The sequence below is a fragment of the Pantoea hericii genome, from assembly GCF_014155795.1.
Classification (GTDB): domain Bacteria; phylum Pseudomonadota; class Gammaproteobacteria; order Enterobacterales; family Enterobacteriaceae; genus Pantoea; species Pantoea eucalypti.
Genome location: NZ_SCKV01000007.1, coordinates 1 through 57,210, shown reverse-complemented (window position 1 = coordinate 57,210; position 57,210 = coordinate 1). Strand labels below are relative to the sequence as shown.

Below are 57,210 nucleotides of genomic sequence, written 5' to 3'. Positions count from 1 at the left end.
GCTTTTTCAACGATATACTCAGCGTTGAGCAGCCCGTGGCTTCGCCACGCCATTTTATGGTAGTGACGCAGCAGCCAGAGAGCCTGGCACCGTTCAGTGCATTGCAGATTGAGTGCTTTACCAGCAAGAAAGCGCTGGCGCAGGCGGTGCTGCAGCGGGCCAGACATCGTCAGCAGCTTTTTTTCTGCCACGGTCAGTTTAACCCGTGGATCTGGCTGGCATTACTCAGTGGCAAGTTGCGCCGTTCCCAAATCTTCTGGCATGTCTGGGGTGCCGATCTCTATGAAGATTCACGCAGCCTGAAGTTTCGCCTGTTCTATCTGGTTCGCCGGCTAGCACAGGGACGCGTTGCTCAGGTTTTTGCGACCCGTGGCGACCTGCATCACTACCAGCAGCGTCATCGCAGGGTGCCGGGTTCACTGCTCTATTTCCCGACCCGAATGCCCGCCGCCGCTGTTGAGTCTGATCCCGCAGAGCCGTTTACGCTGCTGCTGGGCAACTCCGGCGATCCGAGTAACCGGCACATTGAAGGCTTAAAAGCGATTCGCGCGCAGTTTGGCACACAGGTGCGTATCGAGGTGCCGCTGGGCTATCCGCCAGGCAACGAGGCGTACATCAGTGAGATTCAGGCTGCAGCAGAGACACTGTTCCCGGACGGGCAGGTGAATCTGATGCGTGAAAATCTGGCGTTTGATGATTATTTAGCGCTGCTGGCGCGCTGTCATGTCGGCTATTTTATGTTTGAACGTCAGCAGGGAGTGGGAACACTCTGTCTGCTGATCCAGGCCAACGTGCCGTTTATCCTGACCCGCAAAAATCCGTTCTGGCGTGATGTGGCTGAGCAGCAGCTTCCGGTATTGTTCAGCGAAGATACGCTGTCGCCTGCGGTGATTGCCGAGGCACGCCGCCAGCTGATGAGCTGTGATAAACAGGCGATCGCCTTTTTTGCGCCGGGGTATCTCACAGGCTGGCGGGCCGCGTTACAGCTCAGCGAAGGGGAGTTGTCATGAGTCTTATGCAGTTTGGCGGCCTGCTGGTGGTCTATCTGCTGTCGCTGGTTTTTATTCTGACCCTGACCTGGCGGGAGTTTAAGCGCGTCCGTTTTAACTTCCATCTGTTCTTCACACTGCTGTTCTTACTGACCTTTTACTTCGGCTTCCCACTGACCTCGGTGCTGGTGTTTCGCTTTAATGTTGAGGTGGTGCCGGTCGAGAATCTGCTGGAGGCGTTGCTGTCAGCGACGGCGTTTTACGCCATTTATTACGTCAGTTATAAAGTGCGGCTGAAGCCCGCCAGTGCGCCACCGGCGAAGCCCTGGCTGCAGATGAATCGGGTTGAAACGCACCTGACCTGCGTGATTCTGGCGCTGGTGGCGCTGGGAACCGTCACTGTGTTTTTCATTCACAACGGTTTTCTGCTGTTCCGCCTGACTGCCTATAACCAGATCTTCTCCAGTGAAGTCTCGGGGGTGGCGCTCAAGCGCTTCTTCTACTTCTTTATTCCGGCGATGTTGATCCCCTATTTTCTGAGCCCGACGCGCCGCAACTGGCTGCTGTTCCTGGTGGTAACAGTGGCCTTTGGTTTGCTGACCTACGCACTGGTGGGCGGCACCCGCGCCAATATCATTATTGCTTTTGCCCTGTTCCTGTTCATCGGGATCACCCGTGGCTGGATCACTCTGTGGATGCTGGCAACAGCGGGCGTACTGGCAATTGCGGGGATGTTCTGGCTGGCGCTGCGCCGCTATAACCTCGACGTAATGGGCGATGAAGCGTTTTATACCTTCCTCTATCTGACGCGTGATACGTTCTCACCGTGGGAGAATCTGGCTCTTCTGCTGGATAACTACGCCCGCATTGAGTTCCAGGGTCTGGCGCCGCTGTGGCGTGATTTCTACGTTTTCATTCCGACCTGGCTCTGGCCGGATCGGCCGCTGGCGGTGTTAAACAGTGCGAACTACTTCACCTGGGAAGTGCTGAATAACCATTCTGGCCTGGCGATTTCCCCCACATTAATTGGATCGCTGGTGGTGATGGGCGGCGTCTGGGCGATTCCAGTTGGTGCTGTCGCGGTAGGGATGATTATCAAAGCCTTTGATGCGATCTATCAGCGTGGCTGCCTTGAGACCAACCGGTACACCGGCGCCATCCTGCAAAGCTTCTGTTTTGGCGCGGTGTTTAACATGATTGTGCTGGCCCGCGAAGGTCTTGATGCGTTCGGTTCTCGCGTGGTGTTTTTCTGCATCATTTTTGCTGCCTGTCTGGGCATAGCTAAATTACTTTTCTGGTTACTGGATCGCGCAGGTTTGATTCGCGACCGCAGCAGGCGGGTGTTACACAGCCCGCTCTGATTAACCTCTGGGATTGACGGAAGATATGACAACGTTAACTGAGACGCCGCAGTACCGGATTCGCGGCGTTGATTTGTATGGCTTCGAAAACATGCCGTCGGCGGTGAATTTTTTGATGCCGCCGCAGCGCGTTCGCAGCGGTATTTTAGTGGCGATCAATGCAGAGAAGATTCTGACCGCTGAGCGGGATGAGGGATTACGCACGCTGTTAGCGCAGGCTGAATATGCGTATGCCGATGGCATCAGTATTGTGCGGTCGATTCGTAAAAAATATCCGCAGGCGTCGGTGCAGCGCATTGCGGGAGCAGATTTATGGGAAGCGTTGATGGAGCGCGCCGGGCGTGAGGGGACGCCGGTGTTTCTTATCGGTGGTCGCCAGCGGGTGCTGGATGAAACCTGTGATAAGTTACGCCGCCAGTGGAATGTGAATATTGTTGGCGCGCAGGATGGCTATTTTGCGCCAGCCGATCAGGATGCGCTGTTTGCCCGGATTGCGGCTAGCGGTGCGAAGCTCGTCACTGTAGCGCTGGGATCGCCACGTCAGGAGCTGCTGATGCTGGCGTGCCGTGCGCACTGTCCTGATGCGCTCTACATGGGCGTAGGCGGAACCTACGATGTTTTTACCGGTCATGTGAAGCGCGCCCCTAAAATCTGGCAGCGACTGGGGCTGGAGTGGCTCTATCGTCTGATTCGACAACCGAGCCGCCTGCGCAGGCAATTAAAACTGCTTAAATATTTGCGCTACCACTGGCGCGGCGATCTCTGATATTGCTGATAAATGCCGCATTTTTAGGCATTGTGAGAGAGGAAATGCACTATTTGTCGAGAAAGTGCACAAAGCGTAATCAAACGCGTCTTTTTATTTAAAAAGCACTAGACACGATGGGCGCTTATCTCTAGTATGCACATCCGCAACGGCGCTACGCGCCCGTAGCTCAGCTGGATAGAGCGCTGCCCTCCGGAGGCAGAGGTCTCAGGTTCGAATCCTGTCGGGCGCGCCATATCGTTTGTGCGCATGAGCTTCGGTGGTTGATTTACCGCGGTTGGCAGTAGAGATTTAAATGCTGCAGGTTTTAAATCTGTGACATTAAGAATTGTGGTGGCTATAGCTCAGTTGGTAGAGCCCTGGATTGTGATTCCAGTTGTCGTGGGTTCGAGTCCCATTAGCCACCCCAGATTTTGCTGGGAAACGCGAAGGTGGCGGAATTGGTAGACGCGCTAGCTTCAGGTGTTAGTGTCTTAACGGACGTGAGGGTTCAAGTCCCTCTCTTCGCACCAGGCAAAACAGTTAAAAAAATCGGCGAGTAGCGCAGCTTGGTAGCGCAACTGGTTTGGGACCAGTGGGTCGGAGGTTCGAATCCTCTCTCGCCGACCATTTTTAGAAACCTGTCTGAAAAGACAGGTTTTTTTTCGTCTGTATAAAAGAGGATGAGGACCTCCGAAGGAGGTTTGAGCCGAGCGAAGCGAGACAACGTTGCTTCAGCAACGGCCCGCAGGGCGCTGCTCATAGAGCAGTGTAATCCTCTCTCGCCGACCATTTTTAGAAACCTGTCTGAAAAGACAGGTTTTTTTCGTCTGTAGAAAAGTGGATTCGAATGTCTGCGGGAGATATGGGCCGGGCCGGCTTGGGTGCTGTGGAACAATGTTGCTGTGAGTTCGAGTCTGCGAAGGGAACACGGTCAGATCGGAAAGGCGCTAATGCCATCCATGGCCGCTCGGCCCACGCGATTCGCACCTCATCCCTGAGGTGCGCCCGTAGCCGGGCCAACGCTCTGCGTTGTTCAAAAACGCTCCCGGCGTTTTTGTCCCAGGCGTGGGACGCTTTCCTCCTCTGACCATGTTCCCGACGCATTGGGCTTCTTCATTGCTGTAAACTCTCTGAAGCTTATGTAAGTACTTAATGCGTCTGCCAGACTTGAAGCGAAGGGAGCATACGCCTGTAGCAAAGCATCGCGGGCCACGGACGGCCCGCGCTGAGGCCGCCAGGGATGGCGTCTTTTGCGTCTTTGCGAAAGGCGTATGCTCCCTGAAGCCGGCACAGCGGTGAGAACGGGCTGCTGTTTGCTAATCTTCGATGCCAGCTCTCCCGCTTTGATTTCGCCAGTTGTCAGTTAAAGTTGCTTAAGCAGGAGTAGCAGCGTCGTGAATCGCCGACAAATAAGTCATTGTTATTGTTAAGTTCACAGAGAGATTGGCCTCGCTGTCTCTATTAAGAGACAGAGAAAATGCCAGCTGTCGCCGGATACCGACACTTAACATCGGACATGGCTAAGAACAGATTTGGCACTGTGATTAACTCATTGATTTATAATTACTTTAAAAATAAACCTTAACCTGGCACGGCTTGTGCAATACTTCTGCTGTAGATGCTCATTCCACCTCTTATGTCTGCTTATGCTACATAAACCTGGGAATGATGCAGAGCCAATTTTCGGTACCTGTTGTCTGCCTGCCTGTATCGCGTAAGCCTTACAGGGTTAACAGACACCACGTTGAGTCAGGTACCTCCCGGTTGTCTTACCGACCTGATCTTACACCTGCCACTGGCAGGTGTTTTTTTTGCCTGCGAGAACCGGATGGCAGATTTTGGGCACAAAAAAGCCGGGCGAGCCCGGCTTTATCCTGTCTGACAATCGCATCAGGCGTTTGGGTTATTCTTCAGCGTCAGCAACAACCCTTCACGGCGCATTTTTGCAGCCTCTTCCGGGCGATGCAGACGGTCATAAACATCTGCCAGCCATGCATAATCGAACGCATCCGGACGCTGCGCCAGCGCCTGCTGCAGCGCGTCAGCTGCCTGCTGCCATTCCCCATGACGCATCAGCAACTGCCCCAGCGTACTGTGCAGCAACGGCGTTGCGCCATGCTGTTTAATCTGCTGACGTAATGCTTTCTCCAGTGCTTCGGGATTGCCGCTTTTGATACGTGGCATCAGCAGTACCAGACGATCGTCATAATGACGTTTCAGGCCTTCCAGCACGATAGACTGTGCGGTGTCGTGATCGTCACACTCAATCAGATGATCCGCCATGGCGACCTGCAACGTCGTATCCTGACGGGTCTTGCGACTCAGTGTGCTCCACCAGCGCTTCAGCCCATCACTGCCCTGATCAGCCATCGCCTGATTCATCAGACCCAGCCAGGCCTGCTGCTGCAAGGCATCACGATGGAGCTCATCGCCGACCTGTGACTTCTGCATCGACGGCAGAATATCCAGCAACGCACTCCAGGCACCTGTGCGAATATACGCCTGTTCGGCCAGGCGCAGTACTTCCGGGTGACGCGGTGCCACTTCCAGCAGGCGGTCGATGCTATGACGCGCAGCGTGATCTTCGTTACGTGCCAGCTGAATACGTGCGCGGGCGATTTCCACCGGAATGGTATTGTTTTCCGACAGCTCTGCAGCACGCTCAAGATGCTGATTAGCACGGGCTTCATCACCACGCTGTTGTGCAGCTTCTGCAGCCAGCAGATAGTTGGCTACAGGCACATCAGCGTGATCGGCATCTTTAGAGAGCAGTTTCTCAACCTGACGGTGGTCGCCTTCTGCCAGCTTCATCAGCGCCGACTGGGTATGGCGCTGGGCGCGACGGCGTTTACGTCCGGTAAACCAGCCACGGGTTCGCGCGCCGGTGTGCAGCACGCGGCGCAGCAGCCACTCTACGGCCAGAATCACCAGCAGGCTGAGAATAAGGATAATGACCAGGCCTGTGACGCTGGTTTCGATATTCCAGTTATCAGTCTGAATCAGCACGTAGCCCTGATGACCGGCAATCATCGGTCCCAGCACCACGCCCGCAATCAGCAGGATAAAGAGGATAAATACCTTAAGCATGCTTAGCCCCCCTGCTGATTAGCAGCGGCAGAAGGTTGCGCTAACAGGTTGCGCACCCGCGTCTGCATCAGCTGTTCCAGCAACGGCTGACTTTCCAGGTTATCCGGCAGATCCATATTGATGTTCTGCTGACTCAGCTCATCCAGCTGGGCAAGGAAAGCTTTGGTGGCGGCATCATTGGTGTCGTACCAGGCGCGAACCCAGGCGGACACGGTATCGATAGATTGTTTATAAATCTCATCCTGATGACGCGGAACAGCCTGAGCAGCGATCAGCAGACGCGAGCGGATATTCTCACGCAGATATACATCCTGATTCGGTGCCAGCAGCGGCTGTGCGGTGTTATCGCGACGACGGATGGTAATAAAATCATCCATAAAATTATGCCAGCTTTTCACCAGATTCTGACGCCATTCGCGCACCGAACCTGAGAGTTCGCCGCCATCGCTGTCCATCGGCGCATCATCGCTGTCGTTATCGGCCAGGCGCAGATTATCAACGTTATTCGACAACTGATTCAGCTTGAGGATCACCCCGTCGTAGTCGACCTGCGTAACGGAAGAGAGGTTGCTGATATCCTGGGTCAGTGCACGACGCACATTCATCACGCTGGGATCGTTCATGTCGGCCAGGCTGGCATCGGCGCTTTTCAGCAGTGCCGCGGCTGTCGTGACATCCTGATCGCTCCAGAGTTTGCGGCCCGCCAGTTTCACCAGATAGTCCGCCTGTGCCAGCAGCCAGCTGCGCACGTCGTTGCCAGAGATCACGGCTACTTTTTCACGCAGGGTTTCCAGCTCTTTTGCTGAGGCATTCTGCTGCTGTTGCGCAGTCTGCAACGCCTTTTCAGCGCTACTTAATTGCTGTGTCAGCTGCTGTTTATCGCTGCCGGCCTGCTGCTGCAACGCGCTTAACTGGTCGCTCAGCTTTTGATTGGTTTGTGCCTGTAAATCAGCCTGATGTTTCCCGTTAAGGTATAAACCCGCACCCATCGCCAGCGCGATGACAATCGCAACGGCACCCAACACCATGCCACCCTTTTTCGCATTACGCGGTGGTGTGCTGTTGCTGGAAGAGGAGCGGTCAACCGCTGGGGTGGTTTCTTCAACCATGGCGGAGGAGTCTTTTTGTTCCGTCATATGTGGCACATCCCATTGTTAAAGTTCAGCGTAACGCGCGCAGCAGCGCATCGTTATCGGCACCATCGGCTACCTGAATATCCTGCCAACCTAATCCAGCGGCCAGGGTAGCCAAACGTTCACTGACGACAATCAGTCGGCAGTGGAGCAGCCATTCCTCACGATCAACCGCGGGGAACAGCGAAAAGAGCTGTTGTAACATTTCACCGCTGGTCACCACCAGCACCGAGACGCCGCGATCGCGCCAGCGGCGGCCTTCAACGGGTCCATCATAATGCTTCTGGCAGCGCTGGTAGCAGGCAGCAAACGTCACCTCAGCACCTCGCCGGGTTAAGGTCTCTGCCAGCAATTCGCGTCCGGGATCGCCTCGCAGGATCAGCGCACGTTTACCGGAAATCTGCTGAAGTGTGTTTATCTGGATCAATTCCTCACTGGTTTCATGTGCATGTGGCCAGGTCACCTGCTGGCCACTGACGGTGTGAAACGCCAGTGCGGTGCTGCGACCAATTGCATAATAGTCCAGCTCAGTGGGCCATGCTTTGATCGCGTGCTGCGCGTAGTGAATAACCTGCTGAGAAAGGATAAAGACGAGGTCGCCAGCATGAAGTCCGGCGAGCTTCTGGGGCAGAGAGGCGAGGTCAGCGCCCGGTGCGAACTCGATCAGCGGCAGGCTCCACGCCTGTTTGCCAAGGGCATGCAGGCGCGATACCAGCTCTGCCGCTGCGGGTTCCGGGCGCGTCACCAGGATGGTCATGCCGGCGGCTGCCCCTGGTAAACTTCTTTCAGGATTTCACGTGCGCCGCCATTCAGCAGTTCATCGGCCAGTGAAATGCCCATCTGTTCTGCCTGCGCGCGTGGACCCCGGCGTTCGCCGCTGACCATCACCCGGCCATCTGGTGCGCCGACCATGCCGCGCAGCCAGAGGTCATTGCCTTCCAGCACCGCGAAACTGCCGATGGGTACCTGGCAGCCACCCTCTAAGCGGGTATTCATGGCGCGTTCCGCTCTGACGCAGACTTCGGTGTCATCGTGGTTCAGTGCCCGTAACAGGTCAATTAAGACGCTGTCGTCCAGACGGCATTCAATGCCGACCGCACCCTGACCCACGGCGGGCAGGGAAACTTCGGCAGGCATTGCCTGGCGAATGCGATCTTCCAGTCCCAGGCGTTTCAGCCCGGCAACGGCCAGAATGATCGCGTCATACTCTCCGGCATCGAGCTTGCCGAGACGGGTGCCCACATTACCCCGCAGCGAACGGATCACCAGATCCGGACGGCGCGCACTAATCTGGCACTGACGACGCAGGCTGGAGGTGCCGACAATGGCTCCCTGTGGCAGCGCGTCAATAGAGTCATAATGATGGGAAACGAACGCATCGCGCGGATCGTCGCGCTCGCAGATGGTCACCAGGCCCAGACCTTCAGGGAAACTGACCGGCACATCTTTCATGGAGTGCACAGCCATATCGGCACGGCCATCCTGCATCGCCAGCTCAAGCTCTTTGACAAACAGTCCTTTGCCACCCACTTTTGCCAGCGGCGTATCAAGAATAATGTCACCTTTCGTGACCATAGGCACCAGCTCAACGCGCAGTCCCGGATGGGCACTCATGAGGCGTTGCTGTACATAATGTGCCTGCCATAATGCGAGCGGGCTTTGTCTTGTAGCAATTCTGAAAATTTTGTCTAACATGCTGTTAACCATTTTTATCGTTCACTGAATATCCTATCATCTCTGGATGAATACTGTCAGTTTCAACGGATTGAAAAGGGCCTGCGCACGGTTTCAGGCCCGGATTATCAAGCCATAACGTGGGAACCAGCGCTGAAAAGGCGGGAAGCTGGTAAGAACGTGCTAAACTGTTAAGTAGCGCAACTTTCTTTACGGTCAATCTGGCGAGTGTTAGATTGATCACGTTTCCAGCAATTATCTGCCCACTTTTTACTTTAATAAGCGGCAGAGCGTGGAAACAGGGTGCTTAAACACTGGGACAATCAGGCGAAACGTCTTGTACCTCTACATTGAGACACTGAAACAGAGACTGGATGCAATCAACCAGCTGCGCGTTGATCGTGCGCTGGCTGCTATGGGACCCGCTTTTCAGCGCGTCTACAGTCTGCTGCCAACCTTATTACATTATCAACATCCTCAGATGCCGGGTTACCTTGAAGGTAGCGTTCCATATGGCATCAGCTTCTACACGCCTGATGAAAATCAGCACCAGCTGCTGGCCGATCTCACCGGCGACAGCGACCTGCGCCATGCCGATGCGCCGAAAGGCGAGATGCCAATCACCGCCATTTACTCCATGGGCAGCACCTCGTCTGTCGGCCAGAATAGCGTCTCGGATCTCGATATCTGGGTCTGCCATCAATCCTGGCTTGATAATGAAGAGCGCCTGAATCTGCAGCGCAAATGTACGTTATTGCAGAAGTGGTGCGTCTCAATGGGTGTGGAAGTCAGTTTCTTCCTGATTGATGAGAACCGCTTCCGTCACAATGAAAGCGGCAGCCTGGGCGGTGAAGATTGCGGCTCAACCCAACACATTTTGCTGCTGGATGAGTTTTACCGTACTGCGGTTCGTATGGCGGGCAAACGTCTCCTGTGGAATATGGTACCGGGTGAAGAAGAGCATCACTATGACGATTACGTGATGTCGCTGTACGCGAAAGGCGTGCTGACCCCCAATGAGTGGCTCGATCTGGGTGGCCTCGGTACGCTGTCTGCTGAAGAGTATTTTGGTGCCAGTCTGTGGCAGCTCTATAAAAGCATCGACTCGCCTTATAAAGCCGTACTGAAAACGTTGCTGCTGGAAGCCTATAGCTGGGAATACCCGAACACGCAGCTGCTGGCGATGGATATCAAACAGCGCCTGCACGACGGCGAAATCATCTGCTTCGGACTCGATCCTTACTGCATGATGCTGGAACGCGTAACGCACTATCTCACCAGCGTTGACGATCAGCCGCGTCTTGATCTGGTTCGTCGCTGCTTCTATCTCAAAGTATGTGAAAAGCTCAGCACCGAAGATCATCATCATCGCACCGGCTGGCGTCGCGAGATTTTATCGCAGCTGGTCAAAGAGTGGGGCTGGAACGAAGAGAAGATTGCCGTTCTGGACAACCGCGCCGAGTGGAAAATTGAGCGGGTGCGCGAAGCCCATAACGAATTACTGGATGCGATGATGCAAAGCTATCGCAACCTGATCCGCTTTGCCCGCCGCAATAACTTAAGCGTTAGCGCCAGCCCGCAGGATATCGGTGTATTAACCCGTAAACTGTATGCCGCGTTTGAAGCGCTGCCGGGCAAAGTGACGCTGGTGAACCCGCAGATTTCGCCCGATCTCTCTGAACCGAATCTGACCTTTATTCATGTCCCACCTGGCCGTGCCAACCGTTCCGGCTGGTATCTCTATAACCAGGCACCGGATATGGATTCGATCATCAGCCATCAGCCGCTGGAATATAACCGCTACCTGAACAAGCTGGTGGCGTGGGCGTGGTTTAATGGTCTGCTGACCCGCAAAACCCGGCTGCATATTAAAGGCAATGAGATTTGCGATCTGGCGCGTCTGCAGGAGCTGGTCAACGATGTTTCCAGCCACTTCCCGCTGCGTCTGCCTTCGCCGACACCAAAAGCGCTCTACAGCCCGTGTGAAATTCGTCACCTGGCGATTATTGTTAACCTTGAGCATGACCCGACAGCGGCCTTCCGCAACCAGGTGGTGCACTTCGACTTCCGCAAGCTGGATGTTTTTAGCTTTGGTCAGCAGCAGCAGTGCCTGATTGGCAGTATCGATCTGCTCTATCGCAACTCCTGGAATGAGGTGCGTACACTGCATTTCAGCGGCGAACAGGCGATGATCGAAGGACTGAAAACCATTCTTGGCAAGATGCATCAGGATGCCGCACCGCCGGATACGGTGGAAGTGTTCTGCTACAGCCAGCACCTGCGCGGTCTGATCCGCACGCGCGTGCAGCAGCTGGTCTCAGAGTGCATTGAGCTGCGCCTTTCCAGCACACGTCAGGAGCCGGGCCGCTTTAAAGCGCTGCGCATGGCAGGCCAGACCTGGGGTCTGTTCTTTGAACGTATGAGTGTTTCTGTGCAGAAGCTGGAAAATGCCGTTGAGTTTTATGGCGCGATCTCCAACAACAAGCTGCATGGACTCTCTATTAAAGTCGAAACGAATCAGACGCCGCTGCCACCCGTTGTTAACGGCTATGCCAGCGAAGGCATCATTCAGTTCTTCTTTGAAAACACCACGGATGAGCGCGGCTTCAATATCTACATTCTCGATGAGACCAATCGGGTTGAGGTCTATCATCACTGTGAAGGCAGCAAAGAGGAGCTGGTGCGCGACGTCAGTCGGTTCTACTCCTCATCGCACGATCGCTTCACCTATGGGTCGAGCTTTATCAACTTTAACCTGCCGCAGTTCTATCAGATTGTGAACACGGGTGAGCGATTCCAGGTGATTCCGTTCCGTAGTCAGACGCTGACGCAGCTGTGTACGACGCAGCCTGACAACGACAACAGCGACTATCAACCGCGCTATCAGGTGCATTGATGCTGACGGCCTGCCTGCGCTCTGCAGGTGGCCGCTATCTTTCTGGCTTGTCACCCGGTTCACGCTATTAGCGGGGATTTCCTGTTGCTTTTCCACCTTCAACTGCGATGATAAGCATCCAGGTAAAGGACATGAAGAGCATAAAGAATGAAGAAAGTAATAAGCCTGTTGGCCGTGACACTGGCTGTAACCAGCCTTGCAGGTTGTGGTCTGAAAGGACCGCTTTACTTCCCGCCGAAGGATCAGCCGAAGAAACAACAATCGCCGACCGAACGCCAGAAAGCGGATGCCAAAAAAGCCGATGTGGGCGGACTGGTTACCGGCAACTCAGGCGTACAAGCGAACTAATCTGATGGCTTATCCGGCGGAGCAAAAAATGCAGTTCTCCAAAATGCACGGTCTCGGCAACGATTTTATGGTTGTGGATGCAGTGACACAAAACGTCTTTTTTTCGCCGGAGTTGATCCGCCGGCTGGCCGATCGTCATCTGGGGATCGGATTTGATCAGCTGCTGATTGTTGAACCCCCTTACGATCCCGATCTCGATTTCCACTATCGCATTTTCAACGCCGACGGCAGTGAAGTGGCTCAGTGCGGTAACGGTGCGCGCTGTTTTGCCCGCTTTGTTCAGCTCAAAGGGCTGACCAACAAGACCGATATCCGGGTCAGTACGCAAAATGGCCGTATGGTCCTGACCGTGACGCCGGATGACCAGGTGCGCGTGAACATGGGCGAGCCCAACTTTGAGCCTCAGCAGGTGCCGTTCCGCGCCAACAAAGCCGAAAACCTCTATCTGCTGCGCGTTGCCGAACAGACGGTAATGCTGGGTGCGGTTTCGATGGGTAATCCTCACTGCGTCATCCAGGTTGAAAGTGTGAAAACCGCGCAGGTTGAACTGCTGGGCCCGATTCTGGAGAGCCATGAGCGTTTCCCGGATCGCGTCAATGTGGGTTTTATGGAGATCATCAATCCCGAACATATCCGCCTGCGCGTCTATGAACGCGGCGCGGGTGAAACACAGGCGTGCGGCAGTGGCGCCTGTGCTGCCGTTGCATGCGGCATTCAGCAGGGCATTCTGGCACCTAACGTCCGTGTCGATCTGCCTGGTGGAACGCTGCATATCTCCTGGAAAGGTGCCGGTCAGCCGCTCTATATGACCGGGCCTGCGACACACGTCTACGATGGGTTTATTCATCTATGAAAAATATCGAAGAGCAGACTGACAGTTCGGTTCTGCTGGACGATCAGGCCGTCAGTGATTATCTGCGGCAGAATCCCGATTTCTTTATCCGCAATGCCCGCGCAGTTGAACAGATGTCGGTGCCGCATCCGGTGCGCGGCAGCGTGTCGCTGGTCGAGTGGCACATGGCGCGGCAACGCAACCACATTCAGCGGCTGGAAGAAGAGATCACGCTGCTGATGGAGCAGGCCAGCGCTAACCACGAACTGTTTGACCGTCTGCTGTCGCTGGAAAGTCATCTGGCAGCGGCTGATTCGCTGCAGGATATGCTCAACCGATTGCACCGCTGGGCACGTGAATTGGGCCTGGCAGGTGCCAATGTGCGGCTGTTTAGTGACAAATGGCTGCTGGGCGCGCCTTCCGATTTCTTTCAGCTGAGCCTGTCGCGTCAGGCGTTTGAACCGCTGCGTATTCAGCGCTTCGGTAACCAGCATCACTATCTCGGCAACATTAATGGCCCGGAACTGCTGCTGCTGCTGCCGCAGGCAAAAGCGATCGGTTCGGTGGCCATGTCGCTGATGGGCGAAGAGGGCGATCTCGGCGTGCTGGTGTTCAGCAGTCGCGACAGCCAGCACTACCAGTCGGGTATGGGGACACTGCTGTTGCAGCACCTGTCGCAGATGATGCCTGATCTGCTTTCCCGCTGGGTCGAGCGCGCATGAGTAGCACGCTGCTGGAGGCTGTCGACGGATTCCTGCGCTACCTGAAAGTGGAGCGCCAGCTGAGTCCGTTAACCCAGAGCAGTTATGCGCGACAGCTTGCCGCGCTGGTGGCGATTGCTGACGAGATGAAGCTCAGCAGCTGGGCACAGCTGGAACCCGCGCAGGTGCGCAGCATGGCGGCGCGTAGCCGTCGTGCCGGACTCTCTGCCAGCAGCCTGGCGCTGCGCCTCTCTGCGCTGCGCAGTTTCCTCGACTGGCAGGTGAGTCAGGGTTTGCTCTCCGCTAATCCTGCCAAAGGGGTAATGACGCCACGTAAAGCACGGCATCTGCCCAAAAATATTGATGTTGATGAAGTGAATCAGCTGCTGGAGATCGACCTTGACGATCCGCTGGCGGTGCGCGACCGGGCGATGCTGGAAGTGATGTATGGCGGCGGTCTGCGTCTCTCCGAACTGGTCAATATGGATTGCCGCCATGTCGATCTCGATTCCGGTGAAGTGTGGGTCGTGGGTAAGGGCAGCAAAGAGCGCCGGGTTCCGATTGGCCGCACGGCCGTCACCTGGATCCAGCACTGGCTGCCGCTGCGTGAAACGTTCGGTGCCCAGGATGATGCGCTGTTTCTGTCGACGCGCGGCAACCGCATTTCGCCCCGCAACGTACAGAAGCGCTTTGCCGAATGGGGCATCAGACAGGGTCTGGCGAGCCATATCCATCCGCATAAGTTGCGCCACTCTTTTGCCACGCATCTGCTGGAGTCCAGCGGCGACCTGCGCGCCGTGCAGGAGTTACTGGGGCATGCGAATCTGTCGACGACCCAGATCTACACCCATCTCGACTTCCAGCATCTGGCTTCGGTGTATGACGCTGCGCATCCCCGCGCCAAACGAGGAAAGAACGAATGAAGTTTTATCGTCCGCTGTCGGCCATAAAAGCTATGAGCTTCGACCTTGATGACACGCTCTACGATAACTACCCGGTGATTCGTCGTACCACGCTGGAGTCCCATGCGGCGTTGCAGGCTTTTCATCCGGCGCTGCGTGACTTCACGCCGCAGGATTATCAGCAGTTACGTGACGAACTGCTGCAGCGTGAGCCTGAAATCTATCATGATGTATCGGAGTGGCGACGCCGTTCGGTAGAGCTGGCGATGCTGAATGTCGGCCTCTCGGCCGCTGAAGCGACAGCGGGCGCGGCAGATGTCATGGCGGTCTTTCATCAGTGGCGGAGTCAGGTCGAGATGCCGGATGAGACGCATCAGACGCTAAAAGCGCTGGCGGAAAAAATCCCGCTGGTGGCGGTCACCAACGGTAACGCCTGCCCGGAAAAAATGGGCATTGCGCACTACTTTCAGTTTACGCTGCGGGCCGGGCCGGATGGGCGCGCCAAGCCGTGGCAGGATATGTATCAGCTTGCCGCGCAACGCCTTGATATCGCACCACATCATATTCTGCATGTCGGTGATGACCTCACAACCGATGTCGCGGGCTCACTGCGCTGCGGACTGCAGGCCTGCTGGATTAACCTGCGGCAGGGCAACCTGATGCATATCCCGGATGCGCGCCTGTTGCCGCATGTCGAAATTTCGCGGTTGGCATCACTCACCTCACTGCTATAATGGCTGTAAATTTATCCAGTCGTCTCCTCTTTTCTGCTTTGCCGCCGTCGCTAATCTGGCATCTGTGTCGCCGCCTGACGGGCAGCGATACTGTCTTGCGGCAGGCGGAATAATCAGCGCGACGACGACGCTTTTTCTCTGGTAAACGGTGCTTATGGACGTTTCTGAACTGCTCGATGGTTTGAATGACAATCAGCGCGCTGCCGTTGCGGCTCCGCGCAGTAACCTGCTGGTGCTGGCAGGCGCGGGCAGTGGTAAAACGCGGGTGCTGGTGCATCGCATTGCCTGGCTGATGTCGGTGGAGAATTGCTCTCCCTATTCAATTATGGCGGTGACCTTTACCAACAAAGCGGCCGCGGAGATGCGTCACCGTATCGAGCATCTGATCGGCACCAGTCAGGGCGGGATGTGGATCGGCACCTTCCACGGCCTGGCGCACCGTTTACTGCGCGCTCACCATCTTGATGCCGGTCTGCCGCAGGATTTTCAGATCCTCGACAGTGAAGATCAGCTGCGTCTGCTTAAGCGCCTGATTAAATCCATGAACCTTGATGACAAGCAGTGGCCTGCGCGTCAGGGCATGTGGTACATCAACGGCAAAAAAGATGAAGGCCTGCGGCCAAAGCATATTGAAAGCTACGGCAATCCGATTGAGCAGACCTGGCTGCGCATTTATCAGGCCTATCAGGAGGCCTGTGATCGCGCCGGTCTAGTCGATTTCGCTGAGCTGCTGCTGCGCGCCCATGAGCTGTGGCTCAACAAGCCGCACATTCTTAATCACTACCGCGAACGTTTTACCAACGTGCTGGTGGATGAGTTTCAGGATACCAACAACATTCAGTACGCCTGGATTCGGATGCTGGCGGGTGACAGCGGTCGTGTGATCATCGTAGGCGATGATGACCAGTCTATCTACGGCTGGCGCGGCGCGCAGGTCGAGAATATCCAGCGCTTCCTGCAGGATTTCCCTGGCGCGGAAACCATTCGTCTGGAGCAGAACTATCGCTCAACCAATAACATCCTGAAAGCCGCCAACGCCCTGATCGCCAACAACAATGGCCGCCTGGGTAAAGAGCTCTGGACCGAAGGCAGCGATGGTGAGCCAATCTCTATCTATTGCGCCTTTAATGAGCTGGATGAAGCACGCTTTGTGGTTAACCGCATCAAGGTCTGGATGGAGAACGGCGGCGCGCTCAACGACTGCGCCATTCTCTATCGCAGCAACGCCCAGTCGCGTGTGCTGGAAGAGGCGCTGCTGCAAAGCAGCATGCCGTACCGTATTTATGGCGGCATGCGCTTCTTCGAACGCCAGGAGATCAAAGATGCGCTCTCCTATCTGCGTCTGATGGCGAACCGCAATGACGATGCGGCTTTTGAGCGCGTGGTAAATACCCCGACACGTGGCGTGGGCGATCGCACGCTCGACGTGGTACGTCAGACCGCCCGTGAGCGTCAGATGACGTTGTGGCAGGCCACGCGCGAACTGCTGCAAAGCCGCGCGCTGGCTGGCCGTGCCGCGTCTGCGCTGCAACGCTTCTGTGAGCTGGTCGATTCACTGGCTACGGAAACCGCCGATTTACCGCTGCATGTTCAGACCGACCGGGTCATTAAAGACTCAGGCCTGTGGCTGATGTATGAGCAGGAAAAAGGTGAGAAGGGCCAGGCGCGTATCGAAAACCTTGAGGAGCTGGTGACGGCAACACGCCAGTTCAGCTATCAGGACGAAGATGAAGATCTGATGCCGCTGCAGGCCTTCTTGTCCCATGCCGCCCTTGAAGCGGGTGAAGGTCAGGCGGACAAGTGGCAGGATGCGGTTCAGCTGATGACGCTGCACTCGGCGAAAGGGCTGGAGTTTAGCCAGGTCTTTATTGTCGGCATGGAAGAGGGGATGTTCCCGAGCCAGATGTCGCTGGATGAAGGCGGCCGTCTGGAAGAGGAGCGTCGTCTGGCTTATGTCGGCGTAACCCGTGCCATGATGAAACTGACACTGACCTACGCTGAAACCCGCCGACTCTATGGTAAGGAAGTGTATCACCGGCCTTCCCGTTTCATCGGCGAACTGCCCGAAGCGTGCATCGAAGAAGTGCGTCTGCGCGCCAGCGTGAGCCGTCCGGTAAACCATCAGCGGATGGGTGCCCCGGTGACCAAAAATGACAGCGGATTCGCGCTGGGTCAGCGTGTTCATCACGCGAAATTTGGCGAAGGCACCATCATTAATCTGGAAGGCAGCGGTGAACACAGCCGCCTGCAGGTGGCGTTTCAGGGGCAGGGAATCAAGTGGCTGGTGGCGGCTTACGCAAAGCTGGAAACGCTTTAGCGTGCGGTTGACGGCTTTTTCGTCTCAGCGTAACATGCGCCCACTATTATCATGAGAGGACAATGCCTTGGACACGCCCAGTCGATGCTGGCTCAATGACCTGGATACCAGGAATAACATCTAAGGCTACCTCTTTACGCGGGTAGCCTTAGCGGTTATCAGCGACCTCCCTTTTTGATTCCGTCGCACGAGTCAGCACTGATTTATCTCTGAAACTCTGTTTCCGTGTTCAGGCCGCACGTTCCATGTTGAGGAACGGCGGACTGCCTTGTCCCATTTAGTCTGCAATGGGGAGTATTGCTATGCTGAGCGCATTTAAACTGGATCACAGCCGCCTGACGCGACTGGAGCTGGAAGACGAAAACGACAAACTGACCACCTCCGTCTGGGTCGATCTTATTGAACCGGAAGAGGGCGAACGTGATCGGGTGCAGTCAGAACTGGGTCAGAGCCTGGCAACACGGCCTGAGCTGGAAGACATTGAGGCCTCAGCACGTTTCTTCGAAGATGAAGATGGTCTGCATATTCACTCCTTCTTCTTCTATGAAGATGCTGACGATCACGCCGGTAACTCTACTGTGGCGTTCACCATCCGTGAAGGCCGCCTCTATACACTGCGCGAACGCGAACTGCCCGCTTTTCGCCTCTATCGTATGCGCGCCCGTAACCAGACGCTGATCGACGGCAATGCCTTTGAGCTGCTGCTCGACCTGTTTGAAACCAAAATCGAACAGCTTGCCGATGAAATCGAGAACATCTACAGCGCGCTGGAGAAACTCAGCCGGGTGATCATGGAAGGTCAGCAGGGCGAAGAGTACGATCAGGCGCTGTCGCGGTTAGCGGAACTGGAAGATATCGGCTGGAAAGTGCGCCTCTGTCTGATGGATACCCAGCGCGCGCTGAACTTCCTGGTGCGTAAAGCGCGCCTGCCGGGCAATCAGCTGGAGCAGGCACGTGAAATTCTGCGCGATATCGAATCGCTCCTGCCGCATAACGAATCGCTGTTCCAGAAGGTGAACTTCCTGATGCAGGCGGCAATGGGCTTTATCAATATCGAGCAGAACCGCATCATCAAGATCTTCTCCGTGGTCTCCGTGGTATTTCTGCCGCCAACGCTGGTGGCTTCCAGCTACGGGATGAACTTCGAGTTTATGCCGGAACTGAAGTGGAGCTTTGGTTATCCTGCGGCTATCGGCCTGATGATTCTTGCCGGACTGGCACCTTATCTCTACTTCAAGCGTAAAAACTGGCTTTAAAACAGCCACGGGCCATCTCAGATGGCCCGTTTTGCTGGCTCTCATCCCCGTTTCTGCGTACTCTGACCCTCCTGTTTTTACAAATAATTAACTTCTTATGGACGCTTTTTCGTTGCGCGCGCAGTGGACGCTGCTGTTGCTGGTCTCAGTGTTGCTGGGTGCGGTGCTGCACTATTTTCATGTGCCTGCCGCGCTGTTACTGGGACCGATGATCGTGGGCGTGGTGATGGGGCTATCAGGTGCCACGCTGCGCATTGATAAACGGTTCTTCCTGGTTGCTCAGGCCGTTCTGGGCTGCATGATTGCGCAAAGCCTGTCACCTTCGATTCTGACACCGCTGATTCAGGACTGGCCGATCGTACTGGCGGTGCTGTTGCTGACGCTGGCGGCCAGTGGCTTGTCCGGTTTTCTGCTGGTGCGCTTCAGTCATCTGCCTGGCCCGACCGGCGCATGGGGATCGTCGCCGGGGGGAGCATCGGCCATGGTGGCGATGGCGGGTGACTTTGGCGCTGACGTCCGGCTGGTGGCGTTTATGCAGTATCTGCGGGTGCTGTTTGTCGCCTCGGCGGCCGCGCTGGTGGCGCGCATCGGGCTGGGCGATGAAGCACACAGCGTGTCGCTGCTCTGGTTTCCGGCGCTGAATCGCGGTTTTGCCATTACCCTGGTCGTCATGCTGCTGGGCGCATGGCTGGGCACACGACTGCGCATTCCTTCTGGCGCGTTGCTGCTGCCCGCACTGGCGGGTGCGGCACTGAACAGCAGTCATATCGCGATATTACAGGTGCCGGAATGGTTGCTGGCCGTGGCCTATGCGCTGATTGGCTGGAGCGTGGGACTGCGTTTCACCCGCCCGATTTTTCTGCTGGCACTGCGCACGCTGCCGCAAATGCTGGCCTCGATCTTCGGGTTGATGTTGTTGTGTGGCGGGCTGGCGTGGATGCTGACCCGAATGCTGGATATCGATCTGATGACGGCTTATCTCGCCACCAGTCCAGGCGGACTGGACACGGTGGCGATTATTGCTGCAGGCACGCAGGTCAATATGGCGTTTGTGATGGCGATGCAGACGTTGCGTCTCTTTACCATCCTGCTGACCGGCCCGGCTTTAGCGCGCTTTATTTCACGCTACGCGCGCACGGGAACGGGAGCGGAATGAAAACGCCACCGCATCGCAGACAAACACCAGCAGCGCCAGCCAGATGAAGGCAAAGGTCACCAGCTTGTCTGGCGTGATGGTTTCACCGTAAAACACCACCGCCAGGACAAACATCAGCGTCGGGCCGAGGTACTGGAAGAAGCCCACGGTGGAGAGTCGCAGTCGGCTGCAGGCCGCCGCAAACAGCATCAGTGGAATGGTGGTAACAATGCCGGCCGCAATCAGCTTCAGGTTGAGGCTCAGCGGGTTAGCCGATAAATGGCTGGTGGCGCTGTCGGCAAAGCCAAACAGGTAAATCGCCGCCAGCGGGAACAGCCACAGGGTTTCAATCAGCATACCGCTCTGCGCATCGACCTGAATCTTTTTGCGCAAAAGACCGTAGAGGGCAAAGCTCAGCGCCAGGCCCAGCGCGATAATCGGTAACGATCCAAACTGCCACAGCTGCACCAGCACGCCGACGGCTGCCAGCAGTACGGCCAGCCACTGCAGGCGACGAAAGCGTTCGCGCAGAAACAGCATGCCGAACACCACGTTAATCAGCGGGTTAATAAAGTAACCGAGGCTGGCTTCCAGCATATGCTGATTGTTGACCGCCCAGATGAACAGCAGCCAGTTGCCGCCGATCGTCACTGCTGTCAGCGCCAGCATCAGCACTTTTCGGGGCTGGCGCAATACGCTGCGTACACCGGGCCAGCTGCGGCTCAGGGTAATCAGCAACAGCATAAAGAGCGCAGACCAGATCACGCGATGCGTCATGATTTCTGTCGCGGGAACCTGTTTCACTAGCTTGAAATAGGCGGGCGCAATGCCCCAGATAAAGTAAGCGCCCAGTGCAAAGCCAACGCCCTGCCGGGTTTGTTGCGTATCCATATGCGATCCATTCAGTGTCGTGGTTAGCCGATAAGATAGGTGGCAGTCGCCGTAGCGATGTAGTCGCCATGTTGATTGTGCAGCTCCACCCGAGCCACTCCGACTTTGTTACCGGCACGCAGCAGGCTGCTGGTGGCGATGAAGCGTTCACCGCGTCCGGGACGTAAATAGTCGACACGCATATCAATGGTGCCCATGCGCGACAGACGCTGGCGCAGCTCCTCCTCAGTGATGCTCTCCTGACGGGTTAGCGCATTACTGACGCAGACCATGCCCGCAGCGACATCCAGTACCGAGGCGATAACACCGCCGTGCAGAATCTGCTGTGCCTGGTTACCTACCAGCATGGTTTTGTTATTGAAACTGATCTCTGCGTAGTCTGCGTCAAGGCGCAGCAGCTCCAGGCCCAGCGCCTGATTAAACGGCATGTGATAAACGAAAATTTCGCCGACCAGCTTACGAGCGTCCTGCTGTGTCAGCACGGGTGATGACATGATGATGTGTCCTGAAAAAATCGGGCCAGAGGGGCGCGGAACGTTAATGAGTTGTGTATTCTATGACGCCTGCGAGGGTGTTTCCAGTTTAAGAAATCAGCACTCATGCTCGCTGCCATTTGTGTGTAGAATGGCCTGCTTTTTACGACACCCTTTCAGTTATTCTGATACGCAGTTGCTCACCGGAGAATTCTATGCGTAAGCATCGCGCCTTGCTGGCGGCAATGTTGATATTTCCTGCGCTGGCGCAGGCGGATGAAGCCCAGATTAAAGAGGTTCATGACGCGCCACAGGTCCAGGGCAGCATTATTGCTAACCTGCTGGAGAAGCACGACAACCCGTTTGTTCTCTATCCTTACGAGAACAACTATCTGCTCTACACCTATACCAGCGATCTGAATAAAGAGGCGATCTCATCTTATAACTGGGGAGAAAATGCCCGTAAAGATGAAGTGAAATTCCAGCTCAGTCTGGCATTTCCGTTATGGCGCGGTATTCTGGGCGACAACTCCGTCCTGGCGGCCTCTTATACACAGCGTTCCTGGTGGCAGCTGTCGAATAGCGCGGAGTCTTCGCCATTCCGCGAAACCAACTATGAACCCCAGATCTTCCTCGGCTGGGCAACCGACTATTCACTGGCGGGCTGGACCTTACGGGATGTTGAAGTGGGTCTGAATCATCAGTCCAATGGACGAAGCGATCCGACTTCACGCAGCTGGAACCGCGTTTATGCGCGTCTGATGGCGGAGAACGGTAACTTCCTGGCGGAAATCAAACCCTGGTATCGCATCCCGGAAGGGGAGAGCAGCGATGATAATCCTGATATCACCAAATACATGGGTTATTACCGTGCCAAAGTGGGCTACCGGCTAGGCGACAGTATTTTCAGCGTTGAGGGCAACTATAACTGGAACAGCGGTTATGGCGGCGCGACAATGGGCTGGAGCTACCCTATCAGTGAGCATGTCCGCTTCTATACTCAGGTATTTAGCGGTTACGGTGAATCACTGATCGATTACAACCATCGCCAGACGCGTCTGGGTGTGGGTGTAACGCTTAACGACTTGTTCTAATCTCAAACGTAAGACAGGAATCGCGTGGCAACCTCGGCAGTTCTCAATCAGGAAGCGCTGGCGCAGCAGGTATTGCAGGATACCTTCGGCTATCAGCATTTTCGTCCCGGTCAGCAGACGATCATTCATCAGGCGCTAAGCGGGCGCGATTGCCTGGTGGTGATGCCCACTGGCGGAGGGAAATCGCTTTGTTATCAGATTCCGGCGCTGGTGCGCGAGGGACTGACGCTGGTGGTGTCACCGCTGATCTCTCTGATGAAAGATCAGGTCGATCAGCTGCTGGCGAATGGCGTGGCGGCGGCGTATCTCAACTCCACCATGACGCGCGATCAGCAGCAGACGGTGATGGCAGACTGCCGTACCGGTCGGGTTAAGCTACTTTATATCGCTCCCGAACGCCTGATGATGGATAACTTCCTGGAAAGTCTGGCGCACTGGCAGCCCGCGATGCTGGCCGTGGACGAAGCGCACTGCATTTCCCAGTGGGGCCACGATTTCCGTCCGGAATATGGCGCACTCGGAAAGATGCGTCAGCGCTTCCCGGAATTACCGGTGATGGCACTGACCGCGACGGCGGATGAAACCACCCGCAATGACATCGTTAACCTGCTGCACATGCAGGATCCGCTGATCCAGATCAGCAGCTTTGACCGTCCTAATATCCGTTACACGCTGGTGGAGAAATTTAAACCCACCGATCAGCTGCTGCGCTACGTTCAGGATCAGCGCGGTAAGTGCGGCATTATCTACTGCAACAGCCGGGCGAAGGTGGAAGACACCGCCGCGCGTCTGCAAAGCCGTGGATTCAGCGTGGGCGCCTATCATGCCGGAATCGATAGCGAACAGCGTGGCCGGGTGCAGGAAGCGTTTCAACGTGACGATCTGCAAATCGTGGTGGCGACGGTGGCCTTTGGCATGGGTATCAACAAACCCAACGTCCGTTTTGTCGTTCACTTCGATATTCCGCGTAATATTGAGTCCTATTATCAGGAAACCGGCCGGGCCGGACGTGATGGTCTGCCCGCCGAAGCGATGATGCTCTACGATCCGGCCGATATGGCCTGGTTGCGTAAATGCCTCGAAGAGAAAGTGCCAGGGCCGCTGCAGGATATTGAACGCCACAAGCTCAATGCGATGGGCGCGTTTGCGGAAGCGCAGACCTGCCGCCGTCTGGTGCTGCTGAACTATTTTGGCGAGGGTCGCCAGCAGCCATGCGGCAACTGCGATATCTGTCTCGATCCGCCTAAACGCTATGACGGTCTGGTTGAAGCGCAAAAAGCGCTTTCCGGTATCTACCGTGTTGGTCAGCGTTTTGGCATGGGCTATATCGTTGAGGTGCTGCGCGGGTCTAATAATCAGCGTATTCGTGAACAGGGTCATGACAAACTGCCGGTTTATGGGCTGGGCAAAGACCAGAGTCACGAACACTGGGTCAGTGTGTTACGTCAGTTAATCCATCTGGGGCTGGTGACGCAGAACATCGCTATGCATTCGGCGTTACAGTTGACCGAAGCAGCGCGCCCGGTGCTGCGCGGTGAAGTGCCACTGATGCTGGCAGTGCCGCGATTGATTACTGCGAAAACAAAAAGCAGCAGTCCGGCGAAGTTTCTCGGTGGCAATTACGACCGCAAGCTGTTCGCCAAGCTGCGTAAGCTGCGAAAAGCGATCGCCGACGAAGAGAATATTCCCCCCTATGTGGTGTTCAATGATGCCACATTGATAGAGATGGCAGAACAGATGCCGGTCAGCGCGTCGGAGATGCTCAGCGTCAACGGCGTGGGCCACCGCAAACTGGAGCGCTTTGGCAAACCTTTCCTGGTGATGATCAAAGAGCATCTTGATGATGAAGAATAAAGGACACTGATTATGCTGATGTTATTCGCAACGGTTGCGCTGGTTCATCTGGTGGCATTGATGAGCCCCGGCCCTGATTTCTTTTTCGTATCGCAAACCGCCGCCAGCCGCTCGCGTAAAGAGGCGATGATGGGGGTACTGGGTATTACGCTGGGTATCGTTGTCTGGGCGGGCGTGGCGCTGATGGGACTGCACCTGATCCTGGAAAAAATGGCGTGGCTGCATCAGATCATCATGGTCGGTGGTGGACTCTATCTGTTGTGGATGGGCTGGCAGCTGATGTGTTCGGCACGTCAGCGACACAAACAGCCGCAGCAGGATGAGCCCGTAGTTGAGCTGCCGAAACGCGGAATGAGCTTTCTCAAAGGCCTGCTGACGAACCTGTCGAATCCTAAAGCGATTATTTACTTCGGTAGCGTCTTCTCGCTGTTCGTCGGTGATGATGTGGGTTCGGCAGAGCGCTGGGGCTTGTTCCTGTTGATCATTGGTGAAACCTTTGCCTGGTTTGCCCTGGTCGCGGCTATCTTTGCGCTACCGTGGATCCGCGCTAAATATCAGCGCCTGGCAAAGTGGGTCGATGGCATGGCAGGCGTCCTGTTTGCCGGTTTTGGTATCCACCTGATTATTTCACGTTAAGCGCTGCAATCCCTTTATGCCGGAGAGCGCATTGCGCATCCGGCAAAACTTCATTGCCTGTGGTATCTCTCTGAACTTCACGTGCGTGACGACTGTCACAAACTGCACCTGTTAACGCCCCACTGTTACAACCGCGTATAAATCGTCACCCTTCTTTGATTAATGAAATCTTCACCTCCGGTATGGTCGTATCGACGGACTCTGTTTTCATGGAGATGATAATGAACACAAAACCCCTGTTAGTGTTGTTAATCGCGTTCTGCATCAGCGCCTGCGCCGCGCCTGAGGCTGCCCATTATCGCGTTCCTGACCAGGTGAAGGGAGACAGGATATCGGCCATCCTGGCGCAGTTGCCTCCGGTGTCTGAGCAGCAGCAGGGCGAAAGAATTAACCAGATCTCCGCTGCGTTTCTCGGTACGCCTTATCAGGCGGATACGCTGATCGGCTCGCCCGAAACACCAGAAGCGCTGGTGATCAATTTCAACGGAGTGGATTGTTTCACGCTGCTTGATTACGTTCAGGCGCTAAGCCGCAGCCACGATCGCGCCAGCTTTGAGGCTAACCTGGTTCGGACGCGTTACGCGGGTGGAGAAGTCAGCTACCTGAAACGGCGTCACTTTTTTTCCGACTGGTTTGCTGAAAGCCCGCGTAATGCCACTGACATAACCCGCACACTCAGCCTGGATGCGGTGACGGTGGTGAAGCAACTGAATCGTGAGGTCAGCGGAAAAGAAAGGCTGCCCGGTCTGGGTGTGGTTCCCCGACGCATTACTTACATCCCAGCCCGCGCCATCACATCGCAGGTACTGAAGCAGATTCAGACCGGCGATTACATTGGCGTTTATACCAACGCTCAGGGACTGGATGTGTCGCACGTTGGGATTGCCGTCTGGCATGATGGACGGTTGTGGTTCAGGAACGCCTCTTCGCTGGCCGCTCATCGCAAAGTGGTCGATACGCCATTCAGGGAGTATATGCGATCAAAACCGGGCATTATTGTGTTGCGTGCGGTGCCATTGACCGCATCGTAGTGGTGCCAGGAAAAGGAGAATGTGATGCAGGGCAGGATCGCGCCGACCTCAGCGTGTCGGCGCGTAAGGCCTTAAGCGATCTTTCTGGCGCTGGCCAGTAGCGCGCCCACCGCCATAAACAGACCACCGAAAATACGGTTCATTAACTTCATCTGTTTTGGGCCTTTAATCCAGCCAGCAATGCGTGTGGCCAGCGTGGCGTAGCCAATCATCACGATGATATCGACCACTACGGTGGTCACGCCCAGCACCAGATACTGCATAAACAACGGCTGATGCGGCTGGATAAACTGCGGGAACAGGGCGGCCAGAAAGACGATACTTTTCGGGTTGGTCAGGTTAACCAGCACGGCGCGTTTAAACAGGCGACGACGCGGCATCGCTTTGGCGACCGCATCCAGATCGATGCCACCTGCGGAGCGCCATTGCTGAATACCCAGCCAGACCAGATAGGCTGCACCGGCCCATTTCAGAATTTCAAACGCCAGCAACGACTGTGAAAACAGCGCGCCCAGTCCGATACCGACCAGCACGATGTGCAGTGCCAGGCCGACCTGCAAACCGGAGATGGACGCTACCGTGCCACGGTAGCCATGGCTGATACCGGTACTCATGGTGTTGATTGCCCCGGAGCCAGGCGACAGGCTGAGAATTGTGGTGGTAAGCAGATAGGTCAGCCACCATTCGATGGTCATGGGTCAGGCTCTCTTTAGTAACGGAATTGTGACACAATACGCCAGAAATAAGCGCGACGCTACGGCCTGCGCATGGCATTCATGACTCAGTATCCGGTCATCAGGAGGGCGAATGAATCAACACAAAGCCAGTTGGCTGCGACGTGAAAAAGCCTTTGCTGCCTTCGCCACCGGGCCGCTGCTCGATTTCTGGCACAGTCGTGAAGAACGGGAGTTTACCGGCGTAGGAAATCTGACGCTGCGCTATGTCCGCTTCACATCGCCGCAACATAAGCGTGTGATCCTGATTGTGCCGGGACGCATCGAGAGTTACATAAAATATCCTGAGCTGGCGTACGATCTGTTTCACTGCGGATTTGATGTGGTGATCCTGGACCATCGCGGTCAGGGGCGTTCCGATCGCCTGCTGGAAGATTCACACCGCGGTCACGTGGCAGAATTTACCCATTACGTCGACGATCTTGAAACGCTCTATCTTAAAGAAATTGTCAGCGGTCACTATCAGCAGCGCTATGCGCTGGCTCACTCGATGGGTGGCGCAATCTTAACGCTGTTCCTGGCGCGTCAGCCGCAGGCGTTTCATGCGGCAGCGTTAGTGGCGCCGATGTTTGGCATTGCCTTGCCGCTGCCCTCATTTCTGGCCCATCGGCTTCTTGACTGGGCGGAGAAACGTCCGGCTATGCGCGATGGCTATGCGCTCGGCACCGGACGCTGGCGCGCGCACCCGTTTGGCATTAACCGGCTGACGCACAGCACCGAGCGTTACCGGCGAAACCTGCGATTTTATGCGGACGATCCGGCAATTCGCGTCGGCGGGCCAACCTACCACTGGGTGCGTGAAGGCATCCATGCCGGTCGCAATATTATCAGTCAGGTCGATAAGATCACCACGCCGCTACTGCTGTTACAGGCCAGCGACGATCGGGTGGTCGACAATCGTTCACAGGATCTGTTTTGTGCCGCAATGGCCGCGGCGGGTCATCCGTGTGAGGGCAATAAGCCACGGGTGATCGAGGGTGCGCGTCATGAGATCCTGTTTGAAAAGGATGAGATGCGCGCCGAAGCACTCAATGCAGTGGTCGACTTTTTTTCATCGCACCACTGACGTTTTTTATCCGACCGGTTAAACCGGCAGAACCAGATACCCGAGGTTTTCATGTATCACATCGTTGCATCCGATCTGGATGGCACGCTGCTTTCTCCCGAACATCGTCTGACCCCTTTTGCGCGTGAAACACTGCAGCAGCTGGTCGCGAAAGATATTCACTTTGTGTTCGCCACTGGCCGTCATCATATTGATGTCGGACAGATGCGCGACAGCCTGGCCATTCCTGCCTATATGATCACCTCAAACGGCGCGCGCGTGCACAACGCACAGGGCGAACTGGTGTTCAGTCATAATCTGGATGAGGACATCGCCAGCGATCTGTTTGGTCTGCAGTATCATCACAGCGATATTCTGACGCACGTTTACCGCGACGATGAGTGGTTTGTCAGCCGTTCAAGCCCGGCGGAGCAGGACTATTTCCGCGAGTCGGTCTTCAACTATCAGGTCTATGAGCCGGGTCTGTTGCCTACTGATAACATCAGCAAGGTTTTCTTCACCTGCGAAAATCCTGAGCATCTGATTCCGATGGAGCAGGCGATTGAAGCGCGCTGGGGCGACCGGGTTAATGTCAGTTTCTCGCTGCCCACCTGTCTGGAAGTGATGGCGGGCGGCGTGTCGAAAGGGCATGCGCTGGAGGCGGTCGCGAAGACGCTGGGCCACACGCTGAAAAGCTGTATCGCTTTTGGCGACGGCATGAATGATGTGGAGATGCTGAGCATGGCGGGTAAAGGCTTTATCATGCAGAACGCCCATCAGCGGTTGAAAGATACGCTGCCAGCGCTGGATGTGATTGGGTCGAATGCCGATGATGCGGTGCCGCAGATGCTTCGCACGCTCTATCTGGCTTAAGCCGTCAACGTAAAACAGGGCCGGATAACCGGCCCTGTTTTTATGGCCGTCAGGCGAGGGTCTTTTTGTGTTTGTGTTCGCTGACCATGGTCAGTAACAGCAGAATAACCGCCAGCACACAGCCCGCAATCATGACCATGAAGCCGCCGTCCCAGCCGAAATAATCGACGGTGTAACCGACAATGGCGCTGGCCGCCACCGATCCGCCCAGATAGCCGAACAGGCCGGTGAAGCCCGCTGCCGTGCCCGCCGCTTTTTTCGGTGCCAGTTCCAGCGCGTGCAGACCAATCAGCATCACCGGGCCGTAGATCAGGAAGCCAATCACGATCATGCAGGCCATGTCGACGCCAGGATTACCCGCCGGGTTGAGCCAGTAGATCACAGTTGCAATGGTCACCAGCGTCATAAAGAACACCCCGGTTGCACCGCGATTGCCGCGGAACACTTTGTCCGACATCCAGCCACACAGCAGCGTGCCCGGAATCCCCGCATATTCATAGAGGAAGTAGGCCCACGACGATTTATCCAGCGTGAAGTGTTTTACTTCGCGCAGATAGGTCGGCGACCAGTCGAGAATGCCGTAGCGCAGCAGGTAGACAAAGACGTTGGCCAGCGCGATGTACCACAGCAATTTGTTTGGCAGCACATACTTCATGAAGATCTGTTTTGCCGTCAGCTCCTCTTCGTGGCTGGCATCGTAATCAGGCGGATAGTCGTTTTTGTACTCTTCAATCGGCGGCAGACCACAGGATTGTGGGGTGTCCCGCATCAGCGCAAAGGCCAGAATTGCAATGGCAATCGCGCCAAACGCTGGCATGTAAAGTGCTGCTTTCCAGTCGTTGAACCAGGCCATGCCGAGCAGGAACAGCAGAGGCGGAATACCGCCGCCCACGTTATGCGCACAGTTCCAGACCGAGACAATCCTGCCGCGCTCCTTCTGCGACCACCAGTGAACCATGGTACGTCCACAGGGTGGCCAGCCCATGCCCTGGAACCAGCCGCAGACAAACAGCAGCACGAACATCACCATGATGCTGGACGTCGCCCAGGGGACAAATCCCATAATCAGCATCACTGCTGCTGCCAGAATCAGGCCAGCCGGTAAGAAGACGCGCGGGTTTGATCGGTCAGAGACCGAGCCCATGATGAATTTTGAAAAGCCGTAGGCAATGGAGATGCCGGATAAGGCAAAACCGAGATCGCCACGTGAAAAACCCTGCTCCACCAGATAGGGCATGGCGAGTGCGAAGTTTTTCCTGACCAGATAGTAGGCCGCGTAACCAAAGAAGATCCCGATGAAAATTTGCCAGCGCAGGCGACGGTAGAGCGGATCGACATGATCCTCCGCCACCTGCGGCTGACGTGGTGCAGGTTTAAAAATGCTCAGCATCAGTGAGGCCCTCCAGGGCACATTATGGTTTTTTATTCCCAGCAGGTTGGGGCAGGAAAAGAGCAGAAAAAAATGGACGCAGGATGTTCCATTTCGCGCAAAGAATAGTGTTAGTTGCGCAACGTTACTGTGATGAGTGACACATTTGTTACAGTTTTATTACAGTTGAGAGCGAATATGATCATCCGATGGATCATTTCGCGCATTTTATCTGGCATAAAACCCATTCCGGCACCGCTTATGTCAGTAAGTGTAAACAAGTCATTTTTCGGGCGTTTTAATCGCCTGGTTAGTAATCAGATGTCAACCAGATTTAACAGCCTGAGTGCTGCACATTGTTTACACTGACGGCCTGTTTATTTCGGGATCGTCACCGTGTTTTTATTGATTATTACCACCATTCTGTGGGCCTTTTCGTTCAGCCTGATTGGCGAGTATCTTGCCGGTCAGGTAGACAGCTGGTTCTCTGTGCTCATGCGTCTGGCGCTTGCTGCGCTGGTGTTTCTCCCTTTCCTGCGCTGGCGCGGCCATCGCCCTTCGACATTGCTGCTTTATATGCTGGTGGGGATGTTGCAGCTGGGCGTGATGTATCTGCTGAGCTTCGAAGCCTATCTCTACCTGAGCGTGTCGGAGTTCCTGCTGTTTACGGTGATGACCCCGCTCTACGTGACGCTGATTTATGATCTGATCAGCCGTCGTCCGTTGCGCATCGGCTATATCTTCAGTGCGTTGCTGGCGGTGGCAGGCGCGGCCATTATTCGCTATGACAAAGTCAGCGATCATTTCTGGTTTGGCCTGCTGTTAGTGCAGCTGGCAAACATCTGCTTTGCGGCGGGAATGGTAGGTTATAAGCGTCTGCAGGAGACCCGACCCATGCCGCAGCATACCGCTTTCTCCTGGTTCTATCTGGGGGCAGTGTTGATTGCGGTGATCGCCTGGTGTGCCTGGGGTAACCCGCAGAAGTTGCCGACGACTTCATTGCAGTGGGGCATTCTGGTCTGGCTGGGGGTGGCAGCTTCCGGTCTCGGCTATTTTATGTGGAATTACGGTGCGACGCAGGTCGATGCCGGTACGCTGGGCATTATGAATAACATGCACGTTCCCGCCGGGCTGCTGGTGAATCTGGCTATCTGGCAGGAAAAGCCGCACTGGCCGAGCTTTATTGCGGGCGCGCTGGTGATCCTCGCCTCACTGTGGGTGCATAAGCGGTGGGTGGTGGGGCGTAGTGACCGGTAATCATTAGGTGCTGGGACAAACCGTTGCTGTAGCCGGACTGCGGCCTCCCGGGCTGGCGCGTCCGATCGCGAAGGAATCTCACCTCGCTGTGGATCGGCCGGGCCATCCCTGGCCCGGACGCTTCGCTCTTCAGACGCGCCAGCCCTGGAGACTTAACAGCATCATCGCAGTTGAACAAAGGACTCAGAGCGAATATGAAGGAGGGGATGGCGGGTTGAGAAGTAAAGCGTCCGCCGCAGGGATGCGGCGGTCGAGGCTCCAGGGATGGATTTACGCCGTCTTTACGCAGCAACCCGCCATTTCCGACTGGATGGCGCCATATCAGGCAGGCTTCTCACTCTTAGGGCGCTGAATCATCGCCAGCCCTTTCAGGAAGTTGCGCAGAATCTGGTCGCCACACTCGCGATAGTTCTTATGATCCGGTTTGCGGAAAATCGCGCCAATCTCAGCCTGTGAAACAGTAAAATTCACACGCTTCAGGACATCAGGAATGTCGGTGGTTTTCAGATCAAAAGCGATGCGCAGCTTTCTCATGAAGATATTGTTAGTCATCTTGCGTTCTATGGACGGCGCGGGCGCATCTTCACTTTTGCCACGACGGTAAAAGATCAGGCCATTCAGAAAATAACCCATCAGCACATCCGGGCAGGGACGAAACGCGGCATCGTCATCTTTTTTCAGCCACGCCTGAATATCCGCTACCGGCACGTCACATTGCGCCAGCGCAAAAATCTCCACCATTTTGGCATCGCTCAGATTGAGCATGTAGCGCACGCTGCGCAGAATATCATTGTTAGTCATGGTGAGATCTTCTCATGTTCAGTCGACAGGCTGCGCATTATAGGGGATTTCGCCCGCGTTCGCGCAGGTTTGTGCCCGCCGGATTACCGCTGTAATACTGCACCGGGCAGCGCGGCGTCGCGCACAAATGGCAGATGCTCGCAGGCGTGCTGACGGGCAAAGCGGATAAAGGCTTCCAGCACAGGCTGACGCTGCTCGCCTTCGCGCACGGCGGCATAAAGACGGCTCCAGAGGCCATCGCCCAGCGTGCGGGTAACGACCAGACCCTGCTTCTCAAAACTCTCCACCACCCAGTGCGGCAGTGCGGCAATCCCCATGCGCGCCGACACCATCTGAATCATCAGCAGGGTGTTATCCACACTTTTCAGAGCCGGACTCACGCCCGCTGGCTGCAGGAAGTGACGCCAGATATCCAGACGCTGACGCTGAACCGGATAGATCATTAACACTTCATCGGCCAAATCTTCTGGCGAAATCTGCTCAACCTGCGCCAGCGGGTGGTCCGTCGCCAGTACCAGCCGCACTTCATAATCAAACATCGGCGAGTAGAACAGGCCCGAGCGCGCCAGAATGTCGGAGGTCAGCACCACATCCAGCTCACCCTGTTGCAGAGCGGGCTGCGGATCAAAGGTCACGCCTGATTTGAAATCCATCACCACCTGCGGCCAGCTCTGGCGGAACTTGTCCAGCGCGGGAGTCAGCCACTGAATGCAGCTGTGACACTCAATCGCCACCCGCAGCGTGGTCTGATGCGGCTCATGACAGGCCTGCAACGCCTGCTGAATCTGCGGCAGCACCTGCTCAGCCAGCTGCAGCAGAATATCCCCCTGCGGCGTAAAGCGTAGCGGCTGACTTTTACGCACGAACAGGCGGAATCCCAGCCGCTGCTCCAGATCGCTGAACTGATGAGATAACGCCGATTGCGTCTGATGAAGCTGGGCCGCCGCCGCCGCCAGCGATCCCGTATTGCGCAGAGCCTGAAGCGTCCGCAGGTGCTTGAGTTCGATCATGAGAGTCCTTCACATCGAAAATGAACATATTGCGCTTGAGCGACATACAGTACCCGCAGATTATAGCAGTGTAAACATCTGGACGGCTAAACATCTTTGGCTGCCCATTTTAGCCAAAGTGAAAGATTATCTGGAGAACAGCACATGACTATCCTCAACCATACCCTCGGCTTTCCCCGTATTGGCCTGCGCCGTGAACTGAAAAAAGCACTGGAGAGTTACTGGGCAGGCGACAGCACGCAGCAGGCACTACTGGCGACGGGCCGCGAGCTGCGGGCGCGACACTGGCAACAGCAGAAAGAGGCGGGCGTCGATCTGCTGCCGGTCGGCGATTTCGCCTGGTATGATCATGTGCTGACCACCAGCCTGCTGCTGGGCAATGTGCCTGCACGTCATCAGAACACAGAGGGCACCGTTGATCTGGATACGCTGTTTCGCGTGGGGCGCGGGCGTGCGCCGACTGGCGAACCCGCGGCGGCGGCAGAAATGACCAAATGGTTTAACACCAACTATCACTACATCGTGCCGGAATTTACTCAGGGCCAGACATTTAAACTGAGCTGGACTCAGCTGCTGGACGAGGTTGATGAGGCGCTGGCGCTGGGCCATAACATTAAGCCGGTGCTGCTCGGGCCGGTGACGTATCTGTGGCTGGGTAAAGTCAAAGGTGAACCCTTTGAACGTCTGTCGCTGCTGGCGGCGATTTTGCCGGTCTATCAGCAGGTGCTGGCGGAACTGGCAAAGCGCGGCATCGAATGGGTACAGATTGATGAACCCGCCCTGGCGCTGGAGCTGCCGCAGACCTGGCGCGACGCCTTTCAGCTGGCGTATGACGCTCTGCAGGGCCACAGCAAGCTGCTGCTGACCACCTATTTTGACAGCATCGGCCAGAACATTGATGTGATTCGTGCGCTGCCGGTGCAGGGCCTGCATGTCGATCTGGTCCATGGCAATGATGATATTAAGCAGCTGAATCAGCAACTCCCCGCCAGCTGGCTGCTGTCGCTGGGCGTGATCAACGGACGTAATGTCTGGCGCGCCGATCTGAGCCGCTGGTTCAGTCGCCTGCAACCGCTGACCAGAGAGCGTGAGCAGCTGTGGATTGGATCTTCCTGCTCACTGCTGCACAGCCCGATCGACCTGAGTGTCGAGACCCGCCTGGATGACGAAGTCAAAAGCTGGTTCGCCTTTGCGCTGCAGAAATGTGCTGAGCTCTCGCTGCTGAGTCAGGCTCTGAACAACAATGATGCGGCGTCGCTGGACGCCTGGAGCGCGCCGGTGCAGGCCCGTGCTCACTCCCGACGGGTGCATAATGCGGCGGTGGGGCAGCGTCTGGAGGCCATCACGCCACAGCACAGTGAGCGGCAGAGTGCTTACCCGGTTCGCGCCGTCCTGCAGCGTCAGCGTTTCAATCTGCCCGCCTGGCCTACCACCACCATTGGCTCTTTTCCACAGACCACTGAAATTCGCGGCCTGCGTCTCGACTTTAAACAGGGCCGTCTTGACAGCAGTCATTACCGCACCGGCATCGCGGAGCACATTAAACAGGCGATTACCGAGCAGGAGCGGCTGGGGCTTGATGTGCTGGTGCATGGCGAAGCAGAACGTAACGATATGGTTGAGTACTTCGGCGAGCATCTGGACGGCTTTGTCTTTACCCAGAACGGCTGGGTGCAGAGCTACGGTTCTCGCTGTGTGAAACCGCCTGTCATTATTGGCGATATCAGTCGCCCGGAGGCGATCACTGTGGAGTGGGCCCGCTATGCCCAGTCGCTGACGGACAAGCCGGTAAAAGGGATGCTGACCGGTCCGGTGACGATTCTCTGCTGGTCATTCCCGCGTGAAGATGTGTCACGTGAAATCATCGCTAAGCAGATCGCGCTGGCGCTGCGTGATGAAGTGGAAGATCTGGAGAAGGCGGGCATCGGGATTATTCAGATTGATGAGCCTGCGCTGCGTGAAGGTCTGCCCCTGCATCAGTCTGAGTGGGCGACCTATCTGAACTGGGCCGTTGAAGCGTTCCGGCTGAATGCGGCGGTGGCGCGGGATGAAACCCAGATTCACACGCATATGTGTTACTGCGAGTTTAACGACATTATGGACGCCATCGCAGCCCTGGATGCGGATGTCATCACGATCGAAACTTCGCGTTCTGACATGGACCTGCTGGAGTCGTTTGAAGATTTCGAGTATCCGAATGAAATCGGGCCCGGCGTCTATGATATTCACTCCCCCAATGTTCCCAGCGTGGAGTGGATAGAAGCACTGTTGCTGAAGGCGGCGAAACGGATTCCGGAAACACGTCTTTGGGTAAACCCGGACTGCGGTCTTAAGACGCGTGGCTGGACGGAGACGCGTCAGGCGCTGGCGAATATGGTGACGGCGGCGAAGAAACTGCGTGGTGAGACGGCGTAGGAATGGGGCCGGTGGGTAAAATCAGGGGCGCAGAAGCGCCCCTTTTTCATTTATTTTGATGCCACGCCATACTGCCTGAACCAGGCCAGCATGCGTTGCCAGCCATCATTCGCTGATTCAGCATGGTAGCTCGGACGGTAATCAGCATTAAACGCATGTCCCGCTTCGGGATAGACGATGATCTCGGCGGTTGCATTAGCGGCATGCAACGCCTGACGCATCTGCTCGACGCTCTCCAGTGGAATGCCGTCATCCTGGCCACCATACAAACCTAACACCGGCGCACTCAGGTCGACCGCAATATCAATAGGATGCTTCTGCTGCTTCAATGTCCGCTCACCGGTCAGTCGTCCATACCAGGCCACTGCGGCGCGCAGCTGTGGGTTATGCGCGGCGTAAAGCCAGCTGATGCGGCCACCCCAGCAAAAACCGGTGATGCCCATGCGACGGATATCGCCGCCATTGCGTGCCGCCCAGTTAGCGGCATGATCGAGGTCAGCCAGCACCTGAGTGTCAGGGACTTTACTGACCAGCTCGCTGAATAGCGTCGGGATATCATTGTATTCAGAAGGATCGCCCTCGCGGAAATAGAGCTCGGGCGCGATCGCCAGATAGCCTTCCAGCGCAAGACGACGGCAGATATCCCGGATGTGTTCATGCACACCAAAGATTTCCTGCACCACCAGGACAACAGGCAACGGGCCTTCCGCTGAGTGAGGCTTTGCAAAAAATGCCGGCATGTTTTCGCCCTGGCTGGGAACCGAGGTTTCACCTGCGTGAATGGCCGGGCTTTCGGTAATGATGGTCGTAGAGGCGGTGGGCTGCACGGCAGGGGCAAAGCCGCCCGTCGCCGGTTTTTGTGCCATATTATCACTGGGTTTCATTATTCTCTCCGTGCAAGCATTTGCGCAATCACGTAACTATAGCCTGGCGACAAAACATATGCGCCAGGTGTCGGGTAACAGAATCAGCAGCGAATAAAATCATCCTCCTCTTTAACATTGCGCTGACCCGGACACAGCCTCGCGAAGAGCTATCGGGACCAGGAAGATGTTATTGTGTGATATCAATCACATTTCATCTGGCTGGAAATGTAACTTTCATTTTCTTAAGTGAATGCTGTCACATATTTATCGGGCGTGCTGGCGTAGAGTGGCGCGATACCTTCCCTTAACAGGAGTCTGAAAAATGACACAGTCTGACGTTTTCCATCTTGGCCTGACTAAAGCCGATCTGCAGGGCGCCACCCTGGCGATTGTGCCGGGCGATCCGGAGCGTGTGAAGAAAATTGCCGGACTGATGGAAGATGCCACGCATCTCGCCTCACACCGTGAATTTACTTCATGGCTGGCAAAAATTGATGGTAAACCCGTTGTGGTCTGCTCAACCGGTATTGGCGGTCCTTCAACGTCGATTGCGGTGGAAGAGCTGGCACAGCTCGGCGTGCGCACCTTCCTGCGTGTCGGGACCACTGGCGCGATCCAGCCACATATCAATGTTGGCGATGTACTGGTGACCACCGCATCGGTTCGTCTGGACGGGGCCAGCCTGCATTTTGCGCCGATGGAGTTCCCGGCAGTGGCAGATTTTGCCTGTACCACCGCACTGGTTGCTGCCGCAGAAGCCTGTGGCGCGAAGACCCATATCGGTATCACCGCCTCATCTGACACCTTCTATCCGGGCCAGGAGCGTTACGACACTGTTTCAGGCCGCGTCGTCAGCCGCTTTAAAGGTTCGATGAAAGAGTGGCAGGAGATGGGTGTACTTAACTATGAGATGGAATCCGCTACACTGTTAACCATGTGCGCCAGCCAGGGTCTGCGAGCCGGCATGGTGGCGGGCGTGATTGTGAACCGCACGCAGAAAGAGATCCCGGATGCGGTCACCATGAAACAGACAGAAAGTGACGCAGTGAAGATTGTGGTCGAAGCGGCGCGTCGCTTGCTGTAGGCCGCGTCAGGCAGCAGGTTTTTGTCCAGACTCAAAACCTGCTGCCGGTCGTTAATGGCGCGTAACGTCAGTGAAACCTGAGAGTGTTTATGCGCAACACCATTCCTGTCCGACGTCCTCTCCCCGGCGCGAATCCTGCCGCACTCAATGCCCGCCTGGAACGCAGTGCCGAACGTTTCCGTGCCGCCATGCAACAGGGCGACTATGCGCTGGCAGCCCAGTGCTGCGAAGAGGTGCTGCGCTCAATGCCCAACCAGATGCAGGTGCTGAGCGACTACGCCCTTTGTCTGCTGCGTCTGGGTCAGTACAATAAAGCGTACAAAATCTATCAGAAGATTTATCAGTCACCGCCCGCTGTGCAGGCTACAGCTTCTGAAACCTGGCTGGATGGCCTGACCGAAGTGTGTGGCTGGCTGGATAAAAAGGACGAAGTCGCACGTTACGGTCTGGCGTCGCTGATGCGTTCTGATGCACGTTTCAGTCAGGGGCAGCGCATGGCCTTTCCCGCTCCGCAACCTGAGCCTGTTGATCTCCGTCAGCCGCAGCAGAATGTCATTGCTTTCTGCCTGTATGGCGATCAGCCACGTTACTGCGAAACCTTAATCAAAAACGTTGAAGTCGCGCCTGAGTTTTATCCCGGCTGGGTCTGTCGCATCTATCTTGATGACAGCGTGCCGCAGCATGTCTGGCAGCGCCTTGACCAGTCGCACGTCCAGCTGGTCGATATGTCTCATGAAAAAACTTTGTATCCAACCCTGTGGCGTTTTCTGGTGCTCGACGATCCCGCGGTGAAGCGCTTTATCGTGCGCGATGCCGACTCGTTGCTCTCGGAGCGCGAAGCGGCGGCGGTTAATGCCTGGCTGGCGTCGCCTTACTGGTTCCACCATATGCGTGACTACTTCTCTCATACCGAACTGCTGCTGGCAGGGATGTGGGGCGGCTGTCACGGCGTCTTCCGGGGTGTGGAACAGACGATGCGTGATTTCATCGCGCAGTATCAGGGTAGTGAACGCTTCACCGACCAGTATTTCCTCAAGGTAGCGCTGTGGCCAACTGTGCGCGAAAGCCTCCTGAGCCATGATGAGTTGTTTCATTTCCATCAGGCCCAGCCGTGGCCTGACCATACGCCTGTGCGCTGGAATACGCCGCATTTTCACGTTGGTAGTAATGCGGGATTTGCCAGTATGACCGGTAAAACCAGCGCCGCTGACGGTAGCCGGCAGCGCGTCGCGATCACCTCCGGCGAGACAACCTGGCACTATCTGGCGCAGGTCAAAAACGGTGAATGGCTGCTGCCGATGCCGTTTTTCCTGATTGATGCGTGGCAGGCTGGAAAGCTGACGGTGGCGGCTCTGTAAGCCGCTGAGTCTGGCGAAAATTGTCTGGACATTCATACAGTGCGACTCTACCTTTTCCCTCAGCAGCCTGAGTCGCGGGGAAATCATGGATCAGCACATCATCATCAGCGCCTGTCTGGCGCTTGCCGGGTTAGGGATTGGCTGGATGCTGGCACAGTTACGTGCCGGTCATCAGGTCGCCAGTTTCCAGACCGAGCGCCGTCTGCAGGAAGAGGCGCAACAGCGCCAGCAGCAGCAAATCGAACAGCTTCAGCAGCAGACGCAGCAGCGTGAGCAGGAACTGCGTCAGCTTCACGGCGCACTAAGCGGTGCCAATGAGCGACTGCAACAGCTTGATTACTGGCGCAATGAAAGCGAACAGCTCAATCGTGAACTGCGTAATCAGCTGGAGGTTAACAGCGCGCAGGAAGCAGAACTGCGTGAAGTGACCATCCGCCTGGAAGAGACCCGCTTCGCAGCTGAAGAGAAACAGCGCCTGCTGACCAACAGCGAACAACGCCTCAGCGCCCAGTTTGAAAACCTCGCCAACCGTATTTTCGAAAACAGCGGCCGTCGCGTCGATGAACAAAACCGCCAGAGTCTGGATGGGCTGATTGGCCCGCTGCGTGAGCAGCTTGATGGCTTTCGTCGTCAGGTTCATGAGAGCTTTGGCGCAGAGGCGCGTGAACGCCACACCCTGACCCATGAAATCCGGCAGTTACAGCAGCTGAATGCGCAGATGGCGCAGGAGGCATTAAACCTGACCAAAGCGCTGAAGGGCGACAACAAAATTCAGGGTAACTGGGGTGAAGTTGTATTGGGCCGCGTGCTGGAAGCCTCCGGACTGCGTGAAGGTTATGAATATGAAACCCAGGTGAGCATTCAGTCAGAACAACAGGGCAGGATGCAGCCGGATGTAATAGTGCGTCTGCCGCAGGGCAAAGATGTCGTCGTGGATGCCAAGATGACGCTGGTGGCTTATGAGCGCTACTTCAATGCAGAAGATGAAATTGAACGTGAGCAGGCGATTCAGGAGCATGTCGCTGCCATGCGGGCGCACATCCGCCTGCTGGGCCGAAAAGATTATCAACAGTTGCCCGGTTTACGATCGCTGGATTATGTGTTGATGTTTATCCCGGTTGAGCCCGCCTTTTTGCTGGCCATTGATCGCCAGCCTGAGCTGATTGGCGAGGCACTGCAGCAGAACATCATGCTGGTCAGCCCCACCACACTGCTGGTGGCGTTGCGGACCATTAATAATCTCTGGCGCTATGAGCATCAGAGCCGCAATGCACAGCGTATTGCCGATCGGGCAACCCGGCTCTATGACAAGATGCGGCTGTTTGTCGATGACATGACCGGCATTGGTCACAGTCTTGATAAGGCGCAAAACAGCTATCGCGAGGCGATGAAAAAGCTGTCAGAGGGGCGCGGCAACCTGATTGCGCAGACAGAGGGATTTCGGGCGCTGGGCGTGGAGATCAAACGGCCCATCAACCCGCAACTGGCCGAACGCGCCATGCCGGAAAACCGGGCGGATGAGGATGCAGATGACGACAGGGATGCGGATGAGAGTGAGCCGCGTGTGAGACGCCTCCACGAATAGTATGGGCGCAGCGTGCCTGACTTCCGTGACTCTGATACACTTCGGGAAGTATTGTTTGTGGAGCAGGTAAAACCGATGGCAGATGAATCACAGCAGGAAACCACCCATTTTGGCTTTCAGACGGTCGCCAAAAGCGAAAAAGCTGACAAAGTCGCGGACGTGTTTCACTCCGTAGCGGCAAAATATGACCTGATGAACGATTTGATGTCGTTTGGCGTCCATCGTATCTGGAAGCGTTTTACCATTGACAGCAGCGGCGTGCGTCGCGGTCAGCGCGTGTTAGATTTGGCCGGCGGTACGGGCGATTTGACCGCAAAATTCTCTCGCCTGGTGGGCGAAACCGGTCAGGTTGTCCTGGCCGATATCAACAGCTCCATGCTGAAGATGGGCCGCGAAAAGCTGCGCAATCAGGGTGTGGTTGGCAATGTGAGTTACGTACAGGCCAACGCAGAAGCTCTGCCTTTCCCCGATAACTATTTCGACTGCATCACCATCTCCTTTGGTCTGCGCAACGTCACGGAAAAAGAGAAAGCGCTGGCCTCGATGTTCCGTGTCCTTAAGCCGGGCGGACGTCTGCTGGTTCTGGAGTTCTCTAAGCCGGTGCTGGATCCGCTGAGCAAGGCGTATGACGCTTACTCATTCCACATTCTGCCGCGTATCGGACAGCTGGTGGCGCAGGATGCAGAGAGCTATCGCTATCTGGCCGAATCGATCCGCATGCATCCCGATCAGGAGACCCTGAAAGCGATGATGAACGATGTCGGTTTTGAAAATACCACTTACTCCAATATGACCGGCGGCATTGTTGCGCTGCATCGTGGATTTAAGTTCTGAGTGAGATGGTAATGAACCTGATGCCCTTGATTACCGCAGGCCTGGAAACGGCACTGAACCGTATTCTCTATCGCGATCGCGGCCTGAAACCGGCGCGGCAACGTCTGAATGGCAAAGTGCTGACGCTGCGCCTGACTGAGTTCTCTTATCCGCTGGTGCTGGTTTTCAGTGAACAGCAACTGGACGTGTTAGCGGACTGGCAGGATAGCAGTGACTGCACGGTGATCACCTCGCTGAAAACGCTGACGAAGCTGCGCGATCGCCAGCAGCTGACGCCGCTGATTCGCAGCGGTGAGCTGCAGGTTGATGGCGACCTGCAGGTAGTGCAGCAGTTCTCCGCGCTGATGGATCTGGCTGAGTTGGACCCGGCAGAATATCTGGCTCCCTGGGTAGGCGATATCGCCGCACAGGGCATCAGTCAGCGCTCGCAACAGGCATTCCGCTTTTTCACAGGCGAAGTGCAGCGTCGCCAGGATTATCTCGGACAGGCTATCACCGAAGAGTGGCGTGTTGCGCCTGGTTCGCTGGAATTAGCCTGGTTTTCTGAGGAGGTCGACGCGATGGAACGTTCGCTTGAGGCGCTTGATGCGCGTCTGGCGCAGCTGGAGGCAAAATGAGTTTTGGAGAGATCCGCCGTTTATATCTGATCATGAAGGTGTTTCTGACTTATGGCCTTGATGAACTGATACCTCAGACACGCCTCACTTTCCTGTTTCGCCTGTGGCGTCGCTCTGTTTTCTGGATCCCGAATCTGCATCGGCATGAGCCCATCGGCGCACGTATGCGCATGGCGATGGAGCAACTGGGTCCGGTCTGGATCAAGTTCGGGCAGATGCTCTCGACCCGTCGGGATCTCTTCCCGCCGCTGATCGCCGATCAACTCGCGATTCTGCAGGACCGCGTAGCGCCCTTCGATGGCGTCAAAGCGAAAGCGCAGATTGAAGCCTCAATGGGCGCGCCGATTGAAACCTGGTTTGATGATTTTGATATCAAGCCACTGGCGTCGGCATCCATTGCACAGGTGCACACCGCCACGCTGAAATCGACCGGCAAGAAAGTGGTGATCAAAGTGATCCGCCCCGATATTTTGCCGGTGATCAAAGCGGACATGAAGCTGATCTATCGCCTGGCCCGCTGGGTTCCGCGTCTGCTGCCGGATGGCCGCCGTCTGCGTCCGGTCGAGGTGGTGCGCGATTATGAGAAAACCCTGCTTGATGAGCTGAACCTGTTACGTGAAGCAGCCAACGCCATTCAGCTGCGCCGGAATTTTGAAGACAGCCGCATGCTCTACGTACCGGAAGTCTATTCAGATTACTGCAGCGAAACCATGATGGTGATGGAGCGTATCTACGGCATTCCCATCTCAGACGTTGCTACGCTGGAACGCCATGGCGTGAATATGAAGCTGCTGGCTGAACGTGGCGTGCAGGTCTTTTTCACCCAGGTCTTTCGCGACAGCTTCTTCCATGCGGATATGCATCCGGGCAACATCTTTGTCAGCTATGACCATCCGGAAGATCCACAATATATCGGCATTGACTGCGGTATCGTGGGTTCACTGAACAAAGAAGATAAGCGTTATCTGGCGGAAAACTTTATCGCCTTCTTTAACCGTGATTACCGTAAGGTCGCGGAACTGCATGTAGACTCCGGCTGGGTGCCGCCCGATACCAATGTCGAAGATTTCGAGTTTGCGATTCGTACGGTCTGCGAACCGATTTTTGAAAAGCCGCTGGCTGAGATCTCCTTCGGACATGTGCTCCTGAACCTGTTTAACACAGCACGCCGCTTTAACATGGAAGTGCAGCCGCAGCTGGTCCTGCTGCAAAAAACGCTGCTTTATGTGGAAGGGATTGGCCGTCAGCTCTATCCTCAGCTCGATCTGTGGAAGACAGCCAAGCCGTTCCTGGAAGAGTGGATTAAGGATCAGGTCGGTCTGCCGGCCATTATCCGTGCGGTGAAAGAGAAAGCGCCATTCTGGGCTGAAAAGTTACCCGAGCTGCCCGAGCTGTTTTACGACAGCCTGCGCCAGCACAAGTTGCTACGGCATAGCGTCGATAAATTGGTGGGTGATATGCACGCACAGCGCGTTCGTCACCATCAGGCGCGCTACCTGTTTGGCGTCGGGGCAACGTTGCTGTTAAGCGGAACGGCTGTACTGCTCACCCGACCGGACTGGGACTTCTTCCCGGCGGTGTTAATGGCGGCGGGAATCGTCTCCTGGTTAATCGGCTGGCGTAAGACAAACTGATTGTCACGTCCGTCTAAAAAAAGGTAATGTCGCTGGCTCAGGCCCGGTTGAAAAGGGCACTCTGTGGTGCATTACCTCATCGTTTTCACAGAATATTAGAGGCTATCTCATGGGCGGTATCAGTATCTGGCAATTGGTAATCATTGCCGTCATTGTTGTACTTCTGTTCGGTACCAACAAATTACGTAATCTGGGTTCGGATTTAGGTTCTTCGATTCGTGGCTTCAAAAAAGCCATGAGTGACGAGGACGATAAAAAGGATCAACCGAAAGAGCAGGATGCTGACTTCGCGGCCAAAACGCTGGCTGATAAACAGCACACTTCGGCTACCAAAGAAGACACCAAGAACGACAAGCAGGTGTAAACCGTGTTCGATATTGGTTTTAGTGAACTGGTATTAGTGTTCGTTATCGGGCTGATTGTACTCGGCCCGCAACGTTTACCGGTTGCGGTGAAAACCGTAGTCGGCTGGATCAGGGCGATTCGTTCGCTGGCAGCCAATGTGCAACATGAACTGGCGCAGGAGCTCAAGCTGCAGGAGCTGCAGGACAGCCTGAAAAAGGTGGAAGAAGCGAGCCGCGGCACGCTCTCACCTGAGCTGAAAGAGTCGATGGAAGAGCTGCGTAAAACGGCGGATTCAATGAAACGCTCGGTCAGTCAGAGCATCGACATTGAAAAAGAGGAAGACGAGGCAAACACCATTCACTCGGCCCAGCACAGGCCCGTGTCTCATCCTGCTTCAGAAGCAGGAGACGCATCTGAGTCTGGCACGGCGGAACTTTCGGCGACACCGGCTACCGCAGAACATCAGGCCAGCGCGCCAGCACAGGCCCCTGCTCCGGTTTCAGACGCTGTCACGGCTGTGCAACCTGCTGCGGCACCTTCCGCTGTTGCCACTGCCCCGGCACAGGCTCCGTCAGCCGTTTCATCCGCGCCGGCTGTGCAATCTTCTGCCGCACCTGCCGCCGTGGCCAGCGCACCGGCACAGGCGCCTGCGGTTGAAGCCGCCAGACCGGCCAATACTGCGCGACATTCCGCTCCACCCTCTTCTGCAAGTGATGAACGATAATGGCCGTTGAAGATACTCAACCGCTCATCAGTCATCTGATTGAGCTGCGTAAGCGACTACTGAATTGCATGATCGCAGTATTAGCGATTTTTCTGGTGCTGGTTTTCTTCGCCAATGATATTTACCAGCTGGTCGCGGCACCTCTGATTAGCCAGATGCCGGTTGGATCGAGCATGATCGCGACTGATGTCGCCTCACCGTTTTTCACCCCGATTAAGCTGACTATCATTGTGTCGGTGTTTCTTGCGGTGCCAGTGATCCTCTATCAGGTCTGGGCATTTGTCGCTCCGGCGCTATACCGGCATGAGCGCAGGCTGGTTATGCCACTGCTCTTTTCCAGCACTTTCCTGTTCTATTTCGGCGTAGCGTTTGCCTATTTTGTGGTCTTTCCGCTGGCATTCGGTTTTTTCACCAAAACCGCGCCGATCGGCGTCACCGTTGCGACAGATATTGCCAAATACCTCGATTTTGTCATGACGCTGTTTATGGCATTTGGCGTGGCGTTTGAAGTGCCGGTGGCGATTGTGCTGCTGTGCTGGACCGGCATCACCAGTCCGGACGATCTGAAGAAGAAACGTCCTTATATTCTGGTGGGTGCCTTCGTCGTCGGGATGTTGCTCACACCGCCGGATGTTTTTTCCCAAACTTTGCTCGCTATTCCGATGTACTGCCTGTTTGAAGTCGGCGTATTCTTTTCCCGTTACTACGTGGGTAAAGGCCGCCGGTCACAGGATGAGGACGAGAACATCGACTCCTGATGCCGACCGCGTTACCGTTACCCGCACAGGCGGGAAGCGATCAATCCAAACCGCCCTGATGGGCGGTTTTTGTTTATAAACTGTGGGAAAAATTATGTTTGATATCGGTGTAAACCTGACCAGCACGCAATTCGCCTCCGACCGGCAAAAGGTGGTTAAACGCGCGCGTGATGCGGGCGTCACCGGCATGCTTATTACCGGCACTAATGCGCTGGAGAGCCAGCAGGCTCAGCGGCTGGCTGAAGCGCAACCCGATTTCTGCTGGTCTACCGCGGGCGTTCATCCTCATCATGCCAGCGAATGGTCCACGGACATTGCCAGTACCCTGCGTCGACTGGCTGAAAAACCGGAAGTGGTGGCTATCGGTGAGTGCGGGCTCGATTTTAATCGCAACCTGTCGGCGCATGAGCAGCAGGAGTATGCGTTTGATGCACAGCTGGCACTGGCGGCGGAACTCAACATGCCGGTGTTCCTTCACTGCCGTGAAGCCCATGCACGTTTCGCCGCGGTGCTTGAACCCTGGCTGCCAAAATTGCCGGGTGCGGTGATTCACTGCTTTACCGGCACGCGTGATGAACTTGAAGGCTGTCTGGCCATGGGATTATCCGTGGGGATCACGGGCTGGGTGTGCGATGAGCGTCGTGGTCTGGAACTGCGAGAGCTGCTGCCACTGATTCCGGCCGATCGTCTGCTGCTGGAAACCGATGCGCCGTATCTGCTGCCACGCGACATGCGTCCGCGCCCGACTTCACGCCGGAACGAACCCTGCTTTTTACCGCATATTGTGCATCAGGTGGCGACATGGCGTGGGGAGAATGCTGAGGAACTGGCGGTCCGCATTGATCAGAATGCGCGGACGTTGTTCAGACTGGCTTAAAGCTTGCGGAACTGCTTGTTATCCACACTGCGCATCACCTGCTTGTTCAGCAGATTAAGCAACAGAATCGAGCGTGTTTCACCATCCGGCTCGGCAAAGATGGCGCGCAGCCCCTCAAAGGTCCCTTCAGTGATAACCACTTCGTCGCCGCTTTGAGGGGTTTCCGGATCAAGCAGGATTTGCGGAACATCAGTCTCCAGCGCTTCAATCACGGCCGATGGCACGGTCGCAGGTGTGGTGCCGAAGCGCACAAAGTGGCTGACACCGCGCGTGCTGCTGATGGTCGTGGTGTGAATCGCTTCCGGATCGAATTCAATAAACAGATAATTTGGAAACAGTGGCTCACTCACCGTGGTACGTTTTCCGCGCACGATCTTTTCCAGAGCGATCATCGGACTCAGGCAATGCACTTCCTGCCGCTCCAGATGCTCCTTCGCGCGCAATAGCTGTCCACGTTTGCAATAGAGTAAGTACCAGGATTCCATAACTGCTCCCATTGAATGGACGCTAAGAATAGCAAACCTGCTGCCAGAGTTATAGCGCAGGGGCAGGGTAAAGCGTCCTGCAAAGAAAATAAACTGAGACTTTTCTTAACAGGCCGGCTGGCAGGTGAAAAGGTAACTGAAAATTGACGTCTGCTTAAGAGGCTGCACTATAAACCTCAGCATATCCGCTTAATCAGACCTATAATGGCCGATTCACTCTGGCCGGAAAGCTAAAGCCGCATGAAATATCACGATTTAAGAGACTTTCTCGCGCTGCTCGAACAGCGCGGTGAGCTAAAGCGCATTACCCAGTCGATCGATCCCGAACTGGAAATGACCGAAATTGCCGACCGTACACTGCGCGCCGGTGGTCCCGCCTTGCTGTTTGAAAACCCGAAAGGGTACGACATGCCGGTACTGTGCAATCTGTTCGGCACGCCAAAGCGCGTGGCAATGGGCATGGGCCAGGAGGAGGTCAGCGCACTGCGTGAAGTGGGTAAACTGCTGGCCTTCCTGAAAGAACCGGAGCCGCCAAAAGGCTTCCGCGATCTGTTCGATAAAATGCCGCAGTTTAAGCAGGTTCTAAACATGCCGACCAAACGGCTGCGTAATGCACCCTGTCAGGAGGTGGTGTTCAGTGGCGATGACGTTGATCTGACGCGCATTCCGGTGATGAAGTGCTGGCCCGGTGATGCGGCACCGCTGATTACCTGGGGCCTGACTGTGACGCGTGGTCCCCATAAAGAGCGGCAGAATCTTGGTATCTATCGGCAGCAGGTGATCGGCAAAAATCGTCTGATTATGCGCTGGCTGTCGCACCGTGGCGGTGCGCTTGATTATCTGGAGTGGACGAAAGCGCATCCGGGTGAGCGTTTTCCGGTGTCGGTGGCGCTGGGTGCCGATCCTGCCACCATTCTTGGTGCCGTGACGCCGGTGCCTGATACGCTGTCAGAATATGCGTTTGCCGGTTTGCTGCGCGGCAATAAAACAGAAGTGGTGAAGTGTCTCTCGAACAATCTCGAGGTGCCTGCCAGCGCTGAAATCGTGCTGGAAGGATATATCGAAGCGGGCGATATGGCGCCGGAAGGCCCTTACGGTGACCACACGGGCTACTACAATGAAGTAGATAGCTTCCCGGTGTTTACTGTGACGCATATTACGCAGCGCCATAAGCCTATCTATCACTCAACCTACACTGGCCGTCCACCGGATGAACCTGCGGTACTGGGTGTGGCGCTGAATGAAGTGCTGGTGCCGATTCTGGTGAAGCAGTTCCCGGAGATCGTGGACTTCTATCTGCCGCCAGAGGGTTGCTCATACCGCCTCGCGGTTGTGACAATTAAAAAGCAGTACGCAGGGCATGCCAAACGTGTCATGTTTGGCGTCTGGTCGTTTTTACGGCAGTTCATGTACACCAAATTTGTTATTGTGTGTGACGATGACGTTAATGCGCGTGACTGGAACGATGTGATCTGGGCGATCACCACGCGTATGGATCCGGCTCGCGATACGGTATTAGTGGAAAATACCCCGATCGATTATCTCGATTTCGCCTCGCCTGTGTCCGGGCTGGGATCGAAGATGGGGATGGATGCGACCAACAAGTGGCCGGGTGAAACGCAGCGCGAATGGGGTACACCCATTGTGAAAGACCCTGCGGTCACCGCGCGCATTGATGCCATCTGGGATGAGCTAGGTATTTTTGATCAGCCGCCACAGCGTTGATGGCGAGCACAACCATAAAGACGACCCGACAGAGGGAACGCATGACAACGTTAAGCTGTAAAGTAACTTCAGTTGAGGCGATTACCGACACGGTCTATCGCGTTCGCCTGATCCCTGAAGCGGAATTCAGTTTTCGCGCGGGACAGTATCTGATGGTAGTGATGGATGAGCGCGACAAGCGTCCGTTCTCACTGGCTTCAACGCCGATGGAAAAAGATATCATTGAGCTGCATATCGGCGCGTCCGATCTGAACCTCTATGCCATGGCCGTTATGGATCGCATCCGTAACGATCGCCAGATCACGGTTGATATGCCGCACGGCGACGCCTGGTTGCGCGAAGAGAGCACTAAGCCGCTGATTCTGATTGCGGGCGGCACCGGTTTCTCCTATGCCCGTTCAATTCTGCTTACCGCGCTGGCGGAACAGCCAGAGCGCGATATCGCCATTTACTGGGGCGGACGTGAGCTCAAGCATCTGTACGATATGGACGAGCTGGATGCGCTGGCAGTCAAGCACCCGAACCTGAAGGTGATCCCGGTCGTCGAGCAGCCCGAAGCGGGCTGGCAGGGTCGGTCAGGCACAGTCCTGACAGCCGTGATGCAGGACTTCAGCACGCTGAGCGAGCATGAGATCTACATCGCCGGACGGTTTGAGATGGCGAAGATTGCCCGCGATCGTTTCTGTGCCGAGCGTGGCGCCGTAGAGTCACAGATGTATGGCGATGCGTTTGCCTTTATCTGATTCCCGGTAGCAGGCTGTAGCAGACAGAAAAAACCCGCCGGTTAACGGCGGGTAAATCTGACAAAGTAAGACTCAACGTATTACAGACGCTCGAATACGGTCGCAATCCCCTGACCCAGTCCGATGCACATGGTAGCGAGTCCGAAACGGGCATCGCGTCGTTCCATAATATTCAGCAGTGTGGTACTGATGCGCGCGCCGGAACAGCCCAGCGGATGGCCTAAAGCAATCGCACCGCCATTCAGATTCACCTTTTCATCCATCAGCTCCAGTAAACCTAAGTCCTTGATGCAGGGCAGCGTCTGCGCGGCAAAGGCTTCGTTCAGCTCAAACACGTCGATATCACTGACGCTTAGCCCCGCCCGTTTCAATGCCAGTTTGCTGGCCGGAACCGGTCCGTAGCCCATAATCGACGGATCACAGCCAACCACTGCCATGCTGCGGATGCGGGCGCGTGGCGTCAGCCCCAGTTCACGGGCGCGTGATTCACTCATGACCAGCATGGCGGCTGCACCATCTGACAACGCCGACGACGTGCCCGCCGTGACGGTGCCATTCACCGGATCGAAGGCGGGTTTGAGCGCCGCCAGTCCTTCGGCGCTGGTCTCCTCGCGGATCACTTCATCAAAGTCATAGCGTTTAAGAATGCCGTCGCTGTCGTGTCCATAAGTGGCGACAATCTCAGTGGCGAAGTCGCCGCGCTGGGTGGCCTGCCATGCGCGCTGGTGCGAACGCAGGGCAAACGCATCCTGCTGCTCACGGCTGATATGATGCATACGTGCCAGCATCTCGGCAGTTAAGCCCATCATGCCTGCGGCTTTGGCGACGGTGCGTCCCAGGCCGGGATGAAAATCCACACCGTGATTCATCGGCACGTGCCCCATGTGCTCCACGCCACCGATCAGGCAGCACTGTGCATCGCCCACCATAATGGCGCGGGCCGCATCGTGCAGCGCCTGCATTGACGAACCGCACAGCCGGTTAACGGTAGTGGCCGGTACAGAGTGCGGGATTTCGGCCAGCAGCGCGGCGTTACGCGCGATATTAAATCCCTGTTCCAGCGTCTGCTGTACGCAGCCCCAGACGATATCGTCGAGCGAAGTCGGATCCACTGCCGGGTTGCGGCTCAGAATTTCGCGCATCAGGTGCGCAGAGAGGTCTTCAGCGCGCACGTTCCGAAAGGCTCCGCCTTTTGAACGTCCCATTGGCGTGCGCACCGCATCAACAATCACCACATTTTCCATCTTTTTGCCCTCAGGCGCTTTTCAGCGCGGCTTCATCAATCGGTTTAGCGGCGGGATACCAGCTTTCATGCTGATGGGCTTTCTGCACCAGCAGCGCAGGCAAGGCATAGAGCCCACCGAGCGCGCTATAGCGGCGTGCCTGATCGACCACATTGCTGTTGCCAAGGGTATCGAGATAGCGGAATGCGCCGCCACGGAACGGCGGGAAGCCAAGGCCGTATACCAGCGCCATATCTGCTTCAGCGGGTGAGGCGATAATCTTCTCTTCAAGGCAGCGCACCACTTCATTCAGCATCGGCAGCATCATGCGGTTCAGGATCTCTTCGTCACTGAAGACCCGCGCGGGCTGACAGACCTGTTGCAGCAGTGTGTCCACCTCTGCATCGGGCACTTTCTTCAGCTTGCCTTTTTTATCCTCTTCCCAGCGCCAGAAACCTTTGCCATTTTTCTGGCCAAAACGACCGGCATCAAACAGCAGGTCAATCGCATCACGATAGTCATGCTTCATACGATCCGGGAAACCGTCCGCCATGACGCTTTGCGCGTGATGTGCGGTATCGATGCCTACCACATCCAGCAGCCAGGAGGGACCCATCGGCCAGCCGAACTGTTTTTCCATTACTTTATCAATCTGGCGGAAATCAGCGCCGTCGCGGAGCAGCAGGCTGAAAGCGGCGAAGTAGGGGAACAGCACCCGGTTAACAAAGAAGCCGGGACAATCATTCACCACGATAGGGGTTTTGCCCATTTTGCTGGCCCAGGCCACCACTTTACTCAGCGTGGCTTCACTGGTTTTCTCGCCACGAACCACTTCAACCAGCGGCATACGTGGCACCGGATTGAAGAAGTGCATGCCACAGAAGTTTTCCGGGCGTTGCAGCGCCTGCGCCAGCTGGCTGATAGGAATGGTCGAGGTATTGGAGGCCAGAATCGCGTCTTCACGCAGATGCTGTTCGGTTTCAGCCAGCACTTTGGCCTTGATCAGCGGGTTCTCAACCACGGCTTCCACCACCACATCGGCCTGATCAAAACCGGCATAATCGAGTGTGGGCTGGATAGTGGCGATCACACTGGCGAGTTTGTTGCCGTCGATTTTGCCGCGTTCTAACAGCTTATTAAGTAACTTACTGGCTTCGTTCATCCCCAGGGTTAGCGCCTGTGGGTTGATATCTTTCATTCTGACCGGCACGCCTTTCCACGCAGACTGGTAGCTGATGCCGCCACCCATAATGCCTGCGCCCAGTACTGCCGCCTGAGCGGGGGCGCCGCTTTCGCTGCCACGCTTTTTCGCCAGGCCTTTGACGTACTGGTCGTTAAGGAAGATGCCGACCAGAGCGCGAGCTTCATCAGACTGCGCCAGCGGCACAAACGCCGCGGTTTCAAGTTTCAATGCATCGTCACGGCCAAGGCTGGCCGCCGCTTCAATGGTTTTCACTGCCATCAGCGGGGCGGGATAGTGTTTACCTGCAGTCTGCAGCACCATCGCTTTCGCAATAGAAAAGCTCATGGCTGCTTCAATCGGGCTGAGTTTCAGCGGAGCCAGTTTCGGTGCCCGGCGCGCGCGCCAGCTGCCATCAGTGGCGGCGGCTTTGAGCATGGTGATCCCCGCCTCGCGCAGTTTTTCGCGAGCGACCACGGCATCGACCAGACCGAGTTTCAGGGCGGCATTGCCATCAACATCTTTGCCCGCCGCAATAATTTCCAGTGCACTGTCGGCACCCAGCAGGCGTGGCAGCCGCACACTGCCACCAAAGCCAGGCATGATGCCAAGTTTGGTTTCCGGCAGGCCAATGCGGGCGTCCGCAGTAGCAATACGCAGATCGGTTGCCAGCACGCACTCACATCCGCCGCCCAGCGCATAGCCGTCAATGGCGGCCAGGGTCGGCACGGGTAAATCTTCCAGACGATTGAAGATGCTGTTGGCATAGCTCAGCCACTGGCTCAGCTTTTCGGTGGGTGCATTAAACAGTGAAAGGAACTCGGTGATATCCGCACCCACAATAAAAGCAGGTTTAGCGGAGCTCAACAGCAGGCCGCGAAGATCTGGCTGCTGCTCCAGCACTGCAATTGCCTCGCCCAGACTGGCGACAGTTTGCGTATCAAGCTTGTTGACTGAGCCTGCAGCGTCAAAAACCAGCTCGGCGATACCATCGTCCAGCCAGTGAAGTGTAAGGTTAGCGCCTTGGTAGAGCATGTGCGTCTCCTGAAACCGCGAAAGGTGATCTGGTCATACCAGATGATCGTGAGTGTGGGAGGGATGTTAATTATTTGCAAACTGCTCTTTGCTTATTTGCTAACAAGATCACAGCCGTGTCGACATCAGCAACTGCGCAAGGGGTATGCTAAACTTGCGGCCATTTCGCGACACTGGAGAGACGTCAATGGATTCACTGAAGACCTTGTATCACGCGCACATCGCCACGTTGCAACAACGGGCGCAGCAGGTGCTGGCACGCAATAAACTGGATGCGATGTTGATCCATTCCGGTGAGTTGTTGACGGTGTTTCTGGATGACCACACCTATCCGTTTAAGGTGAATCCGCAGTTCAAGGCCTGGGTGCCGGTGACACAGGTTCCCAACTGCTGGCTATGGATTGATGGCGTGAACAAACCGAAGCTGTGGTTCTACTCTCCGGTGGATTACTGGCATAACGTTGAACCTCTGCCGGATAGCTTCTGGACTGAAGATGTCGAGGTTATCGGCCTGAAAAATGCGGATGAGATTGCGCAGTTGCTGCCTGCACAGCGTGATAATGTCGCTTATATCGGCCCGATCAACGCACGGGCAGCACAGCTTGGTATCGCCTCCGGCAATATCAATCCTAAAGCGGTGATCGACTTCCTGCATTTCCATCGCAGTATCAAAACAGATTATGAACTCGCCTGTCTGCGCCAGGCGCAGAAGCTGGCAGTGGCGGGTCATCGCGCAGCGAAAGAGGCGTTCTCGGCGGGCTTAAGCGAGTTCGATATCAACCAGGCGTATCTGACCGCGACCGGTCATCGCGATACCGATGTGCCGTACGGCAATATCATTGCGCTGAATGAACACGCTGCGGTGCTGCACTACACCCGGCTGGATCATCAGCCGCCGGCGAAACGCCACAGCTTTTTGATTGATGCGGGCGCTGAGTATCTTGGCTACGCCGCCGACCTGACCCGCAGCTATGCGGCGCAGAGCAGTTCGCTCTATGCCAGAATGGTTGAGGCGATGAACGCGGAAGAGCTGGCGCTGATCGCCACGCTGAAAGCGGGCGTGCGCTACACCGATTATCATCTTCAGATGCATCAGCGTATTGCGAAGATGTTGCTGAAGTTTGAGCTGGTGCAGGGCATCAGCGAAGAAGCGCTGGTGGCTGAAGATCTGACCGGGCCGTTTATGCCACACGGGCTGGGGCACCCACTGGGTCTGCAGGTGCATGACGTAGCGGGTTTTATGCAGGATGATCAGGGCACGCATCTGGCCGCGCCTGCGCAATATCCTTATCTTCGCTGCACCCGCGTGCTGCAACCGGGCATGGTATTAACCATCGAGCCAGGCTTCTATATTATTGACTCATTACTGGCACCACTGCGTGCAGGCCGTTTCAGTCAGCACTTTAACTGGCAGGCTATCGATGCACTTCGGCCTTATGGCGGAATTCGTATCGAGGATAACGTGGTGATCCATGCGCATCGCGTTGAGAACATGACCCGCGATCTGCATCTGGCCTGATGGAAGCCTTTAATATTCCTGCGGTGCCCGTGAGCAGCAGTGAGGAGACGATCAAAAAGAGTCGCTTCATTACGCTGCTGGCGCACACCGAGGGGGCAGAGGCGGCGCGCGCCTTTGTCCAGCAGGTCAAAAACGAGCATCCGGCTGCCCGGCATCACTGCTGGGCATGGGTCGCGGGCGCGCCGAATGATTCTCAACAGCTCGGCTTCTCTGATGATGGTGAACCTTCAGGTACGGCAGGGAAACCGATGCTGGCGCAGCTGATGGGCGCGGATATTGGCGAGATTACTGCCGTGGTGGTGCGTTACTACGGCGGCATCATGCTGGGAACCGGCGGCTTAGTGAAAGCCTATGGTGGTGGCGTTCAGCAGGGGCTTAAGCTGCTGCCACGACAGCGCAAAGTGCCGATGAAGCTGTTCACTCTGCAATGTGACTATCCACAGCTCAGTGATGTTGAACGGCTGGTACAGCGTTTTGACGGTAAGGTGACCGACAGTCAGTTTCAGGATCGCATTGCGCTGACGCTGGCTGTACCTTACGGACAAATCGACGGATTCAAAAAAAATCTGTCAGACTTTAGTCGGGGCGCGTTAGCGCTGATCCCGCTCACACCCTGATGTTCATCTCTATTATTTAAAGGAACGGCTGAATGCACTTTCGCGCCATTACCCGCATAGTCGGTCTGCTGGTGATCCTCTTTTCAGTGACGATGATTTTGCCCGGCCTGGTCGCATTAATTTATCGCGATGGCGCGGGGCGGGCGTTTAGCCAGACCTTTATGATGGCGCTGGTGATCGGCTCGCTGCTGTGGTGGCCGAATCGCAAAAAGAAAACCGAACTCAAACCGCGGGAAGGGTTTCTGATTGTCGTGCTGTTCTGGACGGTGCTGGGCAGCGTAGGGGCCATGCCCTTTATCTTTGCCGAACAGCCCCATCTTTCCGTGACGGATGCGTTCTTTGAATCTTTCTCTGGCCTGACAACGACCGGGGCCACTACGCTGGTGGGGCTGGACTCGCTGCCTAAAGCCATTCTCTTCTATCGACAGATGCTGCAGTGGCTGGGCGGTATGGGGATCATCGTATTAGCGGTGGCGATATTGCCGATTCTGGGCGTCGGGGGCATGCAGCTCTATCGCGCTGAAATGCCGGGGCCGCTGAAAGACAATAAAATGCGGCCGCGTATTGCCGAAACAGCGAAAACACTCTGGCTGATCTATGTTCTGCTGACGGTGGCCTGTGCGCTGGCATTGTGGCTGGCAGGCATGCCGGCCTTTGATGCTATTGGTCACAGCTTCTCGACCATCGCGATTGGCGGCTTCTCAACCCATGATGCCAGCATCGGCTATTTTCACAGCGGCACTATCAATACTATCGTGGCGGTGTTTTTGCTGATCTCAGGCTGTAACTATGGCCTTCACTTTGCCATGCTAAGCGGGCGCAATCTGCGCGTGTACTGGCGCGATCCTGAATTCCGCATGTTTATAGGCGTTCAGCTGACGCTGGTGTTGATCTGCACGCTGGTGCTCTGGTTCCACAATGTTTACGACAGTGGCTGGCAAACGCTAAACCAGGCCTTTTTCCAGGTCGTTTCCATGGCCACCACGGCAGGATTCACGACCGACAGCATCTCACGCTGGCCCTTGTTCCTGCCGGTGCTGCTGTTGTGCTCCGCTTTTATTGGCGGCTGTGCCGGTTCAACCGGCGGTGGCCTGAAGGTTATCCGCATCCTGCTGTTATGCAAGCAGGGTAACCGTGAGCTTAAGCGTCTGGTTCACCCGAATGCGGTCTACACCATTAAGCTGGGGAATCGGGCGTTGCCTGAGCGTATCCTTGAGGCCGTATGGGGATTCTTCTCAGCTTATGCGCTGGTGTTCCTGGTCAGCATGCTGGCGATCATTGCCACCGGTGTCGATGACTTCTCGGCATTTGCTGCCGTTGCCGCGACCCTGAATAACCTCGGGCCCGGTTTGGGGGTTGTGGCCGATAACTTCACTTCAATGAATGACGTGGCGAAATGGATTCTTATCTCCACCATGTTATTCGGGCGTCTCGAGGTATTTACCTTGCTGGTGCTGTTCACGCCTACTTTCTGGCGTGAATAATTAATAAGGATGCTGACATGAAAGCGCTGATTCTCTATTCCACCCGCGACGGACAAACCAGGAAGATTGCCTCTTCTATCGCTGAGGTGATCCGTCAGCACCAGCCATGCGATGTGCTGGATATTCAGGATGCCGCTCTGCCTGACTGGGCGCAGTATGATCGCGTGCTGATTGGCGCCTCTATTCGCTACGGTCATTTCCAGCCGGTCGTCGACAAGTTCGTAAAGCTTCACCTCCCTGCATTGCAGCAGCGTACCAGTGGTTTCTTTTCGGTAAACCTCACGGCGCGCAAACCTGAGAAGCGTTCTCCTGAAACGAATGCTTATACGCAGAAGTTCCTGGCCAGCTCGCCGTGGCAACCTGATTGCTGTGCCGTGTTTGCGGGCGCGCTCTATTATCCGCGCTATCGCTGGTTTGATCGCGTCATGATTCAGTTGATTATGCGTATGACTGGCGGTGAGACCGATTCCACAAAAGAAGTGGAGTACACGGACTGGCAGCAGGTACGCACTTTTGCTAATGATTTTGCACAGTTACCAGGCAAATCGTAGCGAAATAGCGCGATTTGATGAAAATTACTGCGAACAGTAATCTTTTCGCAATAAACACTTGTCAGTCCGCGCGAACTCCCTATAATGCGCCTCCATCGACACGGAACACCGGCAACGGGAAGCGGGTTGAGAGGCACAGGAGACTGCGCCGCCGGAGAAAAACTTCTGAAATAGAGGTTGTCTCTGCAGGAGGAAAGCGTAATATACGCCACCTCGCGACAGGACGCTAACGCACTGTTCGCACTGCTCTTTAACAATTTATCAGACAATCTGTGTGGGCACTCGCAGGATTGATATCAGCGTCTTAGGACGCAACAAAATATCAAAGCCTCACGAGTGAACACATAATGAAATTCATTATGACGTTTTA

51 protein-coding genes, 4 tRNA genes and 1 other RNA gene (1 of these 56 only partly in view) are annotated in these 57,210 nt (G+C 55.8%); 42 read left to right on the top strand and 14 right to left on the bottom strand.

Annotated elements, in window-relative coordinates; all coding sequences use genetic code 11:
• The 8 genes from wecF to H7K52_RS15690 all read left to right on the top strand — a co-directional run.
• A protein-coding gene (gene wecF / locus H7K52_RS15725; RefSeq protein ID WP_182630205.1) for a TDP-N-acetylfucosamine:lipid II N-acetylfucosaminyltransferase crosses the window boundary here: on the top strand, nucleotides 1-1,010 show its 3' portion. The gene continues 58 nt to the left of window position 1, outside the view; 1,010 of the gene's 1,068 nt are visible here — the last part of the coding sequence; its start codon lies off the left edge, out of view; it ends in the stop codon at nucleotides 1,008-1,010.
• Nucleotides 1,007-2,350, top strand: coding sequence for an ECA oligosaccharide polymerase (wzyE, locus tag H7K52_RS15720; protein ID WP_008926432.1), 1,344 nt, complete (start codon nucleotides 1,007-1,009; stop codon nucleotides 2,348-2,350). The genes wecF and wzyE overlap by 4 nt, the downstream gene beginning before the upstream one ends.
• 25 nt (nucleotides 2,351-2,375) lie before the next feature.
• Entirely contained in the window at nucleotides 2,376-3,116 is a 741-nt protein-coding gene (gene wecG / locus H7K52_RS15715) for a lipopolysaccharide N-acetylmannosaminouronosyltransferase (RefSeq protein ID WP_008926433.1), read from the top strand.
• A 158-nt stretch (nucleotides 3,117-3,274) separates the two neighbouring features.
• Nucleotides 3,275-3,351: transfer RNA gene (locus H7K52_RS15710), tRNA-Arg, on the top strand.
• 98 nt (nucleotides 3,352-3,449) lie between these two features.
• Nucleotides 3,450-3,525, top strand: a tRNA-His gene (locus tag H7K52_RS15705).
• A 16-nt stretch (nucleotides 3,526-3,541) separates the two neighbouring features.
• Nucleotides 3,542-3,628, top strand: a tRNA-Leu gene (locus H7K52_RS15700).
• Nucleotides 3,629-3,648: 20 nt separating this feature from the next.
• A tRNA-Pro gene (locus tag H7K52_RS15695) sits at nucleotides 3,649-3,725 on the top strand.
• Nucleotides 3,726-3,757: 32 nt separating this feature from the next.
• A non-coding RNA gene (locus H7K52_RS15690) (RtT sRNA) lies at nucleotides 3,758-3,887 on the top strand.
• 1,101 nt (nucleotides 3,888-4,988) lie between these two features.
• Here H7K52_RS15690 and hemY read toward each other — a convergent pair.
• From hemY to hemC, 4 genes are read right to left on the bottom strand one after another with little or no spacing between them, the layout of a single operon-like run.
• Nucleotides 4,989-6,185 (bottom strand): protoheme IX biogenesis protein HemY, encoded by a 1,197-nt coding sequence (gene hemY, locus H7K52_RS15685; RefSeq protein WP_008926434.1) that lies wholly within the window; start codon nucleotides 6,183-6,185, stop codon nucleotides 4,989-4,991.
• Between the two features lie 2 nt (nucleotides 6,186-6,187).
• A complete protein-coding gene (gene hemX / locus H7K52_RS15680; RefSeq protein WP_003854351.1) occupies nucleotides 6,188-7,321 on the bottom strand; it encodes a uroporphyrinogen-III C-methyltransferase in 1,134 nt (377 codons plus the stop codon).
• A 25-nt stretch (nucleotides 7,322-7,346) separates the two neighbouring features.
• Nucleotides 7,347-8,075: a uroporphyrinogen-III synthase gene (hemD, locus tag H7K52_RS15675; protein WP_003854352.1), complete on the bottom strand. Its 729-nt coding sequence runs from the start codon at nucleotides 8,073-8,075 to the stop codon at nucleotides 7,347-7,349.
• Nucleotides 8,072-9,013, bottom strand: coding sequence for a hydroxymethylbilane synthase (gene hemC, locus H7K52_RS15670; protein WP_033743361.1), 942 nt, complete (start codon nucleotides 9,011-9,013; stop codon nucleotides 8,072-8,074). Before hemC ends, hemD begins: the two co-directional genes overlap by 4 nt.
• 316 nt (nucleotides 9,014-9,329) lie before the next feature.
• On the opposite strand from hemC, the gene H7K52_RS15665 reads away from it, so the two are divergent.
• The 10 genes from H7K52_RS15665 to H7K52_RS15625 all read left to right on the top strand — a co-directional run bounded on the left by H7K52_RS15665 (nucleotide 9,330) and on the right by H7K52_RS15625 (nucleotide 20,134).
• Complete coding sequence (locus H7K52_RS15665) at nucleotides 9,330-11,888, top strand: class I adenylate cyclase (protein WP_182630204.1); 2,559 nt, start codon at nucleotides 9,330-9,332, stop codon at nucleotides 11,886-11,888.
• A gap of 147 nt (nucleotides 11,889-12,035) precedes the next feature.
• A complete protein-coding gene (gene lptM, locus H7K52_RS15660) occupies nucleotides 12,036-12,236 on the top strand; it encodes an LPS translocon maturation chaperone LptM (RefSeq protein WP_008926437.1) in 201 nt (66 codons plus the stop codon).
• A 28-nt stretch (nucleotides 12,237-12,264) separates the two neighbouring features.
• Nucleotides 12,265-13,089 (top strand): diaminopimelate epimerase, encoded by an 825-nt coding sequence (dapF, locus tag H7K52_RS15655; protein ID WP_008926438.1) that lies wholly within the window; start codon nucleotides 12,265-12,267, stop codon nucleotides 13,087-13,089.
• Nucleotides 13,086-13,790: a DUF484 domain-containing protein gene (locus tag H7K52_RS15650; RefSeq protein WP_182630203.1), complete on the top strand. Its 705-nt coding sequence runs from the start codon at nucleotides 13,086-13,088 to the stop codon at nucleotides 13,788-13,790. The genes dapF and H7K52_RS15650 overlap by 4 nt, the downstream gene beginning before the upstream one ends.
• Nucleotides 13,787-14,692 (top strand): tyrosine recombinase XerC, encoded by a 906-nt coding sequence (gene xerC / locus H7K52_RS15645; RefSeq protein ID WP_008926439.1) that lies wholly within the window; start codon nucleotides 13,787-13,789, stop codon nucleotides 14,690-14,692. Before H7K52_RS15650 ends, xerC begins: the two co-directional genes overlap by 4 nt.
• Nucleotides 14,689-15,405 carry a 5-amino-6-(5-phospho-D-ribitylamino)uracil phosphatase YigB gene (yigB, locus tag H7K52_RS15640; protein WP_039658612.1) on the top strand — a complete coding sequence of 239 codons (717 nt, stop codon included), beginning with the start codon at nucleotides 14,689-14,691 and terminating at the stop codon, nucleotides 15,403-15,405. Before xerC ends, yigB begins: the two co-directional genes overlap by 4 nt.
• A 154-nt stretch (nucleotides 15,406-15,559) precedes the next feature.
• Nucleotides 15,560-17,722: a DNA helicase II gene (gene uvrD, locus H7K52_RS15635; RefSeq protein WP_003854368.1), complete on the top strand. Its 2,163-nt coding sequence runs from the start codon at nucleotides 15,560-15,562 to the stop codon at nucleotides 17,720-17,722.
• Nucleotides 17,723-17,789: 67 nt separating this feature from the next.
• Nucleotides 17,790-17,846: a YsgD/CorL family protein gene (ysgD, locus tag H7K52_RS19060; protein ID WP_369690086.1), complete on the top strand. Its 57-nt coding sequence runs from the start codon at nucleotides 17,790-17,792 to the stop codon at nucleotides 17,844-17,846.
• 178 nt (nucleotides 17,847-18,024) lie between these two features.
• Nucleotides 18,025-18,978, top strand: coding sequence for a magnesium/cobalt transporter CorA (corA, locus tag H7K52_RS15630; protein ID WP_003854370.1), 954 nt, complete (start codon nucleotides 18,025-18,027; stop codon nucleotides 18,976-18,978).
• 97 nt (nucleotides 18,979-19,075) lie between these two features.
• The gene (locus H7K52_RS15625; RefSeq protein WP_003854372.1) at nucleotides 19,076-20,134 is read left to right on the top strand and encodes an AbrB family transcriptional regulator; all 1,059 of its coding nucleotides are present in this window, start codon (nucleotides 19,076-19,078) and stop codon (nucleotides 20,132-20,134) included.
• On the opposite strand, the gene rarD is transcribed toward H7K52_RS15625, so the two are convergent.
• Nucleotides 20,099-21,004, bottom strand: coding sequence for an EamA family transporter RarD (rarD, locus tag H7K52_RS15620; RefSeq protein WP_003854374.1), 906 nt, complete (start codon nucleotides 21,002-21,004; stop codon nucleotides 20,099-20,101). The two genes, H7K52_RS15625 and rarD, sit on opposite strands and share 36 nt — an antisense overlap.
• A 23-nt stretch (nucleotides 21,005-21,027) precedes the next feature.
• A complete protein-coding gene (locus H7K52_RS15615) occupies nucleotides 21,028-21,498 on the bottom strand; it encodes a thioesterase family protein (RefSeq protein WP_003854376.1) in 471 nt (156 codons plus the stop codon).
• A gap of 194 nt (nucleotides 21,499-21,692) precedes the next feature.
• Between H7K52_RS15615 and pldA the strand changes: the two genes are divergently transcribed.
• The 4 genes from pldA to H7K52_RS15595 all read left to right on the top strand — a co-directional run bounded on the left by pldA (nucleotide 21,693) and on the right by H7K52_RS15595 (nucleotide 26,092).
• Complete coding sequence (gene pldA / locus H7K52_RS15610; RefSeq protein WP_003854378.1) at nucleotides 21,693-22,571, top strand: phospholipase A; 879 nt, start codon at nucleotides 21,693-21,695, stop codon at nucleotides 22,569-22,571.
• Between the two features lie 24 nt (nucleotides 22,572-22,595).
• Nucleotides 22,596-24,425: an ATP-dependent DNA helicase RecQ gene (recQ, locus tag H7K52_RS15605; protein WP_003854379.1), complete on the top strand. Its 1,830-nt coding sequence runs from the start codon at nucleotides 22,596-22,598 to the stop codon at nucleotides 24,423-24,425.
• 12 nt (nucleotides 24,426-24,437) lie between these two features.
• Nucleotides 24,438-25,061 carry a threonine export protein RhtC gene (gene rhtC, locus H7K52_RS15600; RefSeq protein WP_008926442.1) on the top strand — a complete coding sequence of 208 codons (624 nt, stop codon included), beginning with the start codon at nucleotides 24,438-24,440 and terminating at the stop codon, nucleotides 25,059-25,061.
• A 221-nt stretch (nucleotides 25,062-25,282) separates the two neighbouring features.
• The gene (locus tag H7K52_RS15595) at nucleotides 25,283-26,092 is read left to right on the top strand and encodes a DUF1460 domain-containing protein (RefSeq protein WP_182630202.1); all 810 of its coding nucleotides are present in this window, start codon (nucleotides 25,283-25,285) and stop codon (nucleotides 26,090-26,092) included.
• A 71-nt stretch (nucleotides 26,093-26,163) separates the two neighbouring features.
• On the opposite strand, the gene rhtB is transcribed toward H7K52_RS15595, so the two are convergent.
• Nucleotides 26,164-26,787: a homoserine/homoserine lactone efflux protein gene (gene rhtB, locus H7K52_RS15590; RefSeq protein WP_003854387.1), complete on the bottom strand. Its 624-nt coding sequence runs from the start codon at nucleotides 26,785-26,787 to the stop codon at nucleotides 26,164-26,166.
• Nucleotides 26,788-26,899: 112 nt separating this feature from the next.
• Here rhtB and pldB point away from each other — a divergent pair, with 112 nt between their 5' ends.
• Nucleotides 26,900-27,892, top strand: a complete 993-nt coding sequence (pldB, locus tag H7K52_RS15585; RefSeq protein WP_003854390.1) for a lysophospholipase L2 — start codon at nucleotides 26,900-26,902, stop codon at nucleotides 27,890-27,892.
• Between the two features lie 51 nt (nucleotides 27,893-27,943).
• On the top strand, nucleotides 27,944-28,744 hold the full coding sequence (gene yigL, locus H7K52_RS15580) for a sugar/pyridoxal phosphate phosphatase YigL (protein WP_003854392.1): 801 nt from the start codon (nucleotides 27,944-27,946) through the stop codon (nucleotides 28,742-28,744).
• Nucleotides 28,745-28,793: 49 nt separating this feature from the next.
• Here yigL and glpT read toward each other — a convergent pair whose 3' ends face one another.
• Nucleotides 28,794-30,134, bottom strand: a complete 1,341-nt coding sequence (gene glpT / locus H7K52_RS15575) for a glycerol-3-phosphate transporter (RefSeq protein ID WP_003854394.1) — start codon at nucleotides 30,132-30,134, stop codon at nucleotides 28,794-28,796.
• A 375-nt stretch (nucleotides 30,135-30,509) separates the two neighbouring features.
• Here glpT and H7K52_RS15570 point away from each other — a divergent pair, with 375 nt between their 5' ends.
• Nucleotides 30,510-31,370 (top strand): carboxylate/amino acid/amine transporter, encoded by an 861-nt coding sequence (locus tag H7K52_RS15570; protein WP_003854395.1) that lies wholly within the window; start codon nucleotides 30,510-30,512, stop codon nucleotides 31,368-31,370.
• 321 nt (nucleotides 31,371-31,691) lie between these two features.
• Here H7K52_RS15570 and H7K52_RS15565 read toward each other — a convergent pair whose 3' ends face one another.
• Together H7K52_RS15565 and metR are read right to left on the bottom strand one after the other, a co-directional pair.
• Nucleotides 31,692-32,171 carry a YehS family protein gene (locus tag H7K52_RS15565; protein WP_003854397.1) on the bottom strand — a complete coding sequence of 160 codons (480 nt, stop codon included), beginning with the start codon at nucleotides 32,169-32,171 and terminating at the stop codon, nucleotides 31,692-31,694.
• Nucleotides 32,172-32,254: 83 nt separating this feature from the next.
• Entirely contained in the window at nucleotides 32,255-33,181 is a 927-nt protein-coding gene (gene metR / locus H7K52_RS15560; protein WP_003854400.1) for an HTH-type transcriptional regulator MetR, read from the bottom strand.
• A gap of 144 nt (nucleotides 33,182-33,325) precedes the next feature.
• Here metR and metE point away from each other — a divergent pair, with 144 nt between their 5' ends.
• Complete coding sequence (gene metE, locus H7K52_RS15555; protein ID WP_182630201.1) at nucleotides 33,326-35,596, top strand: 5-methyltetrahydropteroyltriglutamate--homocysteine S-methyltransferase; 2,271 nt, start codon at nucleotides 33,326-33,328, stop codon at nucleotides 35,594-35,596.
• Nucleotides 35,597-35,646: 50 nt separating this feature from the next.
• Here metE and H7K52_RS15550 read toward each other — a convergent pair whose 3' ends face one another.
• Nucleotides 35,647-36,480, bottom strand: coding sequence for a dienelactone hydrolase family protein (locus tag H7K52_RS15550; RefSeq protein ID WP_008926448.1), 834 nt, complete (start codon nucleotides 36,478-36,480; stop codon nucleotides 35,647-35,649).
• Nucleotides 36,481-36,784: 304 nt separating this feature from the next.
• On the opposite strand from H7K52_RS15550, the gene udp reads away from it, so the two are divergent.
• From udp to tatD, 10 genes are all read left to right on the top strand, one after another.
• Nucleotides 36,785-37,546, top strand: a complete 762-nt coding sequence (gene udp / locus H7K52_RS15545) for a uridine phosphorylase (protein WP_008926449.1) — start codon at nucleotides 36,785-36,787, stop codon at nucleotides 37,544-37,546.
• A gap of 89 nt (nucleotides 37,547-37,635) precedes the next feature.
• On the top strand, nucleotides 37,636-38,904 hold the full coding sequence (locus H7K52_RS15540) for a tetratricopeptide repeat protein (protein ID WP_182630200.1): 1,269 nt from the start codon (nucleotides 37,636-37,638) through the stop codon (nucleotides 38,902-38,904).
• Between the two features lie 85 nt (nucleotides 38,905-38,989).
• Nucleotides 38,990-40,489, top strand: coding sequence for a DNA recombination protein RmuC (rmuC, locus tag H7K52_RS15535; protein WP_105100016.1), 1,500 nt, complete (start codon nucleotides 38,990-38,992; stop codon nucleotides 40,487-40,489).
• A 75-nt stretch (nucleotides 40,490-40,564) separates the two neighbouring features.
• The gene (ubiE, locus tag H7K52_RS15530) at nucleotides 40,565-41,323 is read left to right on the top strand and encodes a bifunctional demethylmenaquinone methyltransferase/2-methoxy-6-polyprenyl-1,4-benzoquinol methylase UbiE (protein ID WP_008926452.1); all 759 of its coding nucleotides are present in this window, start codon (nucleotides 40,565-40,567) and stop codon (nucleotides 41,321-41,323) included.
• 11 nt (nucleotides 41,324-41,334) lie between these two features.
• Nucleotides 41,335-41,940: a ubiquinone biosynthesis protein UbiJ gene (gene ubiJ, locus H7K52_RS15525; protein WP_110411789.1), complete on the top strand. Its 606-nt coding sequence runs from the start codon at nucleotides 41,335-41,337 to the stop codon at nucleotides 41,938-41,940.
• A complete protein-coding gene (ubiB, locus tag H7K52_RS15520; RefSeq protein WP_140034200.1) occupies nucleotides 41,937-43,574 on the top strand; it encodes a ubiquinone biosynthesis regulatory protein kinase UbiB in 1,638 nt (545 codons plus the stop codon). The genes ubiJ and ubiB overlap by 4 nt, the downstream gene beginning before the upstream one ends.
• Nucleotides 43,575-43,683: 109 nt before the next feature.
• The gene (gene tatA, locus H7K52_RS15515) at nucleotides 43,684-43,938 is read left to right on the top strand and encodes a twin-arginine translocase TatA/TatE family subunit (RefSeq protein WP_008926455.1); all 255 of its coding nucleotides are present in this window, start codon (nucleotides 43,684-43,686) and stop codon (nucleotides 43,936-43,938) included.
• A 3-nt stretch (nucleotides 43,939-43,941) separates the two neighbouring features.
• Nucleotides 43,942-44,643, top strand: a complete 702-nt coding sequence (gene tatB / locus H7K52_RS15510; RefSeq protein WP_078805033.1) for a Sec-independent protein translocase protein TatB — start codon at nucleotides 43,942-43,944, stop codon at nucleotides 44,641-44,643.
• Nucleotides 44,643-45,401, top strand: coding sequence for a Sec-independent protein translocase subunit TatC (gene tatC, locus H7K52_RS15505; protein WP_008926457.1), 759 nt, complete (start codon nucleotides 44,643-44,645; stop codon nucleotides 45,399-45,401). Before tatB ends, tatC begins: the two co-directional genes overlap by 1 nt.
• 94 nt (nucleotides 45,402-45,495) lie before the next feature.
• The gene (tatD, locus tag H7K52_RS15500) at nucleotides 45,496-46,278 is read left to right on the top strand and encodes a 3'-5' ssDNA/RNA exonuclease TatD (RefSeq protein ID WP_039658603.1); all 783 of its coding nucleotides are present in this window, start codon (nucleotides 45,496-45,498) and stop codon (nucleotides 46,276-46,278) included.
• Here the strand turns inward: tatD and rfaH are convergent.
• Nucleotides 46,275-46,763: a transcription/translation regulatory transformer protein RfaH gene (rfaH, locus tag H7K52_RS15495; RefSeq protein ID WP_008926459.1), complete on the bottom strand. Its 489-nt coding sequence runs from the start codon at nucleotides 46,761-46,763 to the stop codon at nucleotides 46,275-46,277. The genes tatD and rfaH overlap by 4 nt on opposite strands.
• A 240-nt stretch (nucleotides 46,764-47,003) precedes the next feature.
• Between rfaH and ubiD the strand changes: the two genes are divergently transcribed.
• Both ubiD and fre read left to right on the top strand, forming a co-directional pair.
• Nucleotides 47,004-48,488, top strand: a complete 1,485-nt coding sequence (ubiD, locus tag H7K52_RS15490) for a 4-hydroxy-3-polyprenylbenzoate decarboxylase (RefSeq protein WP_008926460.1) — start codon at nucleotides 47,004-47,006, stop codon at nucleotides 48,486-48,488.
• Between the two features lie 41 nt (nucleotides 48,489-48,529).
• Complete coding sequence (fre, locus tag H7K52_RS15485) at nucleotides 48,530-49,231, top strand: NAD(P)H-flavin reductase (protein WP_008926461.1); 702 nt, start codon at nucleotides 48,530-48,532, stop codon at nucleotides 49,229-49,231.
• Nucleotides 49,232-49,311: 80 nt separating this feature from the next.
• Here fre and fadA read toward each other — a convergent pair whose 3' ends face one another.
• Together fadA and fadB are read right to left on the bottom strand one after the other, a co-directional pair.
• Nucleotides 49,312-50,475, bottom strand: a complete 1,164-nt coding sequence (gene fadA, locus H7K52_RS15480; RefSeq protein ID WP_182630199.1) for an acetyl-CoA C-acyltransferase FadA — start codon at nucleotides 50,473-50,475, stop codon at nucleotides 49,312-49,314.
• A gap of 10 nt (nucleotides 50,476-50,485) precedes the next feature.
• Nucleotides 50,486-52,669: a fatty acid oxidation complex subunit alpha FadB gene (fadB, locus tag H7K52_RS15475; RefSeq protein WP_008926463.1), complete on the bottom strand. Its 2,184-nt coding sequence runs from the start codon at nucleotides 52,667-52,669 to the stop codon at nucleotides 50,486-50,488.
• 187 nt (nucleotides 52,670-52,856) lie between these two features.
• Between fadB and pepQ the strand changes: the two genes are divergently transcribed.
• The 4 genes from pepQ to hemG are packed head-to-tail and all read left to right on the top strand — an operon-like array spanning nucleotide 52,857 to nucleotide 56,840.
• Nucleotides 52,857-54,188: a Xaa-Pro dipeptidase gene (pepQ, locus tag H7K52_RS15470; RefSeq protein ID WP_004571217.1), complete on the top strand. Its 1,332-nt coding sequence runs from the start codon at nucleotides 52,857-52,859 to the stop codon at nucleotides 54,186-54,188.
• Nucleotides 54,188-54,805, top strand: coding sequence for an IMPACT family protein (locus H7K52_RS15465; protein ID WP_182630198.1), 618 nt, complete (start codon nucleotides 54,188-54,190; stop codon nucleotides 54,803-54,805). The genes pepQ and H7K52_RS15465 overlap by 1 nt, the downstream gene beginning before the upstream one ends.
• Nucleotides 54,806-54,837: 32 nt before the next feature.
• Nucleotides 54,838-56,289, top strand: a complete 1,452-nt coding sequence (gene trkH / locus H7K52_RS15460) for a Trk system potassium transporter TrkH (protein WP_078805032.1) — start codon at nucleotides 54,838-54,840, stop codon at nucleotides 56,287-56,289.
• A 17-nt stretch (nucleotides 56,290-56,306) separates the two neighbouring features.
• Nucleotides 56,307-56,840 (top strand): menaquinone-dependent protoporphyrinogen IX dehydrogenase, encoded by a 534-nt coding sequence (hemG, locus tag H7K52_RS15455; protein ID WP_008926465.1) that lies wholly within the window; start codon nucleotides 56,307-56,309, stop codon nucleotides 56,838-56,840.
• The last annotated feature ends 370 nt before the right edge of the window (nucleotides 56,841-57,210 follow it).

Bases quoted from the DNA above. Each gene is read 5' to 3' on its own strand.
- ubiE (WP_008926452.1), top strand. From the start codon at position 40,565: ATGGCAGATGAATCACAGCAGGAAACCACCCATTTTGGCTTTCAGACG.
- fadA (WP_182630199.1), bottom strand. From the start codon at position 50,475: ATGGAAAATGTGGTGATTGTTGATGCGGTGCGCACGCCAATGGGACGT.
- H7K52_RS15550 (WP_008926448.1), bottom strand. From the start codon at position 36,480: ATGAAACCCAGTGATAATATGGCACAAAAACCGGCGACGGGCGGCTTT.
- wecG (WP_008926433.1), top strand. From the start codon at position 2,376: ATGACAACGTTAACTGAGACGCCGCAGTACCGGATTCGCGGCGTTGAT.
- H7K52_RS15625 (WP_003854372.1), top strand. From the start codon at position 19,076: ATGGACGCTTTTTCGTTGCGCGCGCAGTGGACGCTGCTGTTGCTGGTC.
- uvrD (WP_003854368.1), top strand. From the start codon at position 15,560: ATGGACGTTTCTGAACTGCTCGATGGTTTGAATGACAATCAGCGCGCT.
- rarD (WP_003854374.1), bottom strand. From the start codon at position 21,004: ATGGATACGCAACAAACCCGGCAGGGCGTTGGCTTTGCACTGGGCGCT.
- hemG (WP_008926465.1), top strand. From the start codon at position 56,307: ATGAAAGCGCTGATTCTCTATTCCACCCGCGACGGACAAACCAGGAAG.
- ubiB (WP_140034200.1), top strand. From the start codon at position 41,937: ATGAGTTTTGGAGAGATCCGCCGTTTATATCTGATCATGAAGGTGTTT.
- H7K52_RS15615 (WP_003854376.1), bottom strand. From the start codon at position 21,498: ATGTCATCACCCGTGCTGACACAGCAGGACGCTCGTAAGCTGGTCGGC.
- H7K52_RS15565 (WP_003854397.1), bottom strand. From the start codon at position 32,171: ATGACTAACAATGATATTCTGCGCAGCGTGCGCTACATGCTCAATCTG.
- H7K52_RS15595 (WP_182630202.1), top strand. From the start codon at position 25,283: ATGAACACAAAACCCCTGTTAGTGTTGTTAATCGCGTTCTGCATCAGC.
- rhtC (WP_008926442.1), top strand. From the start codon at position 24,438: ATGCTGATGTTATTCGCAACGGTTGCGCTGGTTCATCTGGTGGCATTG.
- metE (WP_182630201.1), top strand. From the start codon at position 33,326: ATGACTATCCTCAACCATACCCTCGGCTTTCCCCGTATTGGCCTGCGC.
- pepQ (WP_004571217.1), top strand. From the start codon at position 52,857: ATGGATTCACTGAAGACCTTGTATCACGCGCACATCGCCACGTTGCAA.
- rhtB (WP_003854387.1), bottom strand. From the start codon at position 26,787: ATGACCATCGAATGGTGGCTGACCTATCTGCTTACCACCACAATTCTC.
- H7K52_RS15465 (WP_182630198.1), top strand. From the start codon at position 54,188: ATGGAAGCCTTTAATATTCCTGCGGTGCCCGTGAGCAGCAGTGAGGAG.
- metR (WP_003854400.1), bottom strand. From the start codon at position 33,181: ATGATCGAACTCAAGCACCTGCGGACGCTTCAGGCTCTGCGCAATACG.
- rfaH (WP_008926459.1), bottom strand. From the start codon at position 46,763: ATGGAATCCTGGTACTTACTCTATTGCAAACGTGGACAGCTATTGCGC.
- trkH (WP_078805032.1), top strand. From the start codon at position 54,838: ATGCACTTTCGCGCCATTACCCGCATAGTCGGTCTGCTGGTGATCCTC.
- ubiD (WP_008926460.1), top strand. From the start codon at position 47,004: ATGAAATATCACGATTTAAGAGACTTTCTCGCGCTGCTCGAACAGCGC.
- hemY (WP_008926434.1), bottom strand. From the start codon at position 6,185: ATGCTTAAGGTATTTATCCTCTTTATCCTGCTGATTGCGGGCGTGGTG.
- pldB (WP_003854390.1), top strand. From the start codon at position 26,900: ATGAATCAACACAAAGCCAGTTGGCTGCGACGTGAAAAAGCCTTTGCT.
- hemX (WP_003854351.1), bottom strand. From the start codon at position 7,321: ATGACGGAACAAAAAGACTCCTCCGCCATGGTTGAAGAAACCACCCCA.
- tatC (WP_008926457.1), top strand. From the start codon at position 44,643: ATGGCCGTTGAAGATACTCAACCGCTCATCAGTCATCTGATTGAGCTG.
- rmuC (WP_105100016.1), top strand. From the start codon at position 38,990: ATGGATCAGCACATCATCATCAGCGCCTGTCTGGCGCTTGCCGGGTTA.
- fadB (WP_008926463.1), bottom strand. From the start codon at position 52,669: ATGCTCTACCAAGGCGCTAACCTTACACTTCACTGGCTGGACGATGGT.
- H7K52_RS15650 (WP_182630203.1), top strand. From the start codon at position 13,086: ATGAAAAATATCGAAGAGCAGACTGACAGTTCGGTTCTGCTGGACGAT.
- lptM (WP_008926437.1), top strand. From the start codon at position 12,036: ATGAAGAAAGTAATAAGCCTGTTGGCCGTGACACTGGCTGTAACCAGC.
- wzyE (WP_008926432.1), top strand. From the start codon at position 1,007: ATGAGTCTTATGCAGTTTGGCGGCCTGCTGGTGGTCTATCTGCTGTCG.
- fre (WP_008926461.1), top strand. From the start codon at position 48,530: ATGACAACGTTAAGCTGTAAAGTAACTTCAGTTGAGGCGATTACCGAC.
- xerC (WP_008926439.1), top strand. From the start codon at position 13,787: ATGAGTAGCACGCTGCTGGAGGCTGTCGACGGATTCCTGCGCTACCTG.
- ubiJ (WP_110411789.1), top strand. From the start codon at position 41,335: ATGAACCTGATGCCCTTGATTACCGCAGGCCTGGAAACGGCACTGAAC.
- tatA (WP_008926455.1), top strand. From the start codon at position 43,684: ATGGGCGGTATCAGTATCTGGCAATTGGTAATCATTGCCGTCATTGTT.
- yigL (WP_003854392.1), top strand. From the start codon at position 27,944: ATGTATCACATCGTTGCATCCGATCTGGATGGCACGCTGCTTTCTCCC.
- dapF (WP_008926438.1), top strand. From the start codon at position 12,265: ATGCAGTTCTCCAAAATGCACGGTCTCGGCAACGATTTTATGGTTGTG.
- yigB (WP_039658612.1), top strand. From the start codon at position 14,689: ATGAAGTTTTATCGTCCGCTGTCGGCCATAAAAGCTATGAGCTTCGAC.
- hemC (WP_033743361.1), bottom strand. From the start codon at position 9,013: ATGTTAGACAAAATTTTCAGAATTGCTACAAGACAAAGCCCGCTCGCA.
- udp (WP_008926449.1), top strand. From the start codon at position 36,785: ATGACACAGTCTGACGTTTTCCATCTTGGCCTGACTAAAGCCGATCTG.
- pldA (WP_003854378.1), top strand. From the start codon at position 21,693: ATGCGTAAGCATCGCGCCTTGCTGGCGGCAATGTTGATATTTCCTGCG.
- corA (WP_003854370.1), top strand. From the start codon at position 18,025: ATGCTGAGCGCATTTAAACTGGATCACAGCCGCCTGACGCGACTGGAG.
- tatD (WP_039658603.1), top strand. From the start codon at position 45,496: ATGTTTGATATCGGTGTAAACCTGACCAGCACGCAATTCGCCTCCGAC.
- glpT (WP_003854394.1), bottom strand. From the start codon at position 30,134: ATGCTGAGCATTTTTAAACCTGCACCACGTCAGCCGCAGGTGGCGGAG.
- hemD (WP_003854352.1), bottom strand. From the start codon at position 8,075: ATGACCATCCTGGTGACGCGCCCGGAACCCGCAGCGGCAGAGCTGGTA.
- H7K52_RS15540 (WP_182630200.1), top strand. From the start codon at position 37,636: ATGCGCAACACCATTCCTGTCCGACGTCCTCTCCCCGGCGCGAATCCT.